At 41.9% G+C, this 57,671-nt stretch carries 52 protein-coding genes and 1 tRNA gene; 23 read left to right on the forward strand and 30 right to left on the reverse strand.

Features of this window, described 5'->3' with window-relative positions; translation table 11 throughout:
* Positions 1–52: 52 nt before the first annotated feature.
* The gene (locus SYJ56_RS12185) at positions 53–418 is read left to right on the forward strand and encodes a tetratricopeptide repeat protein (protein WP_323834432.1); all 366 of its coding nucleotides are present in this window, start codon (positions 53–55) and stop codon (positions 416–418) included.
* A gap of 120 nt (positions 419–538) precedes the next feature.
* Here the strand turns inward: SYJ56_RS12185 and SYJ56_RS12190 are convergent, their stop codons facing one another.
* Positions 539–1,036, reverse strand: a complete 498-nt coding sequence (locus tag SYJ56_RS12190) for a hypothetical protein (protein ID WP_323834433.1) — start codon at positions 1,034–1,036, stop codon at positions 539–541.
* Positions 1,037–1,263: 227 nt separating this feature from the next.
* Positions 1,264–3,609, reverse strand: coding sequence for a TonB-dependent receptor (locus tag SYJ56_RS12195; RefSeq protein ID WP_323834435.1), 2,346 nt, complete (start codon positions 3,607–3,609; stop codon positions 1,264–1,266).
* Between the two features lie 302 nt (positions 3,610–3,911).
* On the opposite strand from SYJ56_RS12195, the gene SYJ56_RS12200 reads away from it, so the two are divergent.
* Positions 3,912–5,471 carry an SDR family oxidoreductase gene (locus tag SYJ56_RS12200; protein ID WP_323834437.1) on the forward strand — a complete coding sequence of 520 codons (1,560 nt, stop codon included), beginning with the start codon at positions 3,912–3,914 and terminating at the stop codon, positions 5,469–5,471.
* 143 nt (positions 5,472–5,614) lie between these two features.
* On the opposite strand, the gene SYJ56_RS12205 is transcribed toward SYJ56_RS12200, so the two are convergent.
* Positions 5,615–6,127, reverse strand: a complete 513-nt coding sequence (locus SYJ56_RS12205; RefSeq protein WP_323834439.1) for a DMP19 family protein — start codon at positions 6,125–6,127, stop codon at positions 5,615–5,617.
* A gap of 223 nt (positions 6,128–6,350) precedes the next feature.
* Entirely contained in the window at positions 6,351–7,172 is an 822-nt protein-coding gene (locus SYJ56_RS12210) for a purine-nucleoside phosphorylase (RefSeq protein WP_323834441.1), read from the reverse strand.
* A gap of 94 nt (positions 7,173–7,266) precedes the next feature.
* Here SYJ56_RS12210 and SYJ56_RS12215 point away from each other — a divergent pair, with 94 nt between their 5' ends.
* A complete protein-coding gene (locus SYJ56_RS12215) occupies positions 7,267–7,791 on the forward strand; it encodes an NADPH-dependent FMN reductase (protein ID WP_323834443.1) in 525 nt (174 codons plus the stop codon).
* 3 nt (positions 7,792–7,794) lie between these two features.
* Here the strand turns inward: SYJ56_RS12215 and ftsZ are convergent, their stop codons facing one another.
* The 14 genes from ftsZ to SYJ56_RS12285 all read right to left on the reverse strand — a co-directional run bounded on the left by ftsZ (position 7,795) and on the right by SYJ56_RS12285 (position 24,005).
* On the reverse strand, positions 7,795–9,474 hold the full coding sequence (gene ftsZ / locus SYJ56_RS12220) for a cell division protein FtsZ (protein ID WP_323834445.1): 1,680 nt from the start codon (positions 9,472–9,474) through the stop codon (positions 7,795–7,797).
* 110 nt (positions 9,475–9,584) lie between these two features.
* Positions 9,585–10,895: a cell division protein FtsA gene (gene ftsA, locus SYJ56_RS12225; protein ID WP_323834447.1), complete on the reverse strand. Its 1,311-nt coding sequence runs from the start codon at positions 10,893–10,895 to the stop codon at positions 9,585–9,587.
* A gap of 10 nt (positions 10,896–10,905) precedes the next feature.
* The gene (locus tag SYJ56_RS12230) at positions 10,906–11,664 is read right to left on the reverse strand and encodes a cell division protein FtsQ/DivIB (RefSeq protein WP_323834449.1); all 759 of its coding nucleotides are present in this window, start codon (positions 11,662–11,664) and stop codon (positions 10,906–10,908) included.
* Positions 11,661–13,073 carry a UDP-N-acetylmuramate--L-alanine ligase gene (gene murC / locus SYJ56_RS12235; RefSeq protein WP_323834451.1) on the reverse strand — a complete coding sequence of 471 codons (1,413 nt, stop codon included), beginning with the start codon at positions 13,071–13,073 and terminating at the stop codon, positions 11,661–11,663. Before murC ends, SYJ56_RS12230 begins: the two co-directional genes overlap by 4 nt.
* On the reverse strand, positions 13,070–14,152 hold the full coding sequence (gene murG, locus SYJ56_RS12240; protein WP_323834452.1) for an undecaprenyldiphospho-muramoylpentapeptide beta-N-acetylglucosaminyltransferase: 1,083 nt from the start codon (positions 14,150–14,152) through the stop codon (positions 13,070–13,072). The genes murC and murG overlap by 4 nt, the downstream gene beginning before the upstream one ends.
* Positions 14,153–14,181: 29 nt before the next feature.
* Positions 14,182–15,348, reverse strand: coding sequence for an FtsW/RodA/SpoVE family cell cycle protein (locus SYJ56_RS12245; RefSeq protein ID WP_323834453.1), 1,167 nt, complete (start codon positions 15,346–15,348; stop codon positions 14,182–14,184).
* Positions 15,345–16,697 carry a UDP-N-acetylmuramoyl-L-alanine--D-glutamate ligase gene (gene murD, locus SYJ56_RS12250; protein ID WP_323834455.1) on the reverse strand — a complete coding sequence of 451 codons (1,353 nt, stop codon included), beginning with the start codon at positions 16,695–16,697 and terminating at the stop codon, positions 15,345–15,347. The genes SYJ56_RS12245 and murD overlap by 4 nt, the downstream gene beginning before the upstream one ends.
* Positions 16,698–16,791: 94 nt before the next feature.
* On the reverse strand, positions 16,792–18,003 hold the full coding sequence (gene mraY, locus SYJ56_RS12255; RefSeq protein ID WP_323834457.1) for a phospho-N-acetylmuramoyl-pentapeptide-transferase: 1,212 nt from the start codon (positions 18,001–18,003) through the stop codon (positions 16,792–16,794).
* Between the two features lies 1 nt (position 18,004).
* A complete protein-coding gene (locus SYJ56_RS12260; protein WP_323834459.1) occupies positions 18,005–19,468 on the reverse strand; it encodes a UDP-N-acetylmuramoyl-L-alanyl-D-glutamate--2,6-diaminopimelate ligase in 1,464 nt (487 codons plus the stop codon).
* Positions 19,469–21,577, reverse strand: a complete 2,109-nt coding sequence (locus SYJ56_RS12265) for a penicillin-binding protein (RefSeq protein ID WP_323834461.1) — start codon at positions 21,575–21,577, stop codon at positions 19,469–19,471.
* Positions 21,574–21,957: an FtsL-like putative cell division protein gene (locus SYJ56_RS12270; RefSeq protein ID WP_323834462.1), complete on the reverse strand. Its 384-nt coding sequence runs from the start codon at positions 21,955–21,957 to the stop codon at positions 21,574–21,576. Before SYJ56_RS12270 ends, SYJ56_RS12265 begins: the two co-directional genes overlap by 4 nt.
* Positions 21,954–22,865: a 16S rRNA (cytosine(1402)-N(4))-methyltransferase RsmH gene (gene rsmH / locus SYJ56_RS12275; protein WP_323834463.1), complete on the reverse strand. Its 912-nt coding sequence runs from the start codon at positions 22,863–22,865 to the stop codon at positions 21,954–21,956. Before rsmH ends, SYJ56_RS12270 begins: the two co-directional genes overlap by 4 nt.
* 4 nt (positions 22,866–22,869) lie before the next feature.
* On the reverse strand, positions 22,870–23,349 hold the full coding sequence (gene mraZ, locus SYJ56_RS12280; RefSeq protein ID WP_323834465.1) for a division/cell wall cluster transcriptional repressor MraZ: 480 nt from the start codon (positions 23,347–23,349) through the stop codon (positions 22,870–22,872).
* Between the two features lie 464 nt (positions 23,350–23,813).
* Positions 23,814–24,005, reverse strand: coding sequence for a CsbD family protein (locus tag SYJ56_RS12285; RefSeq protein ID WP_323834467.1), 192 nt, complete (start codon positions 24,003–24,005; stop codon positions 23,814–23,816).
* A 377-nt stretch (positions 24,006–24,382) separates the two neighbouring features.
* Between SYJ56_RS12285 and SYJ56_RS12290 the strand changes: the two genes are divergently transcribed.
* Together SYJ56_RS12290 and SYJ56_RS12295 are read left to right on the forward strand one after the other, a co-directional pair.
* A complete protein-coding gene (locus SYJ56_RS12290; protein WP_323834469.1) occupies positions 24,383–25,408 on the forward strand; it encodes a ligase-associated DNA damage response exonuclease in 1,026 nt (341 codons plus the stop codon).
* Positions 25,405–27,003, forward strand: a complete 1,599-nt coding sequence (locus SYJ56_RS12295; RefSeq protein WP_323834471.1) for an ATP-dependent DNA ligase — start codon at positions 25,405–25,407, stop codon at positions 27,001–27,003. Before SYJ56_RS12290 ends, SYJ56_RS12295 begins: the two co-directional genes overlap by 4 nt.
* Before the next feature lie 152 nt (positions 27,004–27,155).
* Here SYJ56_RS12295 and SYJ56_RS12300 read toward each other — a convergent pair whose 3' ends face one another.
* Together SYJ56_RS12300 and SYJ56_RS12305 are read right to left on the reverse strand one after the other, a co-directional pair.
* Positions 27,156–29,168 carry a M56 family metallopeptidase gene (locus SYJ56_RS12300; protein WP_323834472.1) on the reverse strand — a complete coding sequence of 671 codons (2,013 nt, stop codon included), beginning with the start codon at positions 29,166–29,168 and terminating at the stop codon, positions 27,156–27,158.
* Positions 29,168–29,539, reverse strand: a complete 372-nt coding sequence (locus SYJ56_RS12305; protein ID WP_323834473.1) for a BlaI/MecI/CopY family transcriptional regulator — start codon at positions 29,537–29,539, stop codon at positions 29,168–29,170. Before SYJ56_RS12305 ends, SYJ56_RS12300 begins: the two co-directional genes overlap by 1 nt.
* 352 nt (positions 29,540–29,891) lie before the next feature.
* Here SYJ56_RS12305 and SYJ56_RS12310 point away from each other — a divergent pair, with 352 nt between their 5' ends.
* From SYJ56_RS12310 to SYJ56_RS12320, 3 genes are read left to right on the forward strand one after another with little or no spacing between them, the layout of a single operon-like run.
* Positions 29,892–31,004 (forward strand): alkene reductase, encoded by a 1,113-nt coding sequence (locus tag SYJ56_RS12310; protein WP_323834474.1) that lies wholly within the window; start codon positions 29,892–29,894, stop codon positions 31,002–31,004.
* A 49-nt stretch (positions 31,005–31,053) separates the two neighbouring features.
* A complete protein-coding gene (locus tag SYJ56_RS12315) occupies positions 31,054–31,821 on the forward strand; it encodes an NRDE family protein (protein ID WP_323834476.1) in 768 nt (255 codons plus the stop codon).
* 5 nt (positions 31,822–31,826) lie between these two features.
* Positions 31,827–32,804 carry a YpdA family putative bacillithiol disulfide reductase gene (locus SYJ56_RS12320; protein ID WP_323834478.1) on the forward strand — a complete coding sequence of 326 codons (978 nt, stop codon included), beginning with the start codon at positions 31,827–31,829 and terminating at the stop codon, positions 32,802–32,804.
* 174 nt (positions 32,805–32,978) lie between these two features.
* Here the strand turns inward: SYJ56_RS12320 and SYJ56_RS12325 are convergent, their stop codons facing one another.
* From SYJ56_RS12325 to SYJ56_RS12340, 4 genes are all read right to left on the reverse strand, one after another.
* A complete protein-coding gene (locus SYJ56_RS12325) occupies positions 32,979–34,910 on the reverse strand; it encodes a CHU_0125 family OmpA-like outer membrane integrity protein (protein WP_323834480.1) in 1,932 nt (643 codons plus the stop codon).
* A 40-nt stretch (positions 34,911–34,950) separates the two neighbouring features.
* A complete protein-coding gene (locus SYJ56_RS12330; RefSeq protein WP_323834482.1) occupies positions 34,951–35,439 on the reverse strand; it encodes a hypothetical protein in 489 nt (162 codons plus the stop codon).
* Positions 35,440–35,519: 80 nt separating this feature from the next.
* The gene (locus SYJ56_RS12335) at positions 35,520–36,311 is read right to left on the reverse strand and encodes a (Fe-S)-binding protein (RefSeq protein WP_323834484.1); all 792 of its coding nucleotides are present in this window, start codon (positions 36,309–36,311) and stop codon (positions 35,520–35,522) included.
* A gap of 151 nt (positions 36,312–36,462) precedes the next feature.
* Entirely contained in the window at positions 36,463–37,797 is a 1,335-nt protein-coding gene (locus SYJ56_RS12340) for a 4Fe-4S dicluster domain-containing protein (RefSeq protein ID WP_323834486.1), read from the reverse strand.
* 104 nt (positions 37,798–37,901) lie between these two features.
* Between SYJ56_RS12340 and SYJ56_RS12345 the strand changes: the two genes are divergently transcribed.
* The 7 genes from SYJ56_RS12345 (at position 37,902) to SYJ56_RS12375 (ending at position 42,615) form a co-directional block, all read left to right on the forward strand.
* Positions 37,902–37,977, forward strand: a tRNA-Phe gene (locus tag SYJ56_RS12345).
* A gap of 396 nt (positions 37,978–38,373) precedes the next feature.
* Positions 38,374–38,865, forward strand: coding sequence for an RNA polymerase sigma factor (locus SYJ56_RS12350; protein WP_323834488.1), 492 nt, complete (start codon positions 38,374–38,376; stop codon positions 38,863–38,865).
* Entirely contained in the window at positions 38,862–39,290 is a 429-nt protein-coding gene (locus SYJ56_RS12355; RefSeq protein WP_323834490.1) for a hypothetical protein, read from the forward strand. Before SYJ56_RS12350 ends, SYJ56_RS12355 begins: the two co-directional genes overlap by 4 nt.
* Before the next feature lie 3 nt (positions 39,291–39,293).
* Complete coding sequence (locus tag SYJ56_RS12360) at positions 39,294–39,821, forward strand: DUF4252 domain-containing protein (RefSeq protein ID WP_323834492.1); 528 nt, start codon at positions 39,294–39,296, stop codon at positions 39,819–39,821.
* A gap of 9 nt (positions 39,822–39,830) precedes the next feature.
* Positions 39,831–40,943, forward strand: coding sequence for a serine hydrolase domain-containing protein (locus tag SYJ56_RS12365; RefSeq protein ID WP_323834494.1), 1,113 nt, complete (start codon positions 39,831–39,833; stop codon positions 40,941–40,943).
* Between the two features lie 29 nt (positions 40,944–40,972).
* Positions 40,973–41,461 carry a DUF4252 domain-containing protein gene (locus tag SYJ56_RS12370; protein ID WP_323834496.1) on the forward strand — a complete coding sequence of 163 codons (489 nt, stop codon included), beginning with the start codon at positions 40,973–40,975 and terminating at the stop codon, positions 41,459–41,461.
* A gap of 587 nt (positions 41,462–42,048) precedes the next feature.
* Positions 42,049–42,615 carry a hypothetical protein gene (locus SYJ56_RS12375; protein ID WP_323834498.1) on the forward strand — a complete coding sequence of 189 codons (567 nt, stop codon included), beginning with the start codon at positions 42,049–42,051 and terminating at the stop codon, positions 42,613–42,615.
* 449 nt (positions 42,616–43,064) lie between these two features.
* Here the strand turns inward: SYJ56_RS12375 and SYJ56_RS12380 are convergent, their stop codons facing one another.
* Together SYJ56_RS12380 and SYJ56_RS12385 are read right to left on the reverse strand one after the other, a co-directional pair.
* Positions 43,065–44,795 (reverse strand): M14 family metallopeptidase, encoded by a 1,731-nt coding sequence (locus SYJ56_RS12380; RefSeq protein WP_416377800.1) that lies wholly within the window; start codon positions 44,793–44,795, stop codon positions 43,065–43,067.
* Positions 44,796–44,807: 12 nt separating this feature from the next.
* On the reverse strand, positions 44,808–46,415 hold the full coding sequence (locus SYJ56_RS12385; RefSeq protein WP_323834501.1) for a M14 family metallopeptidase: 1,608 nt from the start codon (positions 46,413–46,415) through the stop codon (positions 44,808–44,810).
* Positions 46,416–46,731: 316 nt separating this feature from the next.
* Here SYJ56_RS12385 and SYJ56_RS12390 point away from each other — a divergent pair, with 316 nt between their 5' ends.
* The 3 genes from SYJ56_RS12390 to hemH all read left to right on the forward strand — a co-directional run bounded on the left by SYJ56_RS12390 (position 46,732) and on the right by hemH (position 49,957).
* Positions 46,732–47,562 (forward strand): universal stress protein, encoded by an 831-nt coding sequence (locus SYJ56_RS12390; protein ID WP_323834503.1) that lies wholly within the window; start codon positions 46,732–46,734, stop codon positions 47,560–47,562.
* Between the two features lie 6 nt (positions 47,563–47,568).
* Entirely contained in the window at positions 47,569–48,804 is a 1,236-nt protein-coding gene (locus SYJ56_RS12395; protein ID WP_323834504.1) for a cation:proton antiporter, read from the forward strand.
* Between the two features lie 100 nt (positions 48,805–48,904).
* Positions 48,905–49,957: a ferrochelatase gene (hemH, locus tag SYJ56_RS12400; RefSeq protein WP_323834505.1), complete on the forward strand. Its 1,053-nt coding sequence runs from the start codon at positions 48,905–48,907 to the stop codon at positions 49,955–49,957.
* Between the two features lie 174 nt (positions 49,958–50,131).
* On the opposite strand, the gene vapC is transcribed toward hemH, so the two are convergent.
* Both vapC and SYJ56_RS12410 read right to left on the reverse strand, forming a co-directional pair.
* A complete protein-coding gene (gene vapC, locus SYJ56_RS12405; protein WP_323834506.1) occupies positions 50,132–50,524 on the reverse strand; it encodes a type II toxin-antitoxin system VapC family toxin in 393 nt (130 codons plus the stop codon).
* A complete protein-coding gene (locus tag SYJ56_RS12410; RefSeq protein ID WP_323834507.1) occupies positions 50,521–50,715 on the reverse strand; it encodes a type II toxin-antitoxin system VapB family antitoxin in 195 nt (64 codons plus the stop codon). Before SYJ56_RS12410 ends, vapC begins: the two co-directional genes overlap by 4 nt.
* A gap of 131 nt (positions 50,716–50,846) precedes the next feature.
* Here SYJ56_RS12410 and SYJ56_RS12415 point away from each other — a divergent pair, with 131 nt between their 5' ends.
* From SYJ56_RS12415 to SYJ56_RS12430, 4 genes are all read left to right on the forward strand, one after another.
* Positions 50,847–52,010 (forward strand): AIR synthase related protein, encoded by a 1,164-nt coding sequence (locus tag SYJ56_RS12415; RefSeq protein ID WP_323834508.1) that lies wholly within the window; start codon positions 50,847–50,849, stop codon positions 52,008–52,010.
* Between the two features lie 5 nt (positions 52,011–52,015).
* Positions 52,016–53,365 (forward strand): neutral/alkaline non-lysosomal ceramidase N-terminal domain-containing protein, encoded by a 1,350-nt coding sequence (locus SYJ56_RS12420; protein ID WP_323834510.1) that lies wholly within the window; start codon positions 52,016–52,018, stop codon positions 53,363–53,365.
* Positions 53,366–53,570: 205 nt separating this feature from the next.
* Positions 53,571–53,855: a DUF983 domain-containing protein gene (locus SYJ56_RS12425; RefSeq protein WP_323834512.1), complete on the forward strand. Its 285-nt coding sequence runs from the start codon at positions 53,571–53,573 to the stop codon at positions 53,853–53,855.
* A gap of 44 nt (positions 53,856–53,899) precedes the next feature.
* On the forward strand, positions 53,900–54,796 hold the full coding sequence (locus tag SYJ56_RS12430; protein WP_323834514.1) for a helix-turn-helix domain-containing protein: 897 nt from the start codon (positions 53,900–53,902) through the stop codon (positions 54,794–54,796).
* Here SYJ56_RS12430 and SYJ56_RS12435 read toward each other — a convergent pair.
* A complete protein-coding gene (locus SYJ56_RS12435) occupies positions 54,775–55,374 on the reverse strand; it encodes a class I SAM-dependent methyltransferase (protein WP_323834516.1) in 600 nt (199 codons plus the stop codon). The genes SYJ56_RS12430 and SYJ56_RS12435 overlap by 22 nt on opposite strands.
* Before the next feature lie 39 nt (positions 55,375–55,413).
* Here SYJ56_RS12435 and SYJ56_RS12440 point away from each other — a divergent pair, with 39 nt between their 5' ends.
* On the forward strand, positions 55,414–56,772 hold the full coding sequence (locus tag SYJ56_RS12440) for an acyl-CoA dehydrogenase family protein (RefSeq protein ID WP_323834517.1): 1,359 nt from the start codon (positions 55,414–55,416) through the stop codon (positions 56,770–56,772).
* On the opposite strand, the gene SYJ56_RS12445 is transcribed toward SYJ56_RS12440, so the two are convergent.
* Complete coding sequence (locus SYJ56_RS12445) at positions 56,769–57,608, reverse strand: hypothetical protein (protein ID WP_323834519.1); 840 nt, start codon at positions 57,606–57,608, stop codon at positions 56,769–56,771. The genes SYJ56_RS12440 and SYJ56_RS12445 overlap by 4 nt on opposite strands.
* Positions 57,609–57,671 lie beyond the last annotated feature (63 nt).

Here is a 57,671-nt window from a genome sequence, read left to right on the forward strand (position 1 = left end):
GCCTCTTAAAAGGATATGATTGATTTTTTCCAATCTAAAAACAAAAAATGGAGTGAAAAAAGACGAAAAATCCCTGAAGTTTTTCAAGACAATTCTTTTGCAACGGTCTTATACCTATATTCCAGCTTCATTACTGACTGAGTACGATTTTAACATGCTAGGATATAGTCTTATGCGCTTTGATAAGTACAAGCATGCCTTGTCTCTTTTCAAAAGCAATCTTGAAAATCATCCAAATTCTGCCAACGTCTATGACTCCATGGGTGATGGCTTGATGGCGCTAGGAAGAGTAGAGGAAGCAGTTCCCCTTTTTCAAAAAGCTGTGGCACTGGGAGCACAACCTCGGCACCGTGATTTTGAACTCTTCAAAAAGAATCTTATCAAAGGAGAGGCAATGCTATCTGAGATGGGGAAATAAATCACTTTCCCTCAATCACACCAGGATCAAAGTTTGCCTAAGAGCTAGACTGCTTGTTGGTAGACAGAGAAAATGGATGACCTAATACGGAAGTTTCCAAAGACTACATATAACCAAGTTCTAAACAGCGACAAAAACTATCGCGACCTTGTAATCCCCTTTTTCCCCACTGGCAAAAATCATCTGAGTATCTGTAAGCTCTACCAATTGCAATGAGAAAAAGGTGTTTTTAATGACATCGTTAACGGAAACTGCCTTGCTAATCGATATAAAGATCAAACCATCCTCCTCATAAAATTCGTAAGAAGCTGTCGTAATCTCATCCTCAGGTTCACCTAGATTACAGCTTACTTCTCCTGGGATGACCATTATTTCATTGGAGCCGTTCTGGAAAACAAAAATATCATCAGTGTAACAGGTACTTTTATCGTGAAGGATCTTTTGATTGTAATTAGCATAATAAGCCTGAATTCCCCAGTGTTTGAAATCTTCACCAGTTAGTTTTACCAAATCCTCTGAAGAGTACTTAATTTGGAAAGAGCCCTCATCATCAGAGTTGCATGCAAAGAAGCTAAAAAGAAAAACACTTACGAGAAGTGCAGTTTTAAGAGTTTTCATAGTAAAGTATCGGACTTTTCTTCTTGGTAAAAAAAGGTTATTGAATACACAAACCGTTTTTAACACCTATTACAGCCCAAAATTACTACATTTTGAAACGATATTAATAGTGCTGATTGATTTAAATTTTGGTTTTTTTATAACTATATCATTACCACTCAAAACAAGTCTTTTGATAGTCAAAAAGCTAAAAAAACCGAAGCTCTTTCGAACTTCGGTTTAGCTTTTTAGAATTCTACACGGTAACTAAGAATAGGAATCAATGGAGTTTGATATGAGGTTTTAATCTCTCCGTCCATAGGCTCGAAGTAGCTGCCGTAGACATTTTGTCGGTTGGTCGCATTCTGGATATCCAGTGCCCAAGTGCGGGTAGACTTGGGTTTATTTTTCTTTAGACTGAAGCGAAGATCTGTACGGAAATAGGCTGGATTCTGAGCTGTATAGGCCAGGTTCTCATCATACACTCCCTCCCCTTTTTCTATGGATTCCCCCAGATTGATCGGTGTGGTGCGAAGCCCACCTGTGTAGATAGCGCGGACATTCAGTCCGAGCAATCGCTCTTTTTTCAGTTTGTATTCTTTGCCGGCAGTCAGCGTCACATTGAAATTGCTATTATAGGCCGTATTTCTCCAGACATTCTCGTTGGTTTTATACTTGGAATTGTAGAGAGAAGTGGAAAGCAGAAAGTACAGGTCATTGTGCGTAAACTGCTCCAGCGTAAGCTCCACTCCATAGTTTCTTCCAAAACCCTCATTCACCAGCGGATCAGTAGCAAAAGTCCATTGCTGATTGATGATGGAGTAAGTTTCATCCGCGCCGCTTTTGATCGGAATATCGAACAGATGCTGATAATAAGTCTCCACTTTCATTCGCAGATAGGGAGTCAGCGAGCGATCGTAGCCTAGCACAAAATGATGCGATTTGCTCAGCCCAAGATCTTTATTTGGAAGGATAATCTGCCCATTCAATTCTTGCTCGGCAAAATATGTTCCCAGCGGCTGCACCTGACTATGCAATCCATATCCGAAACTCACACGCTGCTTTTCATCCAGCGCATAAGAAGCACTGAGTCTTGGCTCTATCGAGTTAGAGTTGTTCAGCAAAAGCTGTAGGTAATGCAGCCCGACATTCAACGTCAGTCTCTCGCTGGCACGGTAATTAAGTTGGGTAAAAGCCTGAATACTCTGTGTATTTCCTTTAGAATTGATGTTGGTTTCCAAGCTTTGTGCAGCTTCCTCAAAGTCGTCCTCGCGTAGGTTGTAATACAATTGATTAACATAAAACCCACTTCTCAAACTCGCTTTGGCGGAAAACTTGGTATTCAAAACAGAACTTAATGTGACCTTAGAATTGCTGTAATTTTCATAAAAACGATCCTGAGACTGCAAGTTGTCATCCAGTCTGGATTCTGTAGTACCCAAGGCATTTCCTGAAGCCAGCACAGTAGTTTGAAGGAAATTCGCTTGGTTCAATATAAATGAATGCTTGATTCCCACCGCACCCGTATTGGAAAAGAAATTGCTTCCGTAGCGATCGCCCTCAGATTCCCATTCCAGCGAATCCTTTTGCGCATCTCCCTTCTGATCACTCAGCCCACCGAAGCCAAATAGGGTAATGTTACTTTTCGCACCAGTTGGCAAATAGATATTAAAGGACAAATCCTGAAAATTGGTCACAAAGTCACCAAGCGGAAGACCGATGTTTGATAGCAAAGAAAGCGTAGAATAACGGTAGTTGATCAGATAGGAACCCTTGTAGCCTTTCGCAATAGGACCCTCAGCAGCCAAGTCCAAACCTAAAAAACCTGCCTGAAGTGTAAATTCCTGGTTTTCATTATTCCCTTTTCGAAGATTCAGGTCAAACACACCCGAAAGCGCATTGCCATACTCCGCTGGAAAGGCGCCTGTTATGAAATCGGAATTGGCAAGTAACTGAGAACTCAAGATGGATACGCCACCACCAGAGGTTCCGGGATTGACAAAGTGATTGGGATTTGGAATATCTATCCCCTCCATTCTCCAAAGTAAGCCATTGGGACTGTTGCCCCGGATGGAGATGTTATTGTTACCGTCATCTGTGCTGGTGACTCCAGAGAAAGAAGCTGCCATTCTTCCCGGATCATTTACCGCAGCGGCAAATTTCCTAGCTTCCTCCACGGAGAATGTTCTTCCACTGACCTGAATCATATCGTTAATAGTCCGGTCTTTTTCAGTGGCAGTCACTACAAATTCGTCGATTTGTGTGATATCCTCCTCCAAAGGAATTGTCAGAACCACTTCCTTACCTGAGTTCAATTGGACGTTGGGAAAAATAATTTCCTTAAACCCCATAAAACTTACTTTAAGCGAGTAAGTGCCCAAGGGTAATTCAGCGAGTTTGAAATACCCATCCACATCTGTGGTAGTTCCAATTACTGGATCTGAACCCAAAATCATCACCGTTGCGCCAGGCATAGGAGCCTTTGTAATCTGGTCGATCACATTGCCACGGACCGTCTGAGTGAGTTGCTGTGCTTGCAGGGTGTTGATCGCCATGAAAAATATCACCCCAAAAATTTTAGTAAACGAATTCATCTTAATAGGTTTAGTTTGGATCTATGACAGGGGAGTTGGGATTTACCCTTAGTGGTATGCGAAATTTCTCGAGCGGCGGCAAAGTTTATTCCTCCCGCGAAGGCGCAACGGCGCAATTTTTAAAAGTTCGTCATTGCGATGAGCGAGGTACAAGTGTATAAGCAATCTGAATTTCTCTTGTATACACAACATTTTTATTCCCCCTCTTTCAATTTCCGACTTTATGGCACCAACCAACAACAATCCAAATTCACTTTCCATTTTTTAAATCTCTACTTTTGTGCCCTTGTAAGCACACTACCATGGAGAAGGAAAACACATCTGTCACCCCAGTAAAAATCACACCTGAACAAATCGCACAATGCATTGCTGTACTGGAGGGTTTGAATGAGGACACAGATCAGATTTTTGACATTCCTAAGGAAAGTAGGCTTGCCCTTCTGATGGCCGCTGGTCAATTTTCCCGTCCTAGTAAAGAGGAACTTGCGGAGCGAAAAAAGTGGGCAAAAAAAATCCACCGAAAGAAAGTAATTGCAAAGGACATTCTAGCCCGAAAGACCACAGGAATTCGTTCTGCACGGGAAGCATCAATTTTCATCGCTCCTAGCATGCTGGCTTTGACTGGCAAGGAAGCCGATCAAGCAACTCCACTTGAATCTCCCCGGGAATGCTATGTCTGCAAGGAATCCTTTGACCGACTGCATCATTTCTACGACACCATGTGTACGGGTTGTGGGGATTTCAATTATGCCAAACGTTTCCAGATGGCAGATCTGAAAGGTCAAGTGGCTTTGGTCACGGGTTCGAGACTGAAAATAGGTTACCACATCACGCTAATGATGCTTCGTGCAGGAGCTACGGTGATTGCAACGACTAGATTTCCTGTTGATTCTGCATTACGCTATGCCAAAGAGCCTGACTTCAGTGAATGGGGAGATAGACTTCACATCCATGGACTGGACTTGAGACATATTCCAAGTGTGGAGATTTTTTGCAATTACATCGAGCAGCAATATGACCGCTTGGATGTGCTGATCAACAATGCGGCACAGACAGTTCGAAGACCAAGTGGATTTTACCAGCATTTGATGGAAAATGAATCTTTATCATGGACTGATCTTTCTTTAGCTTCGCAAAAATTGCTTTCCGATCATCATGCTTGCCTACAAGAGATACGCGCGCTGAGTCAAGAATTTGTCGAAGGCGAAAGTAAAAATCTGCCTGTTTCCTGGCATGGAAAGCAACTCGGAATAGGATTGACTTCTTCCGCTCAGCTTACCCAAATCCCTTATAGTATCGATGATTCTTTAAGTTCGGAGGAGATTTTTCCAATCGGCAAACTTGACGCAGATCTTCAGCAAGTGGACTTGCGCAAAACAAACAGCTGGCGGCTTAAGCTTGGTGAGATCCACACCAACGAAATGCTGGAAGTACAATTGGTAAATTCTGTGGCTCCTTTTGTGCTTTGCAACCGACTGGTCAACATCATGAAAAAGGATAATACGGGCAAAAAGCACATCATCAATGTCTCGGCAATGGAGGGGAAATTTCATCAGTTTCACAAGGAAGCCCGACATCCACATACTAACATGGCCAAGGCAGCTCTGAATATGATGACACTGACTTCCGCAGCTGAATTACCCAAATTCGGTATTTACACCAATGCCGTGGATACTGGTTGGGTGACAGATGAAGATCCCGCAGAGCTGGCGAAGCGAAAGCAGGAAGTGCACGACTTCCAACCACCGCTGGATATAGTCGATGGGGCTGCCCGGGTGCTGGATCCACTCTTTGATGGAATCAATACAGGAAAACACTGGAATGGGAAGTTTTTGAAGGATTATAAGCCTACCAGCTGGTAAATATCTTATATATGAGCATTAGTGGATTTAATACTCAGAACTTTAGGCTAGCATAGCCCTTTGGCATCTAGTTTAACTTTAAAAAATTGGGTGCTGAACCCACTGCTGCTATCACAATGTTCTAAGCTGACTATTTCTACCTATTAAAATTTGTCTTCATTTTTTCTTACAAATTGCATGTTTAATGTGTTCAAGTCATCTTCGTAAGCAAAAAACTTTTGATCAAGCTCTTCCCAAATAGGCTCGGCCGTTTCTTGAATTTGTTCTAATATCTCATGCCTTTCAGTTCTGTCTTGTGGAACATTTCTGTCGGGGAATTGCTCAATAGCTTTTTGTAAAATATCAACAGTTGTGTTTGCTCCAATTACCCTCAACGATTGGACTGTCTGATGGGCAAAGTCACCGCTTGAATTGAAGAAATATTGGTTAAATCCACCATTATTGATTTCTCTCTCCAAGCATTGATTATAATAGAAAAGCTTCTGTTCTTCCGTCAACTTAGTCATTTCCTCTCCATACGAGCAAAGTTCACTTACATGGTTGTCTATTTCAATTATGCTTCTATTTAAGTCGTCTGATGAAAGTAGTTTTTCAAGGTCAAGTTTTTTGTTGTCCGAGTTTTCAGAAGCACCAAATATTTTTTTAAATATATTCATTGTCTGTTGTCAGTTTTGAAGTTACTCATAGCATAATATTTTACTCGCTCCTAAGTTATCGAAAGGCAAAACCGCAGTAAAAAGCAGTGATATAAAAGGTTCAGGGAGTAAGTTAATGATCTTTTACCCTTTGGAATTCGTCTTCTGTATAAGGAGGTACGACGACGAAGCAGTCTCTATCAGTCCAGCTTCTGGAGAAGCAGGACAACCTCTACGGTATTACTCAATCCATCTGTCTCACCAATTCTTTGATGATCTCAGCCATCATGGGCTCAGCCTTAGCAGCGGCTTCAAGCACTGCGGCTATGGTTACTGGCTGAATTTTGCCTTCTACCCCTAAGTCGGTAATCGCAGAAACACCAAAAACCTCGATTGCCATTTGTCTGGCCACGATCACTTCAGGCACTGTACTCATTCCCACAGCATCCGCTCCTAATACCCGTAGATACTTGTATTCTGCGGGAGTTTCCAGATTTGGACCTTGTACTCCAGCATAGACACCTGTGTGAACCCTGAAATTATTTGCTGTCGCAAATCCTAGCGCAATGGCTATCAAATCTGCTGAATATGCATCGCTCATATCCGGGAATCTTGGACCAAATTCCTCGTAATGCTTTCCACGAAGTGGGCTCTCTGGAAATAAATCGATCTGATCACGGATCAACATCACATCCCCAACTTCCTGATCTGGATTGAGACCTCCACTGGCATTTGAGACAAGCAGCGTTTTCACTCCAAGCTTCTTCATCACACGAACTGGAAAAGTAACCTCCTGCATAGAATAGCCTTCGTAATAATGAAAGCGTCCCTTCATAGCCATGACCTTTTTGCCCGATAGCTCGCCAAAAACCAATTTCCCGGAATGACTTTCTACGGTAGATAGCGGAAAGTAAGGAATGTCAGCATAGTCAATTTCTTTTTCAACGGTGATTTGATCACCCAAATGTCCCAGTCCTGTGCCGAGAATGATCGCGGTTGATACTTCACTGGTATATTGTGAACGAATAAAAGAAGCTGCTTCTGAGATTTGATTTAGGTAGTTCATAAGTAGTAATTTGCCAGCCCTAAATATATAAATTACCTCCCAGCTTCGAACTTTTGCCCAAGCAAGAATGTATTCCTTTCAGAAAAACCAGAAAATGATCAAGATAATCGTAGGAACCAACCGCAAGAATTCTGTTTCAAAAACCATCGCTGAGCTTTATCAGGGTATTCTCAAAGAAAAAGGCGAGGAATCCGAAATCCTTGAATTGGAAAACTTACCCAGTGATTTTATAGATAATGCTTTGTATGAAAATAATGGGAAGCATGAATTGTATAATGAGTTTCACGATCAATTAGTGGGTGGGAAAAAGTTTGTTTTCATTGTGCCTGAGTACAACGGCTCTTTCCCGGGAATCCTAAAAACCTTTATCGACGGGATGACCTATCCTAATACGTTTAGGAATAAAAAATGTGCTTTGGTGGGTATTTCATCTGGAATAGGCGGCGGTGGCATCGCAATGAGCCACCTTACCGACATCTTCCATTATCTGGGAATGCATGTCCTTGCTCTCCAGCCAAAACTGGCTAAAATAGAGCAAAATATGTCAGATAACCTGCTCACCAACAGGCTGTACTTGGACTTGCTGCAAACCCAGGCAGACATGCTGCTTGATTTTTAGGACTTAGTCCACATTATCGTGCAGGAATCTATTGTTTCCTAGAATCTCATTGTCATCGCTCAAGTTATACTTGCTGATGCTTGGCTCGGAACTATGCTGAGGTTCATTCAATACAACATTCTTACGCTGATAAGCAGGCACTTCCATTTTCTCCTTCAATTCTTCCGGAGTAGGATTGAAAGCACGGTTGCCTTTTAGCTTCTCGAAACGCTCATGCGCTCTCTGAATCGCCTTCTGCTTCATTTGCTCATAGTAATCATTTGCAAAAGCTGGAGCAGCTGGCTCTTCTTCTTTCTTAGGCTCTTCTACAGTTTTCTTTTCGTCTTCTTCTTCGAAAAGATCGTGCACGATTTTTTCCTGTGCAGGCTTCGGCGCTTCAGCTTTCACTTCTTCCTTAGGCTTTATGAAAGAGAATAGGCTTTCTTTCTTTGGAGCTGGCTTAGCCTCTTCGATTCGCTCTTCAATCTTTGGAGTTTCAGCAACTGGCTTCACTTCTGGAGCAGGAGTAGGTGCTGGCGTTTTTGGCATTGAGAACACAAAAGTAGATCCGTTAGCAACTGGCTCTTCTTTTACTTTCTCAGATTTCCCTGAGTCCAAATTGATCACTGTCTTTTCTTCTTCTACTTCTTGCACTGGAGAGCTAGCAACTGGAGCAGGCGTAGGAATTGCTACAGCTTTTGGAGCTTCCATTTTCTTGCTAGTTCCTTGTAACCTGTCCATTTCAAAACCTGTCGCAATCACCGTTACACGGATAGCTTTGCCCAATTCCGGATCTATACCCTGACCGAAAATAACCTCAGCATTATCACCGGCTTTTTCTTGGATGTACTCAGTGATTTCGCTCAATTCGTCCATTGACAATTCTTCGTCTTCGCCAGACATGATGGATAGCAAGATCTTCTCAGCTCCTTTGATATCTACGTTGTTCAATAATGGAGAAGAGATAGCAGCACCTGCAGCACGGATTGCACGTCCTTCGCCTTCCTCAGTGGAAGAACCCATTACAGCTGCACCGGCGTCTTTCATTACTGTCTTCACATCTTCAAAATCCACGTTGACATCCTGATGAACAGTGATGATCTCAGCGATGGATCTAGCAGCGGTAGATAGAATATCGTCCGCTTTGCTGAAAGCAGTTCTGATGGCAAGATTGCCATAGATCTCTCTCAATTTGTCATTCAAAATAACCAATACAGTATCGCAATTCTCACGTAGCGCTTCGATACCAGCCTGAGCAACATTCATTTTTTTCTTTCCTTCGAACATGAATGGCGCGGTCACAATACCCACTGTCAGGATATTAAGTTCTTTCGCTATTCTGGCTACCACAGGGGCTGCACCGGTACCGGTACCTCCACCCATTCCAGCTGTAATAAATACCATTTTGGTATTGTCAGCCAATAGCTCACGGATCTCATCCTCTGATTCTATGGCTGCATTTCTTCCTTGTTCAGGATTTGCACCAGCACCAAGACCTTCGGTCAAGTTAGCGCCGAGTTGCAACCTAAGAGGAACCGGGCTAGACTTAAGTGCTTGAGCATCGGTATTGACTACCACAAACTCTACGTCCTTAATTCCTAGACCAAACATGTGGTTTACGGCATTAGAACCGCCTCCACCTACGCCGATCACTTTTATAATCGACTTCGGGTTTTTGTGTAAATCAAATCTGTAATCTTTCATGTTATCTGACATATTTATATTTATTGGTGAAATTTTCTATGGTCGTTCTTAGTGGATTTTTAAATGGGGAAATTGGCAGCAAAGCCAGCAATCTCCCCCAATCATAAGCCCTAGTAGTTAATATCGTCGCCGATATCATCACTGAGAATCCCTTTCAGTCTTCCCGCGATTTTATCGAAAATGTCTTTTGGCCTGATGTCCATTGATTTTGGGTTTCTTACCGATTTCCCATTGGCAGTGCGCTTGGCATACCCCTGATCTCTGTCATCAAGTGCTTTGAAACCCGCAAGTACCAAACCTACTGATGTAGCGTACATTGGACTCTTCACTTCCTCAATTACTGACTTACCCAAGTGCTCGTTTGGATAGCCTATTCTGGTATCAAGGCCAGTCATGTATTCGAATAACTGACTGATAAATTGCAGCTGAGAGCCACCACCTGTAAGGACGATACCGCCTGCCAGTTTTTTGTAATGCCCACTTTGCATAATCTCGTTCTGCACGATCTCAATGATCTCTTCCATTCTTGCCTGAATGATAGAAGCCAGGTTTCGGATGGAAATTTCCTTTGGAGCTCTATTTCTCAAGCCTGGAATCGACACGATCTCATTAGGATTGGCTTCTTCTGTGATGGCTTTTCCAAATTTTGTTTTCAGGAGTTCTGCTTGGTTTTGCATCACCATACAGCCTTCTTTGATGTCCTTGGTGATGATATTCCCACCCAAAGGAATCACTGCTGTATGACGGATAATGTTCTCGTAGAAAATGGCGATGTCTGTGGTACCGCCACCTATATCTATCAGGCAAACACCTGCTTCTTTTTCATCATCACTCAATACAGAAAGAGAACTCGCCAATGGCTCCAGAATCAATTGCTTGGAAACTAAATCTGCGCGGCGAACACATCTGTTGATATTGTTGATAGCGGTAGTCTGGGCGGTGATGATATGAAAATCAGCTTCCAGACGTGTACCTGACATCCCTACAGGATCTTTGATACCACCTTCGTAATCCACCGTGTAATCCTGAGGCATCACGTGAATAATTGTATTTCCAGGAGGAATCAGGATGTTTTCCATTTCGCTGGAAAGCCTCCTTACGTCTTCTACTGTGATCTCATCATCAGTCGGATGACGCATGATGCTACCACTTTGAATCTTGCTTTGGATATGCTGACCTGCAATTCCTACAATGACATCCACAATGTCTACATTCGCCATTTCTGAAGCTTCCTCTACAGCCTTTTCTATAGCATGGACAGTCTTGTCAATATTGGTCACGACGCCACGATCAACTCCGTCAGAAACAGCTTTGCCCATGCCCAGCACCTCGAGTTTGCCATACTCATTTTTGCGGCCCACAATGACGCAGATCTTGGTTGTCCCAATGTCCAGTCCTACTATTAATTCTTTATTTTCCATATCCAAGCTATTATTCACAGACGATTTGATCCTTAAACTTTACACTTACCCGGTCGTAAGCATTCCAGCCCTTGCGAGGCAATATTTCCTTATAAAAGACCCCTATTCGGTCAAACTTATTTTCGATGTCTTGAGCATCTCCAAACTCGATAACCTGTCTTCCTACTTGCTGAAAAAGACGGATATTATCCTTGGAATTCACTTCCACTTCGGTGATCTGCGCATTCCAAAATTCATCTTCAGTGATGAATGTGATCAAGTCCATCAACTCAGGCATATCAGCGATGATATCTCCCTTATCCATGAGCATTTCGGCATAATCTCCTTCCAAAATCAACACACGACTGGTGTATGAAGTCGAAGTAGGAATCACTTTGCCTTCGGTAGTGATGTATCCATCCGCTGCCATTGGCTGCGCAATTCTTGCGATTGGCTGATGCTGGCTGATACTCAAATTCAGAATACCTTTTTGCCCCAGCATTGCTTCCGCTGTTCTTACAAAAGGATGTCCTAGCAGCCTTGCTTCAATCTCTTTCATCGGAACTTCCGCAAGCATCAATCCTGGCTTCAATTCAGGGAATGCCTCATTCAGGATTTTTGTGATTTCTGCATCCTCTACGAAATAGACTCCACTCACTCCTTCGATATTTATTTCAGTTCCTTGGAAAGTCTTATACTTAGTCTGCTTTTCCACAAAGCCTATAAAGCCAACCAGCACCAGACTGAGCACTACAAAAGCGAGCATTTTCTTTAGATTTGCTTTCTTCATAATGCGTATCGATTAAGTCCTTCTTTCATCCAGGCAGCTATCACTGGCACCAATCGATCTATATCACCAGCACCTAGTGTCACCAAAACCTCAGGTGAAGCCTGATCCAAATGACCTATTAAATCCTCTTTTGCCACCAATTCCTTGTGACTTGTATTGATTCCTTTCAAAAGCATAGCAGCAGTCACTCCCTCGATAGGAAGCTCTCTAGCAGGATAGATATCCAGCAAAATCACCGAATCTGCCAGCGACAGACTTTCTGAGAAGCCTTCGGCAAAATCCCTAGTTCGTGAGAACAAATGCGGCTGGAAGATCACCGTCAACTTCTTCCTCGGAAACATTGCTCTCACCGAACTCAGGCATGCTCTAATCTCCTCTGGATGATGCGCATAGTCGTCGATGAAGACCTGATTTCCTTCATTCACATGAATTTCAAATCTTCTTTTTACTCCTTTGAAAGAGCTAATTCCCCTTCTGATCTGCTCCACTGAAATCTGGTGATCCAATGCAATAGCAATTGCAGCCAACGCATTTTCCACATTGTGAAAACCTGGGATAAATAACTCCAGACCCTTGATCTTATTTTTGCCATCCAAGTAATCAAAGACAAATGATCTCGGTCTTGCCTGAATATTCTCGGCATGAATCCCAGAGGATCTCAATCCATATTCTCGAGTGGCAACCTTTGGAAGCTTACCTTCTCCAAGCTTTTGCGCAGCACGCTGCTGTATATATAATCTTCCTTTTCTATCTACTAGACTGACAAATTCCAGGAATCCATCCAAGATGTGCTGCTCATCCCCATAGACATCTAAATGATCAGGATCTGAACTTGTGAGCACTATCTCATTAGGATGAAGTCTGAGAAAAGAGCGATCAAACTCATCAGCTTCTACCACAACCAATGGTGGCTGCTTTGATTTTTTATCCCCCAAAATCAGATTGCTCTGATAGTTCTGGGTGATCCCACCTAGAAATGCAACCACAGGCTTTCCTGCCGATTTCAGCATGTGGGCAATCATAGAAGAAGTGGTAGTCTTACCATGAGTTCCAGCCACTGCGATGGTGTAATAAGCGCTCGTCACCATCCCCAGCACTTCCGATCTCTTCTTAAGTTGGAAGCCATTATTCCTAAAGAAATTCAGCTGAGCGCTCTCCTTTGGCATTGCCGGAGTCCAGATGACCAAAGACTTTTCAGGACTATCCATGATCTCTTTCGGAATAGTGTCCAGTTTATCATCAAAAGAAATCTGCATACCTTCAGCTATCAATTCATCCGTAAGCGACGAAGGTGTGCGGTCATAGCCAGACACAGCAAATCCTTCATGACGGAACCATCGGGCCAAGGCACTCATGCCTATACCTCCGATACCGAGCAAATGGACGCTATTTATTCCTTCTAAACTCATGCAATCAATTGTTCTACTTCTTCAACTATAGCATTTGCCGCATACGGCTTAGCTAGATTCTTTATATTTCTTCCTAATTTCTCAGACAGGCTTCTGTCCTTCATTAGCTCATTTACTTTTTGTTCTAAAGCGCCAACTGCCTCCGAGTCTTTCAGCAGCAAGGCAGCATCATGACTCACATAGGCCATGGCATTTTTGGTCTGATGGTCTTCAGCCACATTGGGAGACGGGATGAAAATCACCGGCTTTCCAACTAGCGAAAGTTCTGAAACTGACAATGCTCCTGCTCTGGACACAATCACATCAGCAGCAGCGTACGCCAAATCCATTTCCCGGATAAATTCATTCAGGTGAATAGACGCCAGACCTGAATCGGCCAGCTTGGATTTCATTTCTTGGAAATAAAACTTACCACACTGCCAAAGCACCTGATAACCCTCAGCATCCAGTCTTTGCATATCCTTCAGCACAGCTTGATTGAGCGTTCTGGCTCCAAGAGATCCACCCAATACCAAGAGCGTTTTCTTAGCTGGATCCAGGCTGAAATGCGAAAGTGCCTTTTCTCTTTTTCCCGATAAATCAAGAATATCCTTTCGAACAGGATTGCCTGTATAGGCGATTCTATCAGCTGGGAAGAAGCGATCCATCTCTGGGTAGGCAACGCAAATCTTTTTGGCTCTTTTTGCCAGAATTTTATTAGTCAAACCAGCATAGGAGTTTTGCTCCTGCACCAGTGTAGGAATGCCTTTTCTTTGCGCAGCATACAGCACTGGTCCACTTGCATATCCGCCTACTCCTACTACTGCATCAGGATTGAACTCGCTGATGATTTGAGATGCTTGAGTAAGGCTTTTCAACAATTTGAAAGGAAACTTGAGGTTTTCAAGAGACAAGCTTCTTTGCAAACCGGCTACTGGAAGGCCTTTGATTTTATATCCTGCTTCAGGGACTTTCTGCATTTCCATTTTGCCCAAAGCACCCACAAATAAGATCTCACTGGCAGGATGTTTTTCCTTCCAGGCATTGGCAATAGCTATAGCCGGATAGATATGCCCTCCGGTACCTCCACCACTGATCAAAATGCGATATGTGCGCTGTGCGTTAATAATTATGCTGCTTTAAGTCTCGTTCTATTTCCAAATGCAGTGCTTGTCTGCGATTCATCCTGATGATCACCACGACTTACCGAGAGAATAATTCCCAAGGATATTCCTGTAAATACCAAGGATGTCCCACCCATGCTCAAAAGCGGTAGTGGCAAGCCGGTAATTGGGCCTAAGCCAACTGCGACGGCCATATTTACTAATGCTTGGATCACCAATGCGAAACTCAATCCCGCAGATAGCAATCCTCCAAATGCTTTGTTTGAATTCGCTACGATCCGCATGCCTCTGTAAAGGAGCGCGAGATATAGGAATAGCACAGAGAAGCCACCAATGAGTCCATACTCTTCGATGATAATGGCGTAGATAAAATCTGAATAAGGGTGCGGAAGTGAGTTTCTCTGCTCACTATTTCCTGGTCCTTTTCCTCCGATTCCGCCTGTTGCAATCGCGATATAAGATTGCTCAGCTTGAAAAGGTATTTCATCCTTATTCATGAAGTCCTCCACCCGTGATACAAGCGTAGCACCTCTTTGCCCTATGAATCCTGCTGCAGTCAATCCTAAAGCTCCTACCATTAATACCATCGCCAAATATTTGACTGGCACTCGCCCGATGAACATGATCAGAAGACAAGTAATCAAGAGTAGAATTGCTGTAGAGAAATTTGCCATAGCGATCAAGCCACAGATCAGACCTATAGCAATAATGATCGGCACAAACGTGCTCTTAAAGTCTTTAATGTTATTTTGACGTTTTGCTAGCATTCCTGCAATCGATGCAATCAAGGCTAGTTTTGCCAAATCTGAAGGCTGAAAAGCCTGGTTGATAACAGGAATCGTGATCCAGCGATTGGCCTCATTGATATTGGAGCCAAACAAGTACGTAACCAGCAAGAGCGGAATGGAAATAATCACTCCCAATCGAGCATAGACTGCATACTTTCTGTACGGTATTTTATGCGCAAGCCACATGACCACCAGTGACACAAAAATCAACGTAGAATGTCTAATCAAGTAGATCTCGGTGTTTCCACCAGCATATTTGTAAGCCAAAGAACCCGTGGCAGAATACACTACCAGAATACTGAAAAGAGACAATAGGATGACAATACCCCAGATAATTGGGTCGCCTTTGAAATTCCTATCTATCCATGCTTTAAACTCACTCATGCGATGGTTTTCGGTTTAAGGTTCTCTACTGCCTCACGGAATTGCTTACCGCGATCTTCATAATTATTAAACAAGTCGAAGCTTGCACAGGCTGGTGATAGCAAAACTATGTCTCCCGCTTCTCCAAGTATTTGCCCCCACTTGACCGCTTCTGAAATATCTTGCGTCTCACGGATATCCGGTACCGCCGACTCAAAAGCCGTTTTCAATTTCTCATTGTCTTTTCCAAGGCAAATCAAAGACTTCACTTTCTCATTCGCCATCGGTAAAAGGACAGCGTAGTTATTTCCTTTGTCTACACCACCTGCGATCCAAATCAATGGATTCTCATAACTAGCCAAAGCATAAGCTGTCGCTTCTACATTTGTACCCTTGCTGTCATTGATAAACTGAACTCCATCTACCTCTCGGATGAACTCCATTCGGTGAGGGGCATTTTTGAACGTCTGAAATCCAGCTTTCATCACCTGCTCATCTATTCCGCCGATCACTGCCGCAGTTCCAGCAAAAAGGGCATTTAAAATGTTATGCTTCCCTTTGATAGAAAGAGAAGACAGCGGAATATTGGAAGATTTATCACCTACATTGATTTCAAGAGATGATCCGTTGAAATACCCTCCTTTGTTCTGGGCTGTTTCTAGGGAAATCCAATATTGAGTCGGGGAAATAGTTCTGTTTTTTAATCCTTCCAATATCAAGACATCTTCCGCAAATAGGATTGCCAGATCAGTTGGTTGCATATTTTTGAAAACTGCAAACTTAGAATCGATGTATTTATCAATCTGATAATCGTATCGATCTAAGTGATCTGGAGTGATATTCGTAAGAATGGCGACAGAAGGCCTTAAGCTCACAAACCCATCAATCTGAAAGCTACTGCACTCAATCACCCACCACTCGTGGTCACTTTCTAACAATTGAGCGGCCCAGCTTTTGCCAACATTCCCAGCCAATCCTACATCCATTCCTGCCTCTTTCATCAAGTGATATGTCAGCAATGTTGTAGTAGTCTTACCATTAGTTCCGGTGATCGCGATGATCTTCCCTTTACTATATTTGCTTGCAAATTCCAACTCATCTATCACAGGAATCTTAGCTTGCAAAGCCTTTTGAACGATCTCTACCTTGGTTGGTATTCCTGGACTTTTGATGATCAGGTCAGCATTTAGGATTTTTTCCTCTGAATGTTTTCCTTCTTCAAATGGAATCTCTAAATGCTCCATTTCAGCTTTTCTAGCTACAGAAATCTTCCCTGAATCAGAAACAAAAACCGCATAGCCCTTCTGTCTGGCGAGCATCGCTGCACCCAATCCGCTTTCTCCCGCACCCAGAATGGCTAATTGTTTCATCTGTTTATAATTGCTTTTTAATGGTCATATGGAATCTCGCTTTTAATAATCACTTCCTCTTGTGACGATATGCTATAGCTCGATTTCATTTCTATTATCTAAGTTTTAGTGTTGCCAAAGTGATTACTGCCAACAAAATCCCCATAATCCAGAATCGAGTTACGATCTTGGCTTCAGGGATATTTTTCATTTGGTAATGATGATGTAGTGGAGACATCAGAAATATTCTCCTGCCTTCACCGTATTTTTTTCTAGTGTATTTGAAATAGCCCACCTGGAGCATTACGCTGACATTTTCGACTACAAACACCCCACACATAACTGGAATAAGTAATTCTTTGCGAAGCGTCAAAGCCAAAACAGCGATCACTCCACCCAGCATCAAGCTGCCGGTATCTCCCATGAAAACCTGGGCTGGATAAGCGTTGTACCAAAGAAATCCTACACAAGCCCCGATAAATGCCGAAGCGAAAATCACCAACTCTCCCGAGTTGGGGATGTACATGATATTGAGGTAGGAAGAGAAAATTGCATTACCGCTGAGGTAGGCGAAAATCGCAATGGTCAATCCGATAATGGCTGAAGTTCCTGCCGCCAGACCATCTATTCCATCTGTGATATTTGCCCCGTTAGAGACAGCTGTGATAATGAACGTCACCACAAAAATGTACAGGATGGGAGTCATCGCTTCACCCATAAAGCCAAGCATTGTCTCGTAATTCAATTCATTGTTTTTGGTGAAAGGAATGGTGGTTTTAGCCACTTTCACATCTCTGTAAGTCGGAGTTTCTACCACGCCTTCCTCTATGGATACCGGGTTGGTGAATTCACGGATGACTACGCTCTCATGGAAATAAAGTGTAGAACCCACGATAATACCTATACCGATCTGACCGATGATTTTAAATTTACCCGCAAGACCTTCCTTGTTTTTCTGGAATACTTTGATGTAATCATCTATAAAACCAATAGTACCCAGCCAAACGGTGGTAATCAGCAAAAGTATGATGTAGATGTTGTTCAGATCTGCGAACAGCAAAGTCGGGATCAGAATCGCAGCCATGATCATCAAGCCACCCATGGTAGGTGTGCCTTTTTTCTCCTTTTGTCCTTCAAGGCCAAGATCTCTTACCGGTTCTCCGATCTGCTTATTTCTAATCCAAGCGATAATTTTATGACCAAAAGTGATGGTAATGACCAATGAAAAAAGCGCTGCCATTCCCGCACGGAACGAGATATATCTAAATACCCCAGTTCCTGGGATATCCAGCACTCTGTCCAAATAATCAAAAATCGGATATAACATCTCAGTCTTGCGTCAATTGTTGTAAAAACTCGGTTACTACTTCTGTGTCATCGAAATGATGTTTCACTCCTTTTATTTCCTGATAATCCTCATGGCCTTTGCCGGCGATAAGGATGATATCTCCTTTTTGCGAAAGCATGCAAGCCGTCTTAATGGCTTCTCTGCGATCCACAATGGTTAATGTTTTTCTGATTTCAGACGGGCCTACACCAGCCTGCATGTCTTTCAGTATTTCTTCTGGCTCCTCAAAGCGCGGATTGTCAGAGGTCAAAATGGCTTTATCGCTTTCCTGTACTGCAATTTTTGCCATTACTGGCCGCTTTGTCTTATCGCGATTTCCTCCACATCCTACTACAGTGATCAATTGCTCACCTCCAGTTCTTGCACCATTTATTGTTTTCAGGACGTTGTCCAAAGCATCTGGCGTATGTGCATAATCGACAATGGCAGTAACACCAGCTATGGAAATTCTATCGAAACGCCCTTTGGCTCCACGGATTCCAGAGAGCTCTCGTAGCACCTCATCTTCCTCTTCACCCAACAGCACGGTAACTCCCAAAACCCCCAAGAGATTGTAGGCATTGAATGCACCGATCATTCTAAACCAGATCAGTTTCCCGTTGATATCCAGCTCAAGTCCTTCAAGTGTATTTGAAATTATTTTGGCCTTAAAGTCAGCCGGGGATTTCAATGCAAATGTCTGATGCGATGCTTTGCAGTTCTGAAGCATTACCATACCTCGTTTGTCGTCACCGTTTACCAGCGCAAAAGCATCCTTTGGAAGCTCATCAAATAGCTTTTTCTTAGCCTTGATATACTCGTCAAATGTGCCATGGTAATCCAAATGGTCGTGGCTGATGTTTGTAAAAACTGCTCCAGCTAGTTTTAATCCCGCTACTCTCTCCTGCACAATCGCATGTGAACTAGCTTCCATAAAACAATGCGTACAGCCTTCCTTTACCATTTTGCGAAGCAATGCCTGCGCACTCACCGCATCTGGAGTGGTATGCGTCGCATGAATTACTGTTTCATTGATCTTATTTTCTACTGTAGAAAGTAACCCAGTGCTGTAGCCCATTCGCATAAATAACTGGTGCAAAAGCGTAGCGGTGGTCGTCTTGCCATTCGTTCCTGTGATTGCTACTACTTTGATGGTCTCAGATGGATTGTCAAAGTAATTGCTAGCCATGATGCCAAGCGCACGAGCAGAGTTCACTACTTCCACATAGGTCACTCCTTCGAGTAGTTTTTCCGGCAATTGCTCGCAAACGATACTCTGAGCACCTAGCCCAATGGCTTTTTCAATAAATTCGTGTCCATCTACCTGAGTCCCTTTGATTGCAACAAAGGCACTTCCCTCCGTCACCTGACGACTATCAAATACAATATCTTTCACCCCCAACTCCATGTCTCCTGTAGTTGAGGTAAGTGATACTTTATATAATATGTCTTTCAGTACTTTCATTTATCCTAATACCAGATTTATAGTTGTATTTGGTGTTAAAGCTGTTCCAGGAGAAATCGACTGGACTTTCACTCGGCCTTTTCCTGAGTAATTGACCTTCATTCCTTTATTTTCCAGAATGAAAAGAGCATCTCTCAGCGGAAGTCCCGACACATCCGGAACAAGCGATTGATCCGTATCATTGACATTCATTTCTACATTGGTTTCATGAGAAACAGTCTTCACCCACTCTTCAGGATTGGCAGCAGTGGCTTTCAATCCCAACTCCTGAAAAATCCACAGTAACTCTTCCGCTTTACCGGCTTTTACATATGGTAATTGTGTCCCATCTGCCTCTGCTCTGAATATCTCTTGCTGATTGTCAGGATTCAACTCTATGTCAAGAGCATAGATCTTGTCTGCAATCTCCTTGAAAACCGGTGCAGAAACGTCGCCTCCATATGCAGCAAAGCCTTTGGGACTGTCAATCACTACGACCATGGAATATTTCGGATGATCAGCTGGAAAGTAGCCTGCGAAACTTGTGTAATAACTTCTAGTATATTTCCCGTTGACGAGCTTCTGAGCAGTACCTGTTTTACCTGCAATTTTATAATCTGCATTGGCGATGTTGCTAGCAGTTCCACGTACAACTACCCCCTCCAGAAGACCTTGAAGAAGCTTAATATTTTTCTCAGATGCGATTTGCTTACGCACCACTTCAGGCTCGTATTGCTCTTCAATGAAATTCCCTTTGGAAACTGACTTGACGATATAGGGCTTCATCATTTTCCCTCCGTTTGCTACAGCGTTATATAAGGCAAGCGTGTGAAGTGGATTTAGCTTTACTTCATAACCAATAGAAATCCAAGGCAATGAAGTCCCGTACCAGTCTTTCTCTCCTGGTTTCTTGAAAAAAGGCTTGCCCTCACCGATCAACTGAAAACCAAAAGGCTCTCTCAACCCGACCTTATCTATGTAAGCCATGAATTTGGAAGGGCTAGAACCGAAATGCTCATCGACCAATTTGGAAATACCAACATTGGAGGATTTCTCAAATGCCTCACGAATAGTCAAGGTGCCATAGCCACCATTCTTAGCATCACGCATCACTTGATTATAGAATTTGTGGGCACCATTTCCAGTCTCCACTGTCTCATCCAACGTGACTTTATTTTCTTCCAAAAGCGCAAGCATTGAAAGCAGTTTGAAAGTAGATCCTGGTTCTGTATTCCCTTGGTCTCCGATGGCAAAATTGTAATTCTCACCATACCCATTGCCACTTTTGTTACGCTGCAAATTGGTGATTGCCTTGATCTGTCCAGTCTTAACTTCCATCACGATCACTGCACCAAATTCAGCATCCCTATCAGTCAATTGACGTCGTAAGGCAGTTTCTGCAACATCTTGGATATTGACATCCAACGTAGTGGTGACATCATACCCATTTTCAGGCTTCACATCTTCTGCATCAAAAACCGGCTTCCAACTTCCTCCAGCTAATCGTTGAAAAAGCGCTTTACCATCCTGACCCTGTAAGTAGTTATTGAAACTGTACTCGATACCAGCACCGTAATCATCCTCATTCAAAAAGCCAACTGTTCGGCTGGCAAGGGAATTAAACGGTCTATATCTTTTCTCCACCTTCTCGAAGATCACTCCACCTCCTAATCTTCCATTTCTGAAAATCGGCCAGGTTGACATTTCCTGCATTCCTTGATAGCCGATTTGCTTTCTGTTCAATACCAGATAACGCTTATTATCAAGTCTGGCATCATTGATCATCCTCTTGTATGATGCGGCCGACTTATCTTTGTAGTAAGAGGAAAGCATTTTAGCCAATGAATCTATTCCGGCTTTGTAGCTATCAGACTTAGCGATAGTCGGATCAAGAGCTACCCTGTAAAAAGGTAAACTTGTCGCAAGCAAACTTCCGTCACTTGCATAGATATTACCTCGTGTAGCAGGTACTTCTCTGTATTGGAAGTTGATTGTTTCGGCTTTTTCACGCCATACATCTCCATCCGCCATCTGAAGTTTGGCGACTTTGTACGGGATAGCTGCTGAGCACAGCGCTATCAGGATGAACACCACCCGCACTCGGAGCAATATGGATCGCTTAAAATTCACTTTTCTATTTCGATTTTTATCGGTGGTTGATTGAGTTCAAATATTCCTTGTTTAGCAACTCGCTTAGCCACCTCAGACTGCATGCTGCTAAGCATATATTCTGCTTCCAGTGTAGTGACATCGGCACGGAGATCTTCTACTTCTTGCTGTGCTTTTTCAATCTTGCGCACCATGTTTTCCGCGCGGTGATTGCTCCAGATATAGATCAAGGCCAGTAGGGCCACGAATCCAACCGGTGGAACTAATTGCACAGGCACTCCCTCACCTAATATTCCGGTGATATCCAGCTTCTCTTCCATCCAGCTGAATATGGATTTGCGAGGACCGCCTTTCGGCTTGTTACCTGACTTTAGTTTCTTCCTGAACGTGTTATTGCTCATGCTTTTGTCTTCTTCGCTATTCTGAGTTTTGCACTTCTTGCTCTTGGATTAGATGCAATTTCTTCCGCGTCTGCCACCACAGCTCCTCTGCTGATTGGCTCCAGTGGCCGAATAAGATTCCCGTAGAAATCCTTCTCTACCTCACCTTGGAATTTGCCTTTGATCATCAGATTTTTCACTAATCGATCTTCCAAACTGTGATAGCTCATCACTACCAATCTGCCCTCAGGCTTAAGCACATCGACTGCTTCCATCAGCATTTCTTCCAATGCGCCCATCTCGTCGTTTACTTCTATTCTCAAAGCCTGAAAGACTTGAGCATAATATTTAAAGTCTTTGCCCCGAGGAGCATATCTTTTTAAAAAGGATGTGAATCCCTCCGTAGTCTCAAATGGTTGTCCAGCTCTTTCGGAGACGATAGCCTGTGCCAGAGTCTTGGCGTTTTTCACTTCGCCATACATACCGAGAATCTTATGCAGCCTGCCTTCATCATATGTATTCAATACCTCTTTGGCAGAAATATCAGCTGACTGATTCATCCTCATATCCAGACTACCACTGAATCTGGTGGAAAAACCTCTGCTTGGCTCATCGATCTGATGTGACGAGATTCCCAAATCCGCCAAAATCCCATCCACCTTCTTCACCCCATGAAGCCTCAGGTATTTTTTTAAATCCCTGAAATTGGCTGCGATAAAAGTGAAGTTATCGCCTGCCGGAATATTTGCCTCAGCATCCACATCCTGATCAAAAGCGTATAAATGCCCCTTATCTAAATGCTTCAGAATCTCCCGGGAATGTCCGCCTCCACCAAAAGTCAGGTCCACATAAATCCCGTTGGGATCAATGGACAATCCTTCAGTGCATTTGGCTAGCATCACTGGGATATGGTAAATAGACTCCGTCATGAGATTAAGAGAGATGCTTTTCCATCAGGCTGGATAAATCCGCCGGATCTTTGATTATATTATTCAGGTAGTTTTCAGAATTCCAGATTTCTATTCGAGTCCCGTTTCCTGCTACCATTATTTCTTTCTCTAAGCCCGCGTAGATTTGAAAATGTTTTGGTATCAACAACCTACCGGCACTATCCAACTCCACCTCAGTGACTGAATTGAAAAAAGACCTTTGCAACAAACGCTGCTCAGCGTTATTGATGTTCAGAGACTTTATTTGATTCTCCAGTTTTCGGTATTCAACTATGGTATAGAGAGCCAAGCATCTATCCTCAGCCATGCGTAGCATAAGCACAGTCCCATTAGCCTCCGGTATTGCCGCCTTGATCTTGGCCGGCAAAACCAGACGCCCTTTAGGGTCTAGCTTGCAATCGTATTGACTGTTGAACATAATATCTTTGAACTCTTTAGAATGATGAGCAGGTAGTAAAGACAAAAGTAACAAATTGCCTTCCACTTTCTACCACTATCACCCACATTTTACCACTTTGACTTAAAAGTAGACAAATCTTTATTCCATCCCAATTTTTAGTTGAAAAAATCACGGTTTTTTTTACGGGTATAGTATTGATTAGAAAGAGGTTAGATCTTCCCCAAAATGGGGCAAAACAGTGCGTATTAGCCATTTCTCATTGCGGAATAAGAATATCGTAGCGATTGAGTGAGAGACTTCAAAAGAAAAGTGGGGCAATTTCCCGTATTCTATCTATCAACTACTTTGAAGTGGGGAGATATCCCCCAGGTAATAGAAAGTTAATCAAGTGAAAAGGAAGAATGCCAGCTTCCGTAAGAATACGCATAAAAGTTAACCCCAAAAGTTCATAGGCTAAATTGCTTGAAAATGCATAAAAAAAGCGCTCCCGAATTGAGAGCGCTTTTATCCTTAAAAATTACTTCTGATTATAAACCGTCGATAAATGACTTCACTTCTTCTTTAGATCTTCCAGTTTTCTTCTGGATTTTACCAAGAAGTTCATCCCCTTTTCCCTCGTCATAAGTCAAATCATCGTCAGTCAAATCACCGTACTCTTGTTTCAACTTACCCTTAATTACGTTCCAGTTTCCTTTTACTTTATCTTCAAATGCACTCATGTCTTTTTGGTTTAAGTGGTAATTATTTTAGTTAATTGTATTACTAAATATTCATAATTAATGCCAAGGAAGAGTACCCTTAGAAATCACCCTCAAATCGCAAAAACAACCCTTTTTCTTAGTAAAAGAACACGATTATCACCCTAAAAAAACAACCAAATTGGGGAATCAAATTCGGGAAATGAGGAGAATTAATCCGTTGACTCGATTAAAGTTTGAGGCCGAGTTTCTCAAGGATTTCCTTCGCTTCTTTTTGTTTCAAAAGGCTTAACTTTTACAAGCCACTTTATTCATGATAAAAAAGCAAATTATCTACCTCTAGAATTCGGGGGAACAATCGTTGTATTGAAGAGTTTTGATTATTAAACTTTCTTTAAATGTCTGCTTCTCAACTTTTGATTTTCAACTCCAAAGGAATTTACTGTCCGCAAGCACAGATTTACATTGATCCTTGGAAGCCGGTGAAACAAGCAATTATAACCCATGGACATTCCGATCATTCCAGATTTGGTCACAAAAAATATCTCACACATCACACTAATATCCCCATCATTCGCCATAGACTAGGGGAAATAAATGTTCAGGGAATAGGCTGGAATGAACCTTTTCATATAAACGGAGTCACATTTAGCCTTCATCCTGCCGGACACATCATAGGCTCCTCGCAAGTACGGGTAGAATATAAAGGTGAAGTCTGGGTTTTCACAGGAGACTATAAAACAGAAAATGACGGAGTTTGCACTCCTTATGAATCGATCAAATGCAATACGATGATCACCGAATGCACATTTGGACTTCCTGCTTTCAAGTGGAAAACACAGGCATCTGTCTTCGAAGAAATTAATTCTTGGTGGCAAAGCAATAAATCAGAAGGCAAAACCTCGGTTCTTTTTGGTTACACGTTAGGTAAAGCCCAACGGATTCTCAAACACCTTGATTCTTCAATAGGTGAAATATTCACTCATGGAGCTGTGGAGAATATGACGGAAGTGCTTCGACCACAACTGGAAATGCCTAAAACAACCCTCATAACCAAAGACACTACTGCAAAGGAAATTAGGGGGAACATGGTAGTGGCTCCTCCAAGTGCTCACGGCTCTCCTTGGATGCGGAAATTTGTTCCTTTTGAGACTGGCACCTGTAGTGGCTGGATGGCTTTTCGCGGAGCGAGATCACGCCGTGCTACAGATAAAGGGTTCGTGCTTTCCGATCATTGCGATTGGCAGGGTCTACTGCACAGTATAAAAGCAAGCGAAGCAAGTCGAGTAATCTGCACCCATGGCTACACAGACATATTCAGCAGATACCTCCGGGAAATTGGATATGATGCAAGCATAGAAAACACCGACTACGAGGGTGAAAAAGAAGATTCCTCCATCGTAGAAACTGTACAATCAGTATGAAAAAATTTGCAGAACTGATTGAAAAGCTAGATTCTACCAATAAAACCAACCAAAAGGTGGCTGCTTTGGCTGGATACTTTGCAGAAGCAGACGAACAAGACAAGCTATGGACGATGGCAATTCTATCTCACCGAAGACCGCCACGGCCCGTGAATACCACTTTGCTCCGGCTTTATGCTGCGGAACTTGTTCAGATCCCCCTTTGGCTTTTTGAAGAAAGCTATCATATCGTCGGAGACCTAGCAGAGTCTATAGCACTGGTAGTGTCTAATGATGAGCATACTTGTAAAAAGTCTCTGAGCGAGATTCTCGATGAGCTCGTTTTATTGAAGCCTAAAACGGATCTCGAAAAGAAGGTATATGTGCAGCAAATGTGGATGCAATTGGATTATTATTCCCGTTTTGTGTTTACAAAATTACTGACAGGATCCTTCCGGATCGGTATCAGCCAGAAGTTGATGACCAAAGCTCTTTCACAGGTCACCTTAGTTCCCGAAGATGAACTCGCCTACCGATTGATGGGCAACTGGAGCGCGGACGACAGCACTTTTGAAGAGTTGATTTTTGGAAGAAATGAGCAAGCCTACGTCTCCAAACCTTATCCTTTTTATCTCGCCTACGCTCTTGAAAATGAGGCTAACGAATTAGGAGACGTCTCAGATTGGATAGCTGAGCATAAATGGGATGGCATACGCGGACAGGTTATTTTCCGGAAAAAAGAAATCTTCATCTGGTCTAGAGGAGAAGAACTTGTAACAGAGAAATATCCCGAAATAGCAGGATTGGCGAATGTTCTTCCTGAAGGGACTGTAATCGACGGAGAAATACTGCCGTTTATCGATAGCCAAATCGGACTTTTCAATGATCTTCAAACCCGCATAGGTAGAAAAAATGTAAGTAAAGCTATTCTTACAAAAGTCCCAGTAATCTTCAAAGCCTACGATCTTCTAGAATTTAATGGGCAAGACATAAGAAATCTAAGCTATCAGGAGCGCAGAGTTCTTTTAGAAACGCTAGTCCATCAGGCAAACCATCCAGTTTTACAAATTTCCGATCAAATCAACTTCAACACATGGGAAGAAGTAATAGCTGAGCGGGAATTATCCCGCGAAAAGCGCAGTGAAGGATTGATGCTAAAAAAGAAATCAGCAAGCTATCAGGTAGGTCGAAAAAAAGGAGATTGGTGGAAGTGGAAAATCGACCCACTGACAATTGATGCTGTGCTGACTTATGCGATGCGCGGACATGGTAGAAGAACGAATCTTTTTACCGATTACACTTTTGGTCTCTGGCAACAAAATGAAAATGGGAAAAACGAGCTTGTTACCTTTGCAAAAGCCTATTCAGGGCTTACCGATAAGGAGTTTGCCCAAGTTGACAACATAATCAAACGCACTACCTTAGAACGATTTGGTCCAGTCCGTAGCGTGGAACCAACACTTGTGTTTGAGCTGGCTTTTGAAGGAATTGCTTTTTCCAATCGTCATAAAAGCGGTGTAGCTGTTCGCTTTCCCAGGATATTGCGATGGCGCCAGGACAAGAAAATAGCTGATGCAAATACGCTTGATGATTTGAAGGCATTGATTCCCAAGTGATTTTACGTAAATGCTCAGGACAACTTCAATCTCGCTCATATCAAGTTTTGGTGGAGATATCTCAAAAAAAAGACCTGCCCAACGGACAAGTCTTTTTCAAAGCATCAACACACAATTTTCTTTTCTGATGTACTTTTATTACGACGATGGTTTTATTTGTTGTCGTCTTTTTTCTTTAATTCTTCCTCTAATTTTTTCTGATATTCTTCAATTTTGGCTGCATTCTCTTTTTGCCAAAGTTCCATTTTACGCTGATACTCCTCCATCTTTGGTTGCATCTCTTTTTCCCATGCCTTCATCTTCTCTTCAAATTCTTTCATTTTAGGCTCATTAGAATCTTGCCATACTTTCATTTTGGCTTCGAATTCCTCCACTTTTGGCTCTTGGGTTTTCTGCCATTCCTGCATTTTCATCTCAAATTCCTTCATCTTAGGTTCGAATGCTTTTTGCCATTCAGCCATCTTCTTTTCAAAAGCTTCCATATGGGGCTCATACTCTTTTTGCCATTCAGCGACTTTTTTCTCATAAGCTTCCATTTTTGGCTTCATAGTATTCTCCCACTCTTCCATTTTTGCAGCATACTCTTTGGCTTTTTGCTCCATATCTTTCACCCATTTCTCTTTTTCCGTTTTGGTCATATTGATCGTGTCTTCTGAAGAAAAAGAATTTGTTTCAAAGGCGAAAACCGGTGGAGAAACCATAAAATCCATGGCTGGCATACTTCCCATATCAAAATCCATAGCTGGCATAGACCCCATGTCAAAGTCCATCATCGGAGCCATCTCAAATGTCATTGGTGGTATAGGAGCCATTTCAAAATCCATTACTGGGGCCATTGCTTCAACTGGAAATGGAGGCATAGGAGTAAGTACTAAATCTGGCATATTTTCCAAGACTATGGTTTTGCCATTGTGCTGATATACATATGATCCCTTAGTACTATTCTTTACTATTATTGTATCGCTTTTTGATATAATCGTATCAGCCGACACATTGACATTAGAATTGACATCTAGATTAATGTTAACATTTTCATCAACTTCGACCACGCGATTTAATTCGACCACCGGGTTTACATTGTTGTTAACATTCACCGAAAGCGGTTTAGTTTTTTCTATAGAGACAGGGACGTCCTGCTGTGCGGTGGCCATTAGGCCTGCACTTAATAAGAGTGTTAGTAGCATAGGGATAGAAATAATAGGGTTTTGTGGATAAGTCTGAGCTGGATGGCCCAATATTCTTTTGATTCTCTGAAGGGTAGGGTTTCTTTTTTTCGAGGCAGCCAGTGCCAGTTCAGGTGGATTTTGCTTCGCAAAGTTTAATACTTCTGCCAAGCTATAAGCCAACTCCCGTGGTGAAACTCCAGCTTTCACTGCTACATCATCGGCAGCATTTTCTCTCAATTCTTTGACTGTCTGATTCATCCACCAATAGCAAGGATGATAGAAGAAAAGCACTTCCAGTGCAGACTGAAGTAGATTAGCCAGGTAATCGTTACGCTTCACATGCGCAAGTTCATGTGCAATGATAGCTTCTAACTGTACTGGGGTCAACTGCAAAACTAGGGCAGCCGGGATAAGTATAATAGGTTTGAGATAGCCGAATGTGACAGGAGAAACACCATAAGAAGTAAGTTTAATCTCCACGTTTGAAGATACATTCATCTTTTCCATGAGACGATAAAGCATTTTTTCCAACTGAAAATCCTGAGGATCTGAGGATGATTTTCTAAGCGTCCTGATTTCAGAAAGGCTGTTGAAAAGACGAAACAAAAACAACAAAGCGCCCAGAAACCAGAAGTTAACTAAGAGAGGTAATTGAAGCTCTATCCAGTTTATCAACATTTTGATCAACCCTTCCGCTCCCAGACCCGCCGAGACTTGTACTTCACTTAGTACCATTCCTTCAAATGCTATTCGATCCACTAATGGAGTCGGGCTAAAGCTGGTGATTTCGTAAACAAAGGTAGCTATTGCAAAAAGTAAACTCAGGCCTAAGCCACCCAATGCAAGGTTATATTTGAAGCTAGGACTGCTTTTGTGAAAGACTCTCAGTACTAACCAAAGCACAGCTCCAATCAAAATTAATTGCCAAAGTGAGTGCACGAGTGTCCAGCCTATGGCATAGAGTAAACTTTCGGAAACCCAGTCGTTCAAAAGATTCATTATTTCTTATTTTCTAGTTGGTCTAAAAATGCACGAATTTCATCTAATTCCTCCTTGGAAGGGTTTTCTTCACCCAAAGCTTGGAGTACCAATTTCTGCGCAGAACCACCAAAAGCTGTAGTAACCAGATTTCTTAGTAAAGACTTCTGTGTATCCTTTTGATTGGTGGCTGGGCTGTAGACATGCGTCCGTTGCTCTTCATTTCTGTTGACCATCTGCTTCGCATGCATGTTTTGCATAGTCTTCAGCGTGGTCGTATAGCCAGTATCCTTAGTCTCAGCCAGCCGCTCATGGATCTGACGAACACTTGCCTCTTTCATTTCCCACAATAAGGAAAGTATTTCTAATTCTGATTCTGTCGGCTTACTCATGCGAGGTTATACGATTATTTTCGTAGTAAAGATATACGAAGAGAATCGTAAGTTCAAAACATCTACGAAAATAATCGTATTAAAATATGTTAACAATCTGTTCTACAGACAATTAATCCTATAAAAACACTTCATAAATGTTTTGGATAAGGTATAAAAATAATTGAGAGTAAGTCTTTTCATGGAAAGTAAAGTGTTCGGTTTTAATCTTTGGAAAGGTTTTGAATGGAGATAGATAAGAATTCAAAACAATTTGTAAGAAAATCTTCATAAAGCTCAAACTCGATATGAACTTTCCATTCCCGACATTAGTTGTATAGACATTGAATTTTTCATTATAACCAACTATACCATGAATAACGATCAAGCATTATTAAAACCCATAACACTTACGAGTGGTCTAGAATTAAAGAATAGAGTTTGGATGGCGCCAATGACAAGAAGTCGCGCGGACAATCCACAAAATAAGCCATTTGAGATTCACGAAAAATATTATGCACAACGTGCATCTTCCGGATTAATCATTACAGAAGGTTCCCAAGTGTCCAAACAAGGTGTAGGTTACATCAATACACCGGGAATTTATTCAGTTGCTCAAGTAGAAGGCTGGAAAGGCGTAACCAAAGCGGTACACGACGAGGATGGGAAAATTTTCATTCAACTTTGGCATGTGGGAAGAATTTCTCATCCAGATTTTCATGGAGGAGAGCTTCCCCTAGCTCCATCAGCAATCAATCCAAATGAAAAGTCCTATACCCCAGAGGGCTTCAAAGAAACTGTCACGCCGAAAGAAATGACGCGGGAAGAAATCAAGCAGACTATCCAAGACTTTAAAAATGCAGGGAAAAATGCAATGGAGGCGGGATTTGACGGGGTAGAGATCCATAGCTCCAATGGCTACTTACTTCATCAGTTCTTCAATGCTACCAGTAATACGAGAAGGGATGAATATGGTGGATCCATTGAGAATAGATCAAAAATTCTTTTTGAAATTATAGATGCCCTGAAAGAGGTGATGCCAGAGCAAAAAATTGGATTGAGGCTGAATCCATCGCTTAATGGGGTATTCGGAGTGAAAGCCGATGAAGAGACTATTCCTACTTTTGAATATATCGTCAAGAAGCTGAATGATTACGATTTGGCTTATTTGCACCTTTCGGAGCCATTTACTAACGTTTCAGATATACCTTATTTGGTAAGTAATATAGCCAAGCACTTTAGACCGTTATATAAAGGAACATTGGTCATCAATGCTGGTTTTGACCAAGAAAAAGGAAATATAGTAATCGAAACAGGTGATGCGGATGCAGTTGCCTATGGCTCATTGTACATTTCCAACCCAGATCTAGTAGAGCGATTCGCTGAGGATGCCGAGCTTGCAAGTCCAGATAAAGACACGTTCTATACTCCTGGAGAAAAAGGATACACCGATTACCCAAGCCTTGAAGAAATAAAAGTTGGATAATCACCCTAAGGGCCGGAAATTCCGGCCCTTTCTTTCTTATTTTTAAGCCATGTGTTTAGTCGCTTTTTCCTGGAAATCCCATCCAACATACCCGTTGATCATCAGTGCCAACCGTGATGAGTTTTTCGAGCGCCCTACCCAAGTGATGCACTTATGGGAAACTGGATTTTACGCAGGGAAAGACCTGAGAAGCGGTGGCACATGGTTTGGCATTCATCCCAATGGCAGATGGTCACTATTGACCAACTACAGGGATTTCATCCATCAGCGGGAATCAAAAATCAGTAGAGGAAAGCTTGTACAGGATTTCCTCGAAAGCCAAATCGATCCTCAAGACTACCTTAAAGGAATTGAACAGAATAAAGAACTTTATGATGGTTTTAATCTGCTGGTATCAGATGGAAATCAACTTTTTTACTACAGCAACTTTGGAGAAAGCGTCAGAGAAATTCAACCTGGAATATATGGCTTGAGCAACGGACTGATTGATGACCCATGGCCTAAATCGCAGCTTGCCAAGCTACAGTTAGAACAATTGATTACTCAGAGTTTTGATGAAGATAATTTGTTGGAGATTCTAAAATCTACCGAAACTGCAGATCCGGAACTCCTCCCTCTTACGGGTATGGCACCTGAATTGGAGAGCGCTCTTTCCTCCCAGCTAATTAGAATTAACGAAAATTACGGCACTGTTTCTTCCACAGCTGTGTTACAGCACAAATCTGGATTTACTAAACTTAAAGAGCGGACTTTTGAGTGGGATTACCACAGATTTGAAGACCGTGAATTTCAGTTTCAGTTGGAAAAACCTATTTAACGCAAATGACGAAGATATACGAAATGCTGATCATCGGTGGAGGCCCCATTGGTCTGGCTTGTGGTGTAGAAGCAAAAAAAGCAGGGTTGGACTACTTAATTATTGAAAAAGGGGCGCTCACAAATTCTATTTTTAATTACCCCATTAATATGACTTTTTTCTCTACCTCAGATAGGCTGGAGATGGCGGGAATTCCTTTTATGTCCATTGGAAATAAACCCAATCGCACTGAAGCACTGGAATATTACCGCAGGATTTTCTCCCACTTTGATCTTCATGTCAAGCTGTATGAAGCAGTGAAGACCGTAGAAAAAAAAGAAGCACTTTTCCAAGTTACCACATCCAAGGGAATGTACCTGGCAAAGAATATCGTTATGGCAACGGGCTTTTATGATTTGCCGAATCTGATGAATATTCCCGGCGAGGATTTGCCGAAGGTGCATCACTACTACAAAGAACCTTGGCCATTTATCAACCAAAAAATTGTGGTAGTAGGTGGAGCAAATTCTGCCGTGGATGCTGCTTTGGAGACTTGGCGCAAAGGAGCAGAAGTAAGCATGGTTTTACTCGACGATGAAGTGGATCAGGCTGTGAAATACTGGGTGCGCCCAGACATTGTCAACCGCATCAAAGAGGGGTCTATCAAGGCTTTTACCAAATCAAAACTCAAGGAAATCCGCGAACACGAAGTTGTGATCGCCACTCCTGAGGGGGATGTTACCATAGAAAATGACTTCGTCCTCGCTATGACAGGATACAAACCAAACTTTGGGTTATTGAATCAGCTGGGGGTAAAACTTAGTGAAGACGAGAAATGCCAACCGCAGTACAATGAGCTAAGCCACGAATCAAATGTGCCTGGAGTTTATCTGGCAGGAGTGGTTTGCGGAGGATTAAATACCCGGGAATTCTTTATCGAAAACAGTGTGGTGCACGCTGAAACAATTGTGAAGGATATTGCTGAGAAGTTGAAAAGGAAGTGATCATACCAATGAATTTGTCTTTCTAAAATAAAATTGGGAGTAAAAGGTTGTGAGTAGTAAGTTGTGAAACTTGTTAATCAATTGTATTTCAGACAAAGCTGAGAACTTGAATTGAAAAGAGCCTGACCAAATGACTTTGATTAGTCTCTTATATTTTATAAGATAGATAACCTCCTATTCTTTAATCTCTATCACCTTAAACTCAGTTCTTCTATTAATCTGATGTTCTTCTTCGGTAGATGCATTTTCTATGATCAACTGACTTTCACCGTATCCTTTGGCGACAAGCCTATCTGAGGCTATACCTTGAGAAACAATGTAATCAACTGCGGATTGTGCCCTTCGCTGAGACAAATCTTGATTATAGGCATCAGATGATCTGTCATCGGTATGAGAGCTTAGCTCAATTCTGATAGCTGGGTTATCCTTGAGGACCTGAACTAATTTATCCAGTTCTACCGCAGCATCAGCTCTGATCTCAGCTTTGTCCAAATCGTAATAGATATTCTCAAGCACAATAGAGCGATCCAGAACTAGCTGATCCAATACAATCGTGGTGTCCAAGGTAATATTGGTTACATCTTGAATAAGCGTAGAGACATCAGGAGTCTTTCCTTTGGTGGTATAAGGAATAGACTTAGAGAAGTAGCCACTCTTAGATGCGATAATTGTAAAGTCAGCGTCAGGAGTCAGCGTAAAACGAACTCGACCATTTGTGTTGGAAAAATCACCGCCTGATTGTTTATTAAGACTATCGTACAACACAACTCTCGCTTGCTCCAACACTGCATCATCCTCGCCTGCTACGCGTTGTGTGGTAAATACATTGAGCAGGACGTTAATGATTTTTGGTTTAGGAGTTTTGTCCTCAAAAAAATAAATGTCATCATCACCTACACCCCCTTCACGGTTGGATGAGATGAAACCTGCTTTAGGATATTCTGTGAAGAAAAGGGAAAAATCATCATTTGTACTGTTGAAATTTTCTCCAAGATTTTTGATTACCTGATTACCCGATTCATCTTTTTCAGCTACGAAAAGGTCCAGCTTTCCATAACCTGGATGTCCGTCAGATGAAAAGAAGAATTTGCCATCACCCATTGGTCTTGGGAAAAGCTCATTTCCAGGAGTATTAATATTCGGACCTAGATTGACAGGATTACCAAAATCTCCATTTGCCAATTTGGTTGCTTTATAAAGGTCTATTCCACCAAACCCTCCCGGTCTGTTGGAAGAAAAGTATAATTCTGCTCCATCTGCTGAGAAAGCAGGAGTAGAATTCCACCAGGTTTCGTCTTCATTCACCGGCATCCAAATCGGCTGGGTAAATCCACCTCCTCTAAAGTAAGACACAAAAAGCGCTGTTTCAGGTAGATCTCTATCTGACGTAGAATTCCCTCTTGCGTAGATGATTGTATTGCCATCTGGACTGATTGCAATAGCGGCCTGATTTAGCCCCTCTTCATTTTTGAATTCTGGAAGAGCCTGAGCCCCACTCACATCAACCCGAAGTCCGTCTGCTCTTGCCCGGAATAATTTAGTGTAAGGTGAGCCATCTGCAGGATAAAGCCCACTTGCCTGACGCCCTGAAGTGAAATAAAGAAAGTCTTCATTGACTACAGGAGCATAGTCAGGGCCGGCCGTATTGAGATCTTTATAGTTGACCAAAACATGATATGGCCAATAATCTTCAATTCCCTGAGCTAATTTAATTGCCTCTAACTGACGCTGCGTCTCTGCCAGATAGGTTTCATCTTGAGTCAAACCTTTTGCTTTTTCGAAAGCTTCCTTTGCCTCTTCGTCTTTATCCTGTGCTTTCAAACTCAGGCCTAACCGATAATAACTTTCAAAAGTAGGCTCTTCCTCGACCAACTTCTGATAATAAGGACCTGCATCTTCTATTCTATTCGAAAGTCGATAGCTCTCTGCGATGACCTGATTTGCCTCTTTATTTTCAGGATCATCTGTTAAGATCTGAGAAAAAGAATTGATGGCATATTGGTACTGACCGGAAAGAAACTGTTCATTTCCTTTTTCCTGAAGGCTCTTGCATGAGCTTACTCCGAAGAGAAGTAAAGCACAAATCCAAAAAAAATGGTTTTTCATCTGAAAGGGCGATTGATGATCTATTCTGAATATTACTAAATTAATTTGGAAAGTATCTGTTCAGCCAGCTATTCCCTGCCAAAATCCATACACTTTCCAAGTCTTTTTTGCTTTGCACCTGTGGATTGATCACGAGTGTTTGCGAATTGATCTCTCCAGAAGTGACTTTTGATTTGATCCCCAAAGCAGAAGCTACGCTGATTTCACCCGAATCGGATTTAAATGTCACTTTGCCTTGATCCGTAATGTTGTTTTCTATTTCATTTTCCAGCTCACGCAAAGTCCTGACCGAACTATCAATAGAGCAACCACTCGCGCCCAAGCCGGACTCATCCGCTGCCAAGACCACGATATGATTATCTAGGATCTGAAATGATGTTGGCATTCTATTGCCATGCGTATTCCAGCCATCGCAAAAGATGGATAGCCTGGAGGCAATTAATTCTTGTTCCTGCTCAGAAAATTGTCGCGTGGCTTGGTAAACCCAAACCCGTGAATCTTCCGGCATATCTTTAAACTTAACGTACATATATATAGTATTACTAAATGCCAAAGAAAAACCCTTTCTACCTAACGGCAAAAAGGGTCAAATTGATTCATACAAAAAACTTAAATCCCCATGTCTTTGGCGATCATTTCTGCCAGATCATATACTTTCACTTCAGCTTCTTTCTCCTTATTCTTCACTCCATCTGTCATCATGGTAAGGCAGAAAGGACATCCTACAGCAATTGTGCTGGCTCCAGTGGCCAAGGCTTCCTCAGTGCGCTCCACGTTTATATCTTTTTTGCCCGGCTCAGGTTCTTTGAACATCTGCGCTCCGCCGGCTCCACAACAAAGTCCTTTAGTCTTGCAACGCTTCATCTCCACCAGTTCTACATCTAAGGCTTTGATAACATCTCTCGGCGCTTCATACACATTGTTTGCTCTGCCTAGAAAGCAGGAATCGTGAAAAGTGATCTTCTTCCCTTTGAATTCTCCGCCTCCTTTCAGTGCTACTTTACCGTCATTGATCAACTGCTGTAGAAACTGAGAGTGGTGAATCACTTCGTAATTACCGCCCAAAGCCGGGTACTCATTTTTAATGGTATTGAAACAATGTGGACATGCGGTGACTACCTTTTTGATGTTGTATCCATTCATCACCTGGATATTTGCCACCGCCTGCATCTGGAAAAGAAATTCATTCCCTGCACGTCTTGCAGGATCTCCGGTACAGGCTTCTTCGGGGCCAAGGACAGCGAAGCTAACACCCACCTTATTCAGGATTTTCACAAAAGCCTGAGTCACGGCTTTGTACCGATCATCAAATGATCCAGCACAGCCCACCCAGAATAGTACTTCTGGACTTTCTCCTTTGCCGGCCATCTCGGCCATAATTGGTACTTTATATGTTGACATAATCTAGAATTACGATTTAGGATATTGTATTTACGAGGCCATTCTCATGATTGATTCCTGACCTACAACCTCAAATTCTTTTTAAGCATTTCACTTATTAAAAGCACTTACCTACTGAAACTGATAACTGAGACTGAACACTGGCAACTGCTCATTTCATTTCCTCATCTTTCACTTTCTCTGCCCAATTAAATCGATCAGCGGGGCTGAATTTCCAAGGAGCAAAGCTGGTTTCCATATTTTGGAACATTGCATTCCACTGCGCTGGCGTTCCGGATTCTTCCATGGCCACATAGCGTCTCATTTCCAGAATGATGGCAAGTGGATCAATATTCACAGGACAAGCTTCCACACAAGCATTGCAGCTGGTACATGCATTCAATTCTTCTTTGGTGATGTAATCACCCAAAAGTGATTTCCCATCCTCTAACCCTTTGCCACCTGTGTCCAAGCTCTTACCAACTTCCTCAGCCCGGTCTCGCACATCCATCATAATCTTGCGTGGAGATAGCTTTTTCCCCGTCAAGTTTGCAGGACATTCAGCCGTACACCTTCCACATTCCGTACAGGAATAGGCATTCAATACATTGATCCAGCTCAAATCATTAATGTCTTTGGCACCAAATCTTCCGATTTCAGCCGGAGGATCAGCTGGCGTATCCGTCGGGATTCCAAGCATCATATTCACCTCATTGGTTACGGCAGGCATATTTTCCATTTCTCCCTTTGGCTTCAATCTGGTGTACCAAGTATTGGGGAAGGCAAGAAAAATATGTAAATGCTTAGAATAGGTCACATAAATGGCGAATGCTAAAATCCCGACAATATGGAACCACCACGCTGCTCTCTCTACGAAAACTAGAAACTCAGAACTAAACCCTTCAAAAAGAGGCTTCAATAATCCGCTAAAAAACAAACTCCCTACGGGGATATACTGCCCAACACCCCTTGAGGCCAAAACCTGATCGGCTGTATTCATCTTCAGAATAGCTATCATCAGAACTATTTCAATAATAAGAATAATGTTAGCATCCAATGCTGGCCACCCTCTGAGGTCAGGGTTGATTAAGCGGGGCACTTTGAAGATATTCCTTCTGATCAGAAAGATGATACAGGAGACAAGTACGGCTACAGCTAGGAATTCAAAAATATTCATAGCTATAGTATAAGCGGATCCTAAAAAAGGCGCAAAAATCCGATGTGTCCCTACCATACCATCCAAGACAAATTCCAATACTTCAAGGTTGATCACTAAGAAGCCAACATATACGAAGAAGTGAAGAAAAGCAGGGATGAATCTCTTAAACATCTTTTGCTGACCGAAAGCCACCAAAAGCATCGTCTTCCATCGCCTCCCTGGCTGATCATTTCTTATCTCTGCTTTGCCTAGAAGAATGTTTCTGCGCAGGAATTTGACTCGTTTGATCAAAAAGAAGCTAGCAACGCCCAAAATGATCAAAAATATAAGTTGTGGTAAAAAGCTCATAGTGACGATATTAGCGTGTTTCTTGGGTTTTGGTCCATATTTTTTTTCTAAAATGACTTGCTTCAAATACTCAAATACCTACCTTTGCATCACTTTACAAACAAGGTGATATAGCTCAGTTGGTAGAGCATCGGACTGAAAATCCGTGAGTCGGTGGTTCGAGTCCACTTATCACCACCAGCCCTGAAGAAATTCAGGGCTTTTTTTATGCGCTTTTTCAACCACAAAGAGCACAAAGATTTCGCAGAGGACACAGCTTCATGTTCTGAACAGAAAATCGGAACAGTTGCCCCTCTTTTTATCTCATATGTATAACCCCTACTCATTATTTTTTCAATTGCTTTTTCATTAGATATTGAATCATTTTTTGGATGCCTGATAGGCAAATTAATAAATAGTAGGCATGCATACTATTTCCATCTCTAATTTAGAAGCAATTTAGTATAGCTAACCCGCCCAGCCAACCTATAAATTGTTGAGCTTCTTTAGCTCTCCTTTTTTTCAGTAAGTTTAAAAACTTTTACTTTTTTTCTTCACAACTGTAACATTCGCCATTTCCATGCATTACCGTATTAAATGAAGTCATTTTTTGAAGCACATATCTGGCCGCAAAGAGGCAGGCTCTACAGGCTGGGTTATCTCTGGGTGAGGGATCGATCTCTCACTGAAGATATGCTTCAAAATGTCTTCGAGAAATCCTTCGAAAGGGAGGATGAGCTGCGGAATCATCCAAATCTTGCTGGTTGGCTGGTCAAAAGTCTGAAAAATGAAGTCTTGATCCACTTTCGACAGACCAAGAGACTGGATTCTCTTGATGGACTGGAAGAATTGAAAATGGAAGAATCTGCTTCGGAGGACACAAAGGATTCGGTTCGACAGGTGATGAATCTTGTGAAAGGGTTGCCTTTGCGACAGCAGGAGATCTTCCATCTGAGAGAAGTGGAAGGATTGAGTTACGAGGAAATAACCGAGCACCTAGATATAAGTCTGGAGCAAGTGAAAGTCAACCTACACCGAGCCAGAAAAAGCATTCGAGAGCGGATGCTCAACCAAAAATCAACCAAATGAATCAGCGAATAGACGAATTACTCGAAAAGTACTGGGAAGCCGAGAGTAGCCTGGCAGAAGAGCAAGAACTGAAGCGCTTACTTCAGAATGCTGAGGGTTATGAGGATGAGAAAGCCTTGTTTATTGCTTTGAGTGATTTTACTGCTGAAGAGCCTAATCTCAAAATGCCAACTAAGACCGTCTCGATCAAATCCAGAAATCGGATGAGCTGGGCAGCATCAGTGGCAATCCTTGTCGGATCTGTCTGGGGATGGACAGTATATGAGCAAAAACAAGCTGAGCAACATGCATACATGGAAGTGATGCAGGCCTTTGCGCTGATACAGACAAATCTCTCCAAGGGACAAGAGGAAATGAATGTGATGAATGATTTAAAATACCTGAATACGACCAACCAATTATTTGGCAACCATATAATTAAATAAGCCATGAAAAAATTTCTAATAATTCCGCTTTTGCTATTCGCCTTTGTCATAAAGGCGCAAGCTCAGGATGATGCTATTCAGCGCTTTTTCTCCAAATACATGGAAGATGATCGATTTTCTAGGGTATACATCAGCCCGAAGATGATGCAGATGGCTGGAGGTTTTCTGAAAAGCAATGCAGCTACAGATAAGGATTCAGAGGATCTCGGCGTATTGATCCAGAAAGTGAAGGGTATTCGGATTCTTTCCTCAGACGAGGTGGACGGATTGACATTCTATAAGGAAGCAATGGGTACGCTTACCAGAAATAAATATGAGGACCTGATGATTGTGGAAGACAAAGGAAGCAGCCTGAAGTTTATGGTTCGTGAAGAAGGAGGTCTCGTCAAAGAACTCATGATGATTTCAGGGGAAAAAGGTGATTTCACTTTACTATCTATGTTGGGCAATTTCACTTATGAAGATTTGAACCTCCTTGCGGAGAAGACTGATATTCCGGGGATGGAGCACTATAGAAAACAAAATAAATAAGGATAAATCATGAGCCTTTCCCCCTTATTCATCGCTGCAGTATTTTTTCTTTTGAACCACAACTCTTTAGCTATAAAGGATAATGATTATAAGGAAGAGGTAATAAGCTATCTCAAAAGTGAGATGGATAAAAAAAAGATACCCGGATTGCAGGTTGCTGTTATAAGGAATAATGAGATTATTTTATCTGAATCGTTAGGTTTGGCAAACGTCCCTTTTGCTGCGGAAGTAACTAATGAATCACTATTTTCCATTAATTCAATTGCTAAAGTATTTACTTCAACTGCTATTTTTCAATTGGTAGAGCGAAATGAAATCCAGATTTCAGAACCTATATCCCGCTATCTAAGTGGACTGCCAGAAGAGTGGAGCCCTATTACCATTGCGCAGTTACTAAGCCATACTTCTGGTCTTCCTGACATTGAAGATCCGATAAGTGGAGACCTACTAGGAGCCAAAGGTGAGGATTTAGCTTGGAAGAAGGTTCAGCAAATACCCCTGCAATTTCAGGCAGGTGAAGAGTTCAGCTATAATGCCACCAATTATTTGCTGCTACAAAAGCTGATTGAAAAATATAGCACGGATGGTTTTGAAGATTTTATTAAGAAAAACCAGTTTGATGTTGCTGAGATGAACAGAACAATTTATGAAGACTCATTCACTGTAAGAGAGAACAAAAGTCCCACCTATTGCTATTACTACCTCGACAAAGTTTCCGGGGAATACATTGAAGGCGAGCAATTGCTGGAAGTGAACGAAGAGTTTCCTGACATGCTAAAAGCTGACTCGGGAGTTTTTAGCACAGCTGAAGATATGGCAAAGTGGATTCTAAGTCTGCAAGGGCATAAGTTCCTGAAAAAAAAGGAAAGCATAGCTCAAATGTGGAACCCCATCAAACTAAGCAATGGAGAATATGGGGGTTTTGGCGGTGATTTGAACGCCTATGCGCTTGGCTGGCCGGTAATCCATAGAAATAAACATCCTGCCTTAGCTCCTATCGGCGGAGGAAGAGCATCATTTATCATTTACCCAAAGGATGATCTGGCAATTATTTTATTTACAAATTTATCCGGGAGTGACCCGGTGGCTATGATTGAGAAGATAGCTACATACTATTTATAACAAAGATTTTAAAACTAATCCTTATTACCATGAAAAAGCTAATTCTAACCTTCGCACTAATTGCCTCAGTGATGGCAGTGCAAGCACAAAGCAAAAGCGTCAAAGCGCTCTACGAAAAATATAAAAGCGATGATGACTTCTTCCATATGGAGTTGGGAGGGAATTTTATGAACTTTGCCAATGGCTTCAAAATCGATATCGATGAAAATGATATGGCGACTGTGGCGAAGTCTATTGAAAAACTAATCTTCTTCACCCTACCTGACCATGTAGATGATGCAAGACTGGAATACAAAGCATTGCAAAAAGGACTAGAGAAAGAACGATATGATTTACTTATGGAAGCTTCTGAAGGAAAAAAAGGAGGAGTGATGGTTTACTCGAAAGGAGGCAATACGATTTCGGATTTAGTGGTGCTGGTTGGAGGTGATGATGGTGATCTGATGGTAGTGGAATTGAAGGGTACATTTGACCAGGAATTGGTAGCAAAAGCAACAAATTATAAGGGCAAAAATTAAACTGCCGATAAATTCGCTAAATACCCGAGATCCATTTTTCGCAAGAATTCAATAAATAGGTTTAGAAAATTCATTCTAGACCTGTTTTTTTTGTCCCCATTAAAATAATAGGGTGAAAACAGCATACGATTAATGGCAAAAAGGAAGTGATATTTATGATTTTGGTTTGATTTTAACTCTTTAAAAAAAATATTTTTAAAATATTTGAAATTTTTTTTCACAAAATTTCCATTGGAAATCTATAGAAATACTTTAACCCTGTAGATATAAAATTTTGTACAATTAAAAATAATAGATATATATTCTTTAAAACAGGCAAAACTCAAAATACAGCGACTTACGCTATCGATTGCGGGAGCATTTTATTAATTCGGTAATAATAAATTGCATTCATTACCAAATCATTAACAATCATCTTTTTTTATTGAAGTATTTGCAATTAATGTTTTCCCTTGTACCTTTGAATCATAATAACAAACCAATCGGCAACCCCGATGAAAACTGTAGCCCAAATTACCCCACCTAGAGACGGATCAGCCGTCTGGCGGTTACACAAAAATTAGAACCTATTCAAACCAATTATTAAAATGAAAAAATTATTCACATTGCTTTTTGTAGCGGGGATCGCTGCAGGAGCGTTTGCCAAATCAGAAGGTACATCAGTTCTAATCAGACAAACTGAAACTACTAAGGTAGCAGTATCCTTTAATGAAGCACCACAAGGAACAGTGATTGTAAGAATCACAGATTCTGAAGATCGTTTGATCTTAAGAGACAGAATTAACAAGGATGAAGCTTTTGCTAAGAAGTATGATCTTAAAGCTCTTCCTCAAGGAAGTTACTCTGTAGAAGTTATGGACGCTTCAGGCGTATTGAGAACTGCTACTTTCAACAATTACGTAGCAGAAACTCCAGCTGTATTCTCTAGAGTTTCTCCAATGGGAGGCAACAAATACAGATTGCTGGTAAGCAACCTAGACGCGAAGGACATCGAAGTAATGATTTACGATGGTGATCAATTGATCCACACTGAGAAAATCGATAATCCTCAAGGACTTCATAAAATCTACGCTATCGAAAGCGAAAGTGGAGCTGGTATCAACTTTAAAGTGAAAACTGCATCAGGATTTGAAGGATACGTAACTAGCCTATAAGCTAAACCAACGATTTAAATAAATGGACCCCGTTTGAGCAATCAAACGGGGTTTTGTTTTTATACTTTTTTTAACCGCTATAGTCACGGAGGTTAACATAGACTTTCAGAAACTACATGAATCAGGACTTCACAAACGGGGATGAAAGTGTACTTGTGAAATAGGGCTTCGACTTCGCTCAGACTGACCATTGTCTCTAATTCTAATCTTTGGCCTCCTACCACCTCCGTGACCACTGTGATTAACCAAGACATCCATAAAAAGCCATTCGTGCGACACGAACGACGGCGATGAATATCACTAATCTGTGGCCTCCATGTAAACCTCCGTGACCACCGTGGTTAAAGAACCGCAAAAAAAATACGGAGCATCTCTGCTCCGCATTATCTTATTTTCAGTTCCTATAGACAATTTTATGAACAACTCTTGAGACTGTTCACTGTAACTACCTATTTATTTTCCCAGCTAGCTTTTCCACCTTTGATAGAGTCAACATTTATGGAATAGTTAGACCCTGAAGACACAATCCACTTCACTTTTACTCCAGTCATTCCTGGAACATTAGCTACCAGAATTCTTTCAGGATTGTTTTTTTGCTCAGTTAACTTATTAAAATCTTCGTCTTCTACTACAAAACCGGCGACAACTTTAGCACCAGAGATGGTTACGTAGTCAGGTCTTTCGATTTTGTATTTGAGATCTTGGCTAGCGTGAGTTGGCATCAGCCGCTCATTGAAGATCGTGGCAGTAATAGCTTTCAAACCTCCACCCAGCTCTTCTTCTTTTACATCCATCACAGACAATTTTGGTGTATGATAAGCGTGATAAATCGTGAAGGCAATATTTCTATGTGCGTCTTGCTCAAGCAAAAACCCAGGATGAGCTCTACCGAAGTTCTTTTTAAACCCACCAATTTCCACTGTTCCAAATTGAGGGTGCTCAAACTCATGCCAGTTAACAAAAGCATCACCCATGGTCAATAACTCATCTACTTCGAACATCTCATTTTGGCCACCAGATTCCTTGTGGAAATAGAGGTATGGCACCATTAGCTCATTAGAGAAGGTGAACACCCCTCTGACTCCATAAAACCAATCCAACTCCCCACCAAAAACTGAATACAGATCTTTATAAACTGTCAGGTATCGGTAGCCAGGAATCATTTCTTGGCCTTTTTGCCCAAGTGCATCATAAATTCGAATGTCATTGCGATTGTAAGTGCTCACATCTTCTTCAGCTCCGGGACCACGAAGGATCATCCCGCCTGAATTGTGGAAGCTTTGAGCGCCTGCAATATTTGGGTGCTTCATCACGAATTCCATAATGGAGCGGTTTTCTGGAAGTGTAAATGGGTATTTCAAAGCACCACGCTGGATGTAATCCGGTTGCCAGTTCCAACCCCAGTCGCGGTTAGGATCATAATAGCCGACTCCATCGTCATTCACACGACCATCACCATCTAAATCAGTCCCCTCTTGACCAAGCATTTCGTACTCTCCTACTTTGTCAGACCCTACCATAATTAATTTTCTCGGATCCTGAGGATCTTTGATGTAGCGCCCGGTAGATGATTTTCGGATCATCATTGTAATGTGGCCATCTCCATCCAGATCATCCATAATATCCTCTCCAGCTACTCCATCACCATCATTATCGAGAATCATCATTCCAGATCGTGGGGAATTAGCTGTATTTGGCTCTAGGAAAAAGTTATTTCTCGCATCAGGATTGATCGTAGGAGTGATGTAAAAAACCTTGTCCTTCAATAGCTGCTGGATAAATTCATTATCTGCAAACATTTCGGTAAGATACCAAGCCCCGTAAAGAGAGAATTCTCCTCCCTGAATTTCATTAGAGTGAATATTCCCATCGATCCACATACCCGGTTTGTCGGTATCTTTTCCAGTGGAAAAATCTGTAATTGTCAGGGTCCACATATCGCGTCCTTCATACGATTTGCCAATAGATTCGAGCTTTGCGATATCTGGATGCGCTGCCACTATCTTTTTCATATTATCCACCAATCCTTCGTAAGTATAATATCGGTTGAAAGCAATTTCTACTTTGGGATTATGGGGGGTACCTATTGCACGGAAAAATTTCTCCTGTGCTTCTGCTTTATAACTTCCAAGGCTAAATACAACTAAAGCCAAGGCAACGATCAATTTTGTTGTTTTCATAAATTTCATGGCTTAAAGTTTTATAGTAGTAGAAGTGAACCCAGCATGTGAGGCACCGGCTTTTACAGTCACATTTCCAGCACCGCGGATGATCCATCTGAAACTTGATTTTTCGTAGGCACCAAGGGAGTTAATAAGTTTGATCTTATTCCCAGAGACGATTTCCTCAGCATCAGCATCTATGTCAATTCTGATTTTGCGTAGCCACCTGGATTTCTCTCCCATTTCTGAATGAGTTGGAATTGCAGAATTGTTGAACAAATCCATAGTCACACGGGTCAGTCCATTTCCCAGGGATTCAGTTTTAACATTATGAATTTCCAGTTTCGGCTGCATCTCCGCCAATTTCAGTATGAATTCCGTATGCTGATCTGCGATTTCGCTTACTTTTTCAAAAGGAGGAGTTGTCATCACAAAAGGCTTGATTCCACCAACTTCAACTTTTTTACCAGGAAAGTCAGGATGCTGTACTTCTGTCCATGGAACGAAAACATCATTCATCCCAAGTGAATCTGCCCAAGCCAAATAATTGGCTTCAGCATTTGACTTGCCTTTTCCAGTTGAATCTTTGTATTCAGGAATCCAATAGCCAGGGGTACCAAAGCTCAATCTGCCAAAATGGAAATAAGCCCACTGAAAGAAATCTCCATCTGTCCCTTGGTTGTCTTGCTGATACGCGTTCTGCTTCACTGTCTCTTTGTATAAATCTGAGACCATTGTATTAATCGCTTGATCTTTTTCCAAAATAGAAGTGACTACTCTTTTCTTTGCATTTCCAGCATTGTATTTCAATGGTGAAGACAAATTGTTGGCTGGGGAAAAAGTAACAAAAGCAAAAATATTCCACTGCTCAAACAAATAATCCAGCATTGCCCTAGACTCCTTCTGCGTCACGGGCATATCGCCTGCCAACGGTTCAAATACTGGGAATTTATAAGTCAAAGACTTATTGAAAGCAATTCCTTCTATCAAATCTTCAGCAAATTCACCGTCCTTGTCATCGTCCTTTGATTCTTTATGCAGGGAGTATTTACCTGCTTCGCCTTTGGATTTATCCGCTTTCACAAGTACTCGTTCATCTTCTTTTGAGAGCAAATAGTCGCCCATAGAATCTTCCACACGCATCATCGTAATCATTCCATCATTATTCAAATCCGTATAGCCACTTCCTCCTGGCGCGCCATCACGGTCATGATCCACGGATACTGCATTTCCTCTTCTCTCATATTTTAGTGAAGCATGATACTGCTCGTATGCATCTGGAGACATGTTTGGAAAAATGTAAAAAGTGGTAGTTTCAAGTGCATCTGAATGGTCTCTAACTAATTTTTCCGCAAACTGAACTGCTAACTCCACGCTCAAAACTTTGTAACCCTCCACTCCACCGACCACTGCAATGGCAGGCTTTTGATCCAGTAGTCCAGTACCTACTTTAAGCACCCAAATATCTTTGCCGCCTTCAGTTTTGGTGAGTGAGATGAGTTCAGCGGATGTATTGGAAGCTACACGCTGCAAACGCTGATTGAGCTGACTGAGCGTAGGATAATCGGACTGTGCAAAGGCAGTTCCCGAAAGGCACATACCTCCAATCAACAACCAACTAAGTAGTGTTTTTTTCATATGTTTATAAGTTAAATTTTTTAGTCCTTTTAGAGAAATAGTCGAGTGAGCCCACCGGGGCTAATAATTATCCCCTGTGTGAAGCTTGAGTCAAGCTCGATTTCATAAATCCATTGGGTTTTAATTTTCTGATTTGCCAAATCCTTAAAAAGATCGGTACCTAAATTTTACTAAAAATTCGGGAGAAAACGCCCTTTCCTTTTTCTGAATGCAGAAATAGCCCGTGAATGGATATTGATCGGGATAAATGGAGTTATAAAAGAGATGTTGGACAGATGAGGAAAATTCGCTTATTTAACAGCATCTCCTTTTCAAAATGTATCAAAAAGTAGCCCTTGCCATAGCTTTTTCTCCTCGGATGGAAGCTTTGATTTCTGAAACCAAACGACTCGTCCAGCTTTTTGGATCTGATCTGATTCTCATTCATATCGGCAAGAAAACCGATGAACTAGAAGCCAAACTAGACGAGATCATCACCAAAACAGGTTTGGACAACCTTAAAACCAAGCTTATCTGGAAAGAGGGAAAGCCTGTAAGAATGATCATCGAAGCGTGCAAAGAAGAAAAAGCTGATTTGTTGGTGGCCGGGGCCTTGAAACGCGAGGGATTTTTAACCTACTATATGGGATCAGTAGGTAGAAAAATTATCCGTAAAGCTCCATGCTCGGTTTTAACATTAATTGAACCCAAGATTGATTCTACAGTTTTTGAAAAAGTAGTTCTCAATGGAACCCAACTGGATATTACTGCTCATGTGATCGAGAGTGGAATTGATTTTTCCAAATACGTCAAAGCTGAACATGTTTATATCTTGAACGAAATAAAAATGTATGGTTTGCAGATGGGGACAGCAAGCGAAGATTCGGAAGAGGAAGCTTCACAGACTCGCCGACAGCTAGTGCAGAATGAAATGCAGTATGTGGAAGAGATTTTAAAAAAGATAGATAAGGGAAACTTGAAAATAAACATTAAAGTGACTGGTGGAAGATGGGCTGTGGAGTTAGCAAGGTTCTGTGAAAAAATCGACGCAGATCTTCTCGTCGTGGGAGATGATTATAATCTCAATTTCTTCGACAGAATTTTTCCACATCACTTGGAAGATTTATTGAGCACTTTGCCATGTAATTTACTTATCGTAAAAAATTAAACCTCCATGGAAACCTTAGACCATAAGGAGGTAATTAATTTACTCCTTCAACTCGCATCTATTCTTATTCTGGCAAGAGTCTTTGCTGAACTCGCAAGAAAATTCAAACAACCTGCCGTGGTGGGTGAAATATTTGCAGGAATTATCCTAGGACCAACCATCCTTGGAAATTTCTTCCCCGGTGCGCATGAATATTTATTTGGTGCGCATGAAATGACCAATATAGCCTTCGATGGCTTCGTGCAGATTTCCGTTGTGCTATTGCTATTCATCGCGGGTCTGGAAGTGGAACTGCATATTGTGTGGAGTCAGGGCAAAAAAGCTTTGTATATAGCAGTAGCCTCGATGGTCCTACCAATTATTGCTGGATTTGTGGTGGCGTACGCTTTCCCGGAGTTCCTGGGAGTCAATATCAATGACAGAGTAGTCGCTTCCACCTTTTTTGGACTGGCTATTTCCATCACAGGGCTCGCTATAGTGGCCAGAATACTTATGGATTTGAACCTGTTCAAAACCTCCTCAGGCTTGCTAATTATAGCCGGTGCGATGATAGTAGATGTACTCGGGTGGCTTGTATTCTCAGTGATTTTATCGCTATCAGAATCTGGAAGTGAAGGCTTGGGAGTTTGGCCCACCATTGGGCTAACCTTACTATTTACCCTAGTCATGTTGACTGTCGGAAAGGGACTGATCAATAAAGTACTGCCGTGGATCAACAAAAAGTTAGCATGGCCTGGAGGCTTACTCTCTTTATCATTGGCACTTTGCTTTTTGGCTGCATCATTCACAGAATTTATTGGAATCCATGCCATATTTGGTGCTTTCATCATTGGTGTAGCACTTGGAGATTCCGAGTATTTGACAGAAAAAGCCAAGGAAATTCTACACCAGTTCATCAACAATATTTTCGCCCCTATTTTCTTTGTTTCGATTGGACTGAAGGTAAACTTTATCACTGGATTTGACCCAGGAGTCGTCGGAGTTGTAATTATTGTCGGGTTAGTGACGAAATATTATGGAGCCTATTTTGGGGGACGACTCGCAGGAGTTCCACGCAAAGAATCCATCATCGCTGGCTTTGGCATGAGTACGCGTGGAAGTATGGATATTGTGTTGGGATTGATAGCTTTAGAGAATGGATTGGTAACTGAACCTCTCTTTATTGGATTGGTAATTTTGGCGATTATCGCCAGTATGAGTGCAGGTCCTTTGATTGGATGGGCGAGAAATCTGAAAATCTAAATGTTTTTTCAATGACCGATTCTGAAGATCAATTGGCGAAATCTAACAATCGGACGTATTTTTGGGTTCTGAATCAGAAATCCTCACAATAAGAGCAAACATGACTAAAACCGGAAAAACCGGCGTTTTGCTGGTTAACCTGGGAACTCCAGATAGTACCGCTACCGGCGACGTAAGAAAATACCTTCGTGAATTTCTAATGGACGGTCGTGTGATCGATATTCCATTTATCTCTAGGTGGATGCTGATCAATCTTATCATAGCACCTTTTCGCGCGCCTAAATCAGCTCACGAATACCGCAAACTTTGGACAGACCGAGGCTCTCCCTTGCTTTTTCATACAGAAGATCTTAGAGACCGATTGATAGAAAAGCTTGATCCCAAGCAGTACAAAGTGGCTATTGCGATGCGCTATCAAACACCCTCGATAGAAGCTGGTCTTACAGAATTACGAAAAGCACATGTGACCAAAATCATTGTATTGCCACTCTTTCCACAATATGCCTCTGCATCCACAGGGTCTGTTCAGGACAAAGTGATGGAAATAGCTAGAGGTTGGCAGATTATTCCTGACATTTCATTTATCAGTAATTTCATAGAGCATCCATTATTCCTGGAAGCTTGGGCGGAGCGTGGTAGAGCAATGCTAAAAGAAAAAGATTACGATAAAATTCTCTTCTCATACCACGGACTTCCTGAACGCCAGATTCTCAAAGGCTCAGTGGACGGTTATTGCCAACTTGGTGCCTGCTGTAATAAATATGGGGCAAAAAATCATTATTGCTATCGTGCTCAATGCTTTCAGACTACACGTCTGATTGCCGGTAAATTGGGAATCCCTGAAGAGAAGACGGTGAACTGCTTTCAGTCTAGATTAGGAAAAGACCCTTGGGTAAAACCATACACTGATGAAGTAATTGATGAATTGGCAGCGAAGGGTGTGAAGAAAGTACTTGCCTTTTCTCCTGCTTTTGTTGCTGACTGCCTAGAAACCACCGTGGAAGTAGCCGGAGAATACCGAGATAAATTCTTGGAAGCTGGCGGAGAAGAATGGGATTTGGTTCCAAGCTTGAATTCTGAAGATACTTGGGTGGAATGCGTGAAGGAAATGGTGCTGGAGCATTCCAGTGTTACTCATCAAGCGTCTTTTTAACCACGGGGAACGCGGAGATTTTCACGGAGAGCACAGTTCATTAGTGGGAGCCATGTAGTAACCATTCGAGTGACACGAACGGCGGCGTAGTAGAAGATCACGGTTGGCCTGCTTCTCCAGAAGCTGGACTTGATTTATTTAATTGAACTCCTCAAACAAAGGTTTTTGAATTTTTTAAATCGCAGATTTTAATCCGAAGTGTATAATAAATGGTTCAAAGTCTTTGTCATTGTGAAGAAGAACAACTTCATTTTTGATGCAAAATGTCGCAATCAAAACATCTATTGTTTTACGAATGGTAACTCCTTGTTTCCTTAAGAATCTGAAATGCTTAGCTGCCGAGATTGCTAAGTCTTTTCCTCCTAAATTGAAAAAATGCAAATCCTCGAAAAACTCTGTTGCATTTGAAAAGCTCTGATCAGAATTAAATCCTTGCAGAACTTCTGTCATTATCAAATCGCCCGTACAGATGATTTCCTTTCCTAGTATTTCATGCAAAAAATCAGTTTGTAAATTCTTTCTTCCGTTAAAATAGTCTATCCACACAGAAGAATCTACCAAAATCATGAGTCAGTCCGCATTTCTTCCAAATCACCCTCCCATTTCATTTTCCCTCGAAATTCCTTAATCCTTTTTTGTTTTTTTAAGGTCAGAATCAACCTCAAACCTTCCTCTACGGTAGCCTTCTTTGTAGTCAAGCCAGAAGCCTTCATTGCTTCTTCCATTAGCTTTTCATCAATTTCAATGTTCGTTCTCATGATGTGTATAATTTTATACAATATACACATTCTTAAATATCTCAAAAACTAGTTTACATCATGTATTTAGCCACTTCAACTTTACCCTCCTTAATCACCCATTTTGCATAGAACCTATTAACTTTGCCGCCATGAACGAGCGATACATGCAGCGCGGAGTTTCCGCCTCCAAAGAAGATGTGCATCAGGCCATTTCAAAACTTGATAAGGGGCTTTATCCAAAAGCATTTTGCAAAATCGTAGAAGACACCCTTGGGAACGATCCTGAATACTGCAATATCATGCATGCAGACGGCGCCGGTACCAAATCCTCATTGGCATATTCCTATTGGAAAGAAACTGGTGATGTAAGCGTATGGAAAGGAATCGCGCAGGACGCCATCATCATGAATACCGATGACTTGCTTTGTGTGGGTGCGATTAATAATATCCTCGTTTCATCTACCATAGGAAGAAACAAAAATCTAATTCCTGGGGAAGTGATCGCCGCGATCATCGAAGGCACTGAAGAGGTACTTCAAATGCTACGGGATAATGGAGTAAATGCAGTACTGACCGGAGGTGAAACTGCTGATGTCGGTGACTTGGTAAGGACAATAATCGTGGACAGTACCGTCACCTGTAGAATGCGACGCGATGAAGTGATCTCCAATGATCAGATTCAAGGTGGTGATGTGATCGTAGGTTTAGCTTCTTTTGGTCAGGCAAAATATGAAACATCCTATAATGGTGGCATGGGAAGCAACGGACTGACTTCTGCCCGCCATGATGTGTTCAATAAAGTTTTGAAAACAAAATACCCTGAGAGCTTTGATCCATCTGTACCGGAAGATCTTGTTTACTCTGGAAAATATAACTTGACCGATCCAGCTCCCGGCGCACCGGTGAATATTGGAAAGCTTGTACTATCTCCTACCAGAACTTATGCACCAATCATGGTAGATGTGCTCAATTACATGAGATCTAGAATTCATGGCTTGGTTCATTGCAGCGGTGGGGCGCAGACAAAAGTTCTTCACTTTGTTGATGATGTGCATGTGATCAAAGACAATCTTTTTGAGACTCCTCCACTATTCCAAATTATTCAGGAGGAAAGCGGTACGGATTGGAAAGAGATGTACAAAGTCTTCAACATGGGACACAGAATGGAAGTCTATCTTGATGAGCGTTATGCTGAGGAGATTATCGACATCGCCGAATCCTATGGTGTAGAAGCACAGATCATCGGTCGGGTAGAGCCTCACCAAGGCAAAAAAGTGACCATCAACAGCCCACACGGTACTTTTGAATACTAAGCAGAATGAGCGCTAAGAGCATCTTATTAAAAACAACGAAAGTCCTATGTTGGACTTTCGTTGTTTTGGTGGCAATTGCCTTGATCGTACTAACTAAAGTAGATCGCTCACCGATTCATGATCAGGATTTTTACACGGAAACTTTTGAGAGATTAAATCAAGCCACTTTTTCAAATTCTCAGGGTGACACTTGGATAGCTGGCTGGTCTAGGGTAAATATGACCCCAGCTGAGCCGGCAGATTTGGTAGGGTATGCACCTAGAGGAAAATACGAGTTTGTTCAGGATAGCAGCTACGTCAAAGCGCTGACACTTTCCAATGGAAAAGCTCGGGTTGCTTGGCTCAATTATGAATTGCTGATCGTACATCCTGCTTTGGCAGAACAAATTCAGAAGGCTATTAAAGAAGCAAAACTTCCGATAGAGCAGGTAATTTTCACTGCTACACACACCCACTCCGGAATGGGTGGATACATGCCTGGCCCAATGGGAGAAATGGCTTTCGGGGGCTATGACCAAAGCATGGTAGATATGATGGTTTCGCGTAGTCTTTCAGCTTTGCAAAAAGCCATTGCTGCCCAAGACACCGCTTCTATTTCCTACCGCAAATCAGATGCAGGTGATTTGGTAGCCAATAGATTTGTTAAAGATGGACCGACAGATCCATTTGTCCGCCAGCTTATTTTCACCAAAAAGTCTGGGGAAAAAGCCACTTTCCTTACCTATTCGGCGCATGCTACCACGATGAGCACCAAGTTTATGGGGCTGTCTGGGGACTATCCTTTTTATCTCACAAAAGAGCTGGAAGCTGGCGAGTTTGAATTTGCCATGTATGCTGCTGGCACTGTAGGAAGCCATAGGCCATTAAGACCAGGAAACACACCAGAAATGGTCGAACTGTATGCACATAAACTGGACTCGACTCTGAACTTACGGATGACTTATTTGGATACAGTAAGAAATTACCAGATCCGAACTGGCCACTTGCCGATTTCATTGCGAGCTCCGCAACTTAGGATTACAGATAACATTCGATTACGTCCCTGGCTGTTCAATTATTTGCTTGGCGAGACCAATGCTCATCTTGACATTACCCAAATAGGCAACACACTGATGATCGCATCAAGCGGAGAAATCTCCGGCGTATTCTATGAGGAATGGGAGAAGCTGTCGCAAAGCAAAGGCTTGAACTTGATTATCACTACTTTCAATGGTGGCTACATCGGCTACATTACTCCTGACGAATTATATGACGAAAACTACCATGAGGTGCGTGGAATGAATTGGTATGGCCCGGGAAATGGAAAATACTTTGAGGAGTTGATCAAAAAAGTAATCGAAAAAGCGGGAAATTAAGGAAGCATTTATATCCTAACAATTGTAGATTTTGTCCTGTATCCCATCCGCTGACATGATTTATCTTTGTAAAAAAGGATAATCCATGAAAGTCCAGAGTCAAGATTCCACACTACAGAGCATCTGCAAATGCACATGCCCAAGATGTCATACGGGTAAAATGTTTGCCGAAGCAAAACTTTCTAAACTATCCAGCCTATTTCAAATGAACAAGGTTTGCAGTCACTGCAATCAATCTTTTGAGCCTGAGCCTGGGTATTATTTTGGAGCCATGTTTATCAGCTATGCGATCAATACGGCTCTTTTCATCACTGCCTGGGTCATGCTGGAGGTGATTTACCCTGTCTATTCATTAAGCCTCTTATTGTCTGTGATAGGAGTTGCAGCGATCCTGTGTTTTCCGCTTATTTTTCGGCTCAGTAGGTCAATTTGGATCGCTATCTTCATTCCCTATAGCAAGGAAAAAGCCATCCAGAACTATGTTTCATAGAGACAGTTTTATTGGTTTTTGGCGGATTTTTGAGAAATTCATCTATGCTAAAGCAGACACTTCCGACTTATCAAATTCCCGATTTCGAAAATCCGTCAAATGCCCCTGATCACTTTTATTATTCACGGCTGAACAAGCACTTGATTACCCACCAGTTCATCCAAAAGCCACACAAACACGATTTTTTCATCCTAGTGTTGTTTACTCAAGGAAGGGGAAATCATCTCATCGATTTCAACTATTACTCGGTAAATCCTAATTCGGCATTTTTCCTTTCTCCTGGCCAGGTTCATTCCTGGACCTTATCAAAAGACACCAATGGCCATATTCTGTTTTTTAGCTCCGATTTCTACACTTCGCTGTTTCCGCTGACCAAACTAAACAGCTTTTCATTCTTTCACTCTAACCTCACCTCACCAAAGCTGGAGTTGCGGCCAGAAGAGATGAATGAGATGAATTTTTATATGGAAAAGATCGAGTCTGAGGTAATGCATCCGAGATGGGCGAGCCTTGATCTACTAAAATCCTTTACGGATATTCTGCTTACAAATGCTCACCGTATTTACATGGAGAAAAATCCAACGCCACTTCATCTAGAGCTCAGTTCGAGTCAATTCCAAAAACTTGAACTATTGATTGATTCAAATTTTTCCAATAACCGTGAAGTTAATTTTTATACAGATAGGATGAACATGACTCTCAAACAGCTTAACTCTCTGATCAAGAAAAAAGTAGGGAAAACCATTTCAAAATTAATTCAAGAAAGAGTCATGCTTGAAGCAAAGCGACTACTGGTTCATTCAGATTTAACTATTTCTGCAATAGCCTTTAGGTTGAAATTTGATGATCCAAGTTACTTCAGTAGATTTTTCAAAAACAATATTTCTCTCACCCCTGAGGAATTCCGTACGAGCGCTCATCATTCAGCTAGCCAGACCTGAGCCTTTACCCAGCCATCTAAAAAGCTTCTCTCACTGGTTTTCCGAAACCCACATTCCAAAAAAATATCCTCGTACTTGGGCAATGAAGGCCGAATATGCCCGACCACTATCCTAAAAAAAGAAATCATGGAGTAGTTCAAAATCTTCTGGGAAAGTTTTTTGGGCGCGAAAAAGTCGGCGAAATAGATTCTGGATTCTGGTTTCATGCATTTTTTGACTTCCATCAAAAGACTCTTTATCTGCCCATCGGACATCGTGTCCAACACAAAATGGAGCAAAATTTCACCAAAATCAACTTGTGGCTGATACCGGAAATAGCCAAGCTTAAAATCCAAGTTACTTCCGTTGAGATTTTGACGTGCTCTCTTCATCATCGCCTCCGAAATCTCCCAATATTCTCCCTGAATGTCACGCTGAAAAGCCTGGTAATCCCGTCCATCTCCGCCTCCTATTATCAGCGTATTTGACAATCGATCCCTCCTCAAAAAGCAGGTTTTCGAAAACTGCAGCTGATCCCCAAACACAAGTCTGACTAAAGGATTGTAAAATGGAGCTAGTAAACTGTAATGATCTTTCACTAGTTTAAAGGAATGAACTAATTCCCAAAATAACCTTATATGAAGAATCTATTTAAAACCATCGGCGGATTACGCCAACTTTTATCCAGTGTCGATCTCGATCAGATTTCCAAGCTGTCTCAAAAAGTAGATATATCTAAAATGGTTGGCTTGGTCTCACAGATGAGCGAAGAAGATCTGTCAAAAATGATGGGGATGCTCAAAGGCGGCAGCAAACCTAAAACCATCCCTCCCATCAATGGAGACTTTTACGAGTTAGGCCAAACCCTACAGCCCCATGAACGGGCAATCCAACTGCGGGTGCGTGAATTTATGGAACGGGAGATTAAGCCTATCGCCAATGACTATTGGAATCGAGGGGAATTTCCCATGCAGATCATTCCGAAAATGGCCGAATTAGATATTGCTGGGTTGACATATCAGGGCTACGGCTGCCCAGGCCACTCTGCTTTGCTGGAAGGATTTATAGCCATGGAAATGGCAAGAGTAGACACTTCAATCTCTACATTTTTCGGAGTGCAAAGTGGGCTGGCAATGGGCTCTATCTACCTTTGTGGATCGGAAGACCAGAAATTAGAATGGCTGCCATCTATGCAGAAATTTGAGAAAATCGGTGCATTTGGCTTAACAGAACCCGATGTAGGATCTGGTGTAGCAGGTGGTTTGACTACAACCTGCAAGCGAGAAGGCGATGCTTGGGTACTCAATGGCCAGAAGAAATGGATAGGAAATGCCACCTTCTCAGATATGACAATTATTTGGGCTCGAGACTTGGAAGATCAGCAAGTCAAAGGATTTATCGTGAGAAAAGGCAATCCGGGATTTCTCGCAGAAAAACTGGAAGATAAAATGGCGTTGCGAACAGTGCAAAATGCCTTGATCACACTAACAAATTGTGAAGTCCCAGAATCGGATAGATTGCAGGAAGCAAATTCATTCCGGGACACATCAAAAGTTCTCCGGATGACAAGAGCAGGTGTAGCATGGCAAGCCGTAGGATGTGCCCGAGGTGCTTATGAGTTGGCTTTGGCTTATACTAATGAGCGTAAGCAATTCGGAAGACCTATTGCATCTTTCCAGCTTGTTCAAGATCTTTTGGTCACTATGTTAGGAGATTTGACAGCGATGCAAACGATGGTTTTCCGCCTTTCAGAAATGCAGGATGCTGATATTCTAAAGGATGAGCATGCCTCTTTGGCTAAGGTATTCTGCACATTGAGAATGCGCTCCATTGTAGATCATTCCCGGGAGCTCTTTGGAGGAAATGGTATATTGCTCCGCTATGACATCGCGAGATTTGTAGCTGATGCCGAGGCAGTTTATAGCTATGAAGGCACCAAGGAAATCAACTCACTGATCGTAGGTCGTGCGATTACAGGACATAGTGCTTTTGTCTAAAGCACTAGCAAAATCGCTGGCAGCAGAAATACAATTTCCATCCGCATTCTGATTTGCTCCGGGCTTAAGCCACAGTTGAAAAAGCTCAAATAATGTAAGAACAACATAATCACTAGTAAACCCGGGAAGATTCTGTACAAAGAATTTACCAGTAGCAATCCAATTAAAGCAAGTAAAATCAAGCCGATTGCCAGCTGCCTAATTCTTGGATTGAGTCTATCCTGAGGAATTAGTGTGGCAATGGATGAAAACCCAGCTTCTTTGTCCGACTCAGTATCCAAGCTGGATAGCATAATCAGATTCAAATAGGCCAATCCCATGTATAGAATTGTCAGGCCAAAAGCTGTCCATGTATAGTCGATTTCAGGCGTTTCATACCATGGCAACCATGCAATACCCACCACGTAGAATACCGCTGAGCTGAGTTCTTTCAGGCGAACTTGCTTTGCTGCCAATTTTCTGACCCCAAGCATAATCGCCAAAATCAATACACCGAGTCCAGCTCCAACAATCAACTCTTGGGAAAACCCAAAGAATTGTATCGCCCAAACCAATCCAACACAGCCAACTATCCCTAGTATGACTAACAAGGGTTTCTGATAAATAAGGTGAAAATGATGCCTGTCTTTCCCATGATCTGGAGCCAACTTCCTGGCATCCATCAAATGGTCTGCTGTATAAATACACCAAACAGCCATCCCTAGTAGGGCATATTCCTGCCAGTCCAGCTCAACTCTTAATACCCGTGTAAAAAAAAGCATTCCCGTCATAGCCCCGAGAACCACATCAATAGAAAGCCATGTAATGCGTTGATATAATCTGAAAAGAAAGTGCACGGATTAAAGATAGCTGGAATAGACAAAAGTCCATAGTTGGTCAGTAAATGCTCAGGTATAATC

The organism is Algoriphagus aurantiacus, from assembly GCF_035156405.1.
Lineage (GTDB): Bacteria > Bacteroidota > Bacteroidia > Cytophagales > Cyclobacteriaceae > Algoriphagus > Algoriphagus aurantiacus.

What these genes read in the sequence shown, in the direction of transcription:
- SYJ56_RS12370 (WP_323834496.1), top strand. Translation starts at nt 40,973, where the DNA reads ATGAAAAAGCTAATTCTAACCTTCGCACTAATTGCCTCAGTGATGGCA.
- murC (WP_323834451.1), bottom strand. Translation starts at nt 13,073, where the DNA reads ATGAGTTTAGAAGGAATAAATAGCGTCCATTTGCTCGGTATCGGAGGT.
- vapC (WP_323834506.1), bottom strand. Translation starts at nt 50,524, where the DNA reads ATGATTTTGGTAGATTCTTCTGTGTGGATAGACTATTTTAACGGAAGA.
- SYJ56_RS12200 (WP_323834437.1), top strand. Translation starts at nt 3,912, where the DNA reads ATGGAGAAGGAAAACACATCTGTCACCCCAGTAAAAATCACACCTGAA.
- SYJ56_RS12360 (WP_323834492.1), top strand. Translation starts at nt 39,294, where the DNA reads ATGAAAAAATTTCTAATAATTCCGCTTTTGCTATTCGCCTTTGTCATA.
- SYJ56_RS12325 (WP_323834480.1), bottom strand. Translation starts at nt 34,910, where the DNA reads ATGAAAAACCATTTTTTTTGGATTTGTGCTTTACTTCTCTTCGGAGTA.
- SYJ56_RS12215 (WP_323834443.1), top strand. Translation starts at nt 7,267, where the DNA reads ATGATCAAGATAATCGTAGGAACCAACCGCAAGAATTCTGTTTCAAAA.
- SYJ56_RS12210 (WP_323834441.1), bottom strand. Translation starts at nt 7,172, where the DNA reads ATGAACTACCTAAATCAAATCTCAGAAGCAGCTTCTTTTATTCGTTCA.
- SYJ56_RS12355 (WP_323834490.1), top strand. Translation starts at nt 38,862, where the DNA reads ATGAATCAGCGAATAGACGAATTACTCGAAAAGTACTGGGAAGCCGAG.
- SYJ56_RS12375 (WP_323834498.1), top strand. Translation starts at nt 42,049, where the DNA reads ATGAAAAAATTATTCACATTGCTTTTTGTAGCGGGGATCGCTGCAGGA.
- SYJ56_RS12285 (WP_323834467.1), bottom strand. Translation starts at nt 24,005, where the DNA reads ATGAGTGCATTTGAAGATAAAGTAAAAGGAAACTGGAACGTAATTAAG.
- SYJ56_RS12300 (WP_323834472.1), bottom strand. Translation starts at nt 29,168, where the DNA reads ATGAATCTTTTGAACGACTGGGTTTCCGAAAGTTTACTCTATGCCATA.
- SYJ56_RS12295 (WP_323834471.1), top strand. Translation starts at nt 25,405, where the DNA reads ATGAAAAAATTTGCAGAACTGATTGAAAAGCTAGATTCTACCAATAAA.
- SYJ56_RS12190 (WP_323834433.1), bottom strand. Translation starts at nt 1,036, where the DNA reads ATGAAAACTCTTAAAACTGCACTTCTCGTAAGTGTTTTTCTTTTTAGC.
- SYJ56_RS12390 (WP_323834503.1), top strand. Translation starts at nt 46,732, where the DNA reads ATGTATCAAAAAGTAGCCCTTGCCATAGCTTTTTCTCCTCGGATGGAA.
- mraY (WP_323834457.1), bottom strand. Translation starts at nt 18,003, where the DNA reads ATGTTATATCCGATTTTTGATTATTTGGACAGAGTGCTGGATATCCCA.
- SYJ56_RS12205 (WP_323834439.1), bottom strand. Translation starts at nt 6,127, where the DNA reads ATGAATATATTTAAAAAAATATTTGGTGCTTCTGAAAACTCGGACAAC.
- SYJ56_RS12385 (WP_323834501.1), bottom strand. Translation starts at nt 46,415, where the DNA reads ATGAAAAAAACACTACTTAGTTGGTTGTTGATTGGAGGTATGTGCCTT.
- SYJ56_RS12230 (WP_323834449.1), bottom strand. Translation starts at nt 11,664, where the DNA reads ATGAAGAAAGCAAATCTAAAGAAAATGCTCGCTTTTGTAGTGCTCAGT.
- SYJ56_RS12320 (WP_323834478.1), top strand. Translation starts at nt 31,827, where the DNA reads ATGACGAAGATATACGAAATGCTGATCATCGGTGGAGGCCCCATTGGT.
- SYJ56_RS12260 (WP_323834459.1), bottom strand. Translation starts at nt 19,468, where the DNA reads ATGAAAGTACTGAAAGACATATTATATAAAGTATCACTTACCTCAACT.
- SYJ56_RS12425 (WP_323834512.1), top strand. Translation starts at nt 53,571, where the DNA reads ATGAACAAGGTTTGCAGTCACTGCAATCAATCTTTTGAGCCTGAGCCT.
- SYJ56_RS12310 (WP_323834474.1), top strand. Translation starts at nt 29,892, where the DNA reads ATGAATAACGATCAAGCATTATTAAAACCCATAACACTTACGAGTGGT.
- SYJ56_RS12270 (WP_323834462.1), bottom strand. Translation starts at nt 21,957, where the DNA reads ATGAGCAATAACACGTTCAGGAAGAAACTAAAGTCAGGTAACAAGCCG.
- SYJ56_RS12350 (WP_323834488.1), top strand. Translation starts at nt 38,374, where the DNA reads ATGAAGTCATTTTTTGAAGCACATATCTGGCCGCAAAGAGGCAGGCTC.
- SYJ56_RS12290 (WP_323834469.1), top strand. Translation starts at nt 24,383, where the DNA reads ATGTCTGCTTCTCAACTTTTGATTTTCAACTCCAAAGGAATTTACTGT.
- SYJ56_RS12335 (WP_323834484.1), bottom strand. Translation starts at nt 36,311, where the DNA reads ATGTCAACATATAAAGTACCAATTATGGCCGAGATGGCCGGCAAAGGA.
- SYJ56_RS12365 (WP_323834494.1), top strand. Translation starts at nt 39,831, where the DNA reads ATGAGCCTTTCCCCCTTATTCATCGCTGCAGTATTTTTTCTTTTGAAC.
- SYJ56_RS12430 (WP_323834514.1), top strand. Translation starts at nt 53,900, where the DNA reads ATGCTAAAGCAGACACTTCCGACTTATCAAATTCCCGATTTCGAAAAT.
- SYJ56_RS12245 (WP_323834453.1), bottom strand. Translation starts at nt 15,348, where the DNA reads ATGAGTGAGTTTAAAGCATGGATAGATAGGAATTTCAAAGGCGACCCA.
- SYJ56_RS12410 (WP_323834507.1), bottom strand. Translation starts at nt 50,715, where the DNA reads ATGAGAACGAACATTGAAATTGATGAAAAGCTAATGGAAGAAGCAATG.
- SYJ56_RS12195 (WP_323834435.1), bottom strand. Translation starts at nt 3,609, where the DNA reads ATGAATTCGTTTACTAAAATTTTTGGGGTGATATTTTTCATGGCGATC.
- SYJ56_RS12380 (WP_416377800.1), bottom strand. Translation starts at nt 44,795, where the DNA reads ATGAAAACAACAAAATTGATCGTTGCCTTGGCTTTAGTTGTATTTAGC.
- SYJ56_RS12330 (WP_323834482.1), bottom strand. Translation starts at nt 35,439, where the DNA reads ATGTACGTTAAGTTTAAAGATATGCCGGAAGATTCACGGGTTTGGGTT.
- SYJ56_RS12315 (WP_323834476.1), top strand. Translation starts at nt 31,054, where the DNA reads ATGTGTTTAGTCGCTTTTTCCTGGAAATCCCATCCAACATACCCGTTG.
- ftsA (WP_323834447.1), bottom strand. Translation starts at nt 10,895, where the DNA reads ATGGAAAATAAAGAATTAATAGTAGGACTGGACATTGGGACAACCAAG.
- SYJ56_RS12440 (WP_323834517.1), top strand. Translation starts at nt 55,414, where the DNA reads ATGAAGAATCTATTTAAAACCATCGGCGGATTACGCCAACTTTTATCC.
- SYJ56_RS12305 (WP_323834473.1), bottom strand. Translation starts at nt 29,539, where the DNA reads ATGAGTAAGCCGACAGAATCAGAATTAGAAATACTTTCCTTATTGTGG.
- ftsZ (WP_323834445.1), bottom strand. Translation starts at nt 9,474, where the DNA reads ATGAAAGATTACAGATTTGATTTACACAAAAACCCGAAGTCGATTATA.
- SYJ56_RS12415 (WP_323834508.1), top strand. Translation starts at nt 50,847, where the DNA reads ATGAACGAGCGATACATGCAGCGCGGAGTTTCCGCCTCCAAAGAAGAT.
- murD (WP_323834455.1), bottom strand. Translation starts at nt 16,697, where the DNA reads ATGAAACAATTAGCCATTCTGGGTGCGGGAGAAAGCGGATTGGGTGCA.
- hemH (WP_323834505.1), top strand. Translation starts at nt 48,905, where the DNA reads ATGACTAAAACCGGAAAAACCGGCGTTTTGCTGGTTAACCTGGGAACT.
- SYJ56_RS12420 (WP_323834510.1), top strand. Translation starts at nt 52,016, where the DNA reads ATGAGCGCTAAGAGCATCTTATTAAAAACAACGAAAGTCCTATGTTGG.
- SYJ56_RS12395 (WP_323834504.1), top strand. Translation starts at nt 47,569, where the DNA reads ATGGAAACCTTAGACCATAAGGAGGTAATTAATTTACTCCTTCAACTC.
- rsmH (WP_323834463.1), bottom strand. Translation starts at nt 22,865, where the DNA reads ATGACGGAGTCTATTTACCATATCCCAGTGATGCTAGCCAAATGCACT.
- SYJ56_RS12340 (WP_323834486.1), bottom strand. Translation starts at nt 37,797, where the DNA reads ATGAGCTTTTTACCACAACTTATATTTTTGATCATTTTGGGCGTTGCT.